The organism is Pseudomonas sp. KNUC1026 (assembly GCF_021650705.1).
Taxonomy (GTDB): domain Bacteria; phylum Pseudomonadota; class Gammaproteobacteria; order Pseudomonadales; family Pseudomonadaceae; genus Aquipseudomonas.
The window spans coordinates 1,484,400-1,539,945 of record NZ_CP087138.1; the positions used below are offsets into that span (position 1 = coordinate 1,484,400).

At 66.0% G+C, this 55,546-nt stretch carries 50 protein-coding genes and 7 pseudogenes (2 of these 57 only partly in view); 29 read left to right on the top strand and 28 right to left on the bottom strand.

Annotated elements, in window-relative coordinates; all coding sequences use genetic code 11:
* The 5 genes in view from LN139_RS06695 to LN139_RS06715 are tightly spaced (at most 13 nt apart) and all read right to left on the bottom strand, a layout consistent with a single transcriptional unit that may run on beyond the window.
* A protein-coding gene (locus tag LN139_RS06695; RefSeq protein WP_236359255.1) for a bpX6 domain-containing protein crosses the window boundary here: on the bottom strand, positions 1-378 show its start. It extends 804 nt beyond the left edge of the window; the window shows 378 of its 1,182 coding nt (coding positions 1-378); its start codon is at positions 376-378; the stop codon falls past the left edge of the window.
* The gene (locus LN139_RS06700; protein ID WP_236359256.1) at positions 365-1,180 is read right to left on the bottom strand and encodes a hypothetical protein; all 816 of its coding nucleotides are present in this window, start codon (positions 1,178-1,180) and stop codon (positions 365-367) included. The genes LN139_RS06695 and LN139_RS06700 overlap by 14 nt, the downstream gene beginning before the upstream one ends.
* Before the next feature lie 13 nt (positions 1,181-1,193).
* Positions 1,194-2,192, bottom strand: a complete 999-nt coding sequence (locus LN139_RS06705; protein ID WP_236359257.1) for a hypothetical protein — start codon at positions 2,190-2,192, stop codon at positions 1,194-1,196.
* Positions 2,192-2,617: a bpX5 domain-containing protein gene (locus tag LN139_RS06710; protein ID WP_236359258.1), complete on the bottom strand. Its 426-nt coding sequence runs from the start codon at positions 2,615-2,617 to the stop codon at positions 2,192-2,194. The genes LN139_RS06705 and LN139_RS06710 overlap by 1 nt, the downstream gene beginning before the upstream one ends.
* Positions 2,618-2,622: 5 nt before the next feature.
* Positions 2,623-3,771 carry an AAA family ATPase gene (locus LN139_RS06715; RefSeq protein ID WP_236359259.1) on the bottom strand — a complete coding sequence of 383 codons (1,149 nt, stop codon included), beginning with the start codon at positions 3,769-3,771 and terminating at the stop codon, positions 2,623-2,625.
* 235 nt (positions 3,772-4,006) lie between these two features.
* On the opposite strand from LN139_RS06715, the gene LN139_RS06720 reads away from it, so the two are divergent.
* The 8 genes and pseudogenes from LN139_RS06720 (at position 4,007) to LN139_RS06755 (ending at position 11,419) form a co-directional block, all read left to right on the top strand.
* The gene (locus LN139_RS06720; RefSeq protein WP_236359260.1) at positions 4,007-4,984 is read left to right on the top strand and encodes a YiiG family protein; all 978 of its coding nucleotides are present in this window, start codon (positions 4,007-4,009) and stop codon (positions 4,982-4,984) included.
* 166 nt (positions 4,985-5,150) lie between these two features.
* Complete coding sequence (locus LN139_RS06725) at positions 5,151-5,816, top strand: thermostable hemolysin (RefSeq protein ID WP_236359261.1); 666 nt, start codon at positions 5,151-5,153, stop codon at positions 5,814-5,816.
* Positions 5,806-7,274: pseudogene (locus tag LN139_RS06730) on the top strand (AMP-binding protein). Before LN139_RS06725 ends, LN139_RS06730 begins: the two are co-directional and overlap by 11 nt.
* Positions 7,275-7,282: 8 nt before the next feature.
* Entirely contained in the window at positions 7,283-7,963 is a 681-nt protein-coding gene (locus LN139_RS06735; RefSeq protein ID WP_236359262.1) for a TenA family transcriptional regulator, read from the top strand.
* A complete protein-coding gene (locus LN139_RS06740; protein ID WP_236359263.1) occupies positions 7,950-8,756 on the top strand; it encodes an SDR family oxidoreductase in 807 nt (268 codons plus the stop codon). The genes LN139_RS06735 and LN139_RS06740 overlap by 14 nt, the downstream gene beginning before the upstream one ends.
* A complete protein-coding gene (locus tag LN139_RS06745) occupies positions 8,753-9,394 on the top strand; it encodes a TRAP transporter TatT component family protein (RefSeq protein WP_236359264.1) in 642 nt (213 codons plus the stop codon). The genes LN139_RS06740 and LN139_RS06745 overlap by 4 nt, the downstream gene beginning before the upstream one ends.
* A 2-nt stretch (positions 9,395-9,396) precedes the next feature.
* Positions 9,397-10,059, top strand: a complete 663-nt coding sequence (locus LN139_RS06750) for a response regulator (protein ID WP_236359265.1) — start codon at positions 9,397-9,399, stop codon at positions 10,057-10,059.
* Positions 10,056-11,419: pseudogene (locus LN139_RS06755) on the top strand (ATP-binding protein). The gene LN139_RS06750 and the pseudogene LN139_RS06755 overlap by 4 nt, the downstream one beginning before the upstream one ends.
* Before the next feature lie 12 nt (positions 11,420-11,431).
* Here LN139_RS06755 and LN139_RS06760 read toward each other — a convergent pair.
* Entirely contained in the window at positions 11,432-12,388 is a 957-nt protein-coding gene (locus tag LN139_RS06760) for an alpha/beta hydrolase fold domain-containing protein (protein WP_236359266.1), read from the bottom strand.
* Positions 12,389-12,570: 182 nt separating this feature from the next.
* On the opposite strand from LN139_RS06760, the gene LN139_RS24720 reads away from it, so the two are divergent.
* The gene (locus tag LN139_RS24720) at positions 12,571-14,586 is read left to right on the top strand and encodes a M10 family metallopeptidase C-terminal domain-containing protein (protein ID WP_268944828.1); all 2,016 of its coding nucleotides are present in this window, start codon (positions 12,571-12,573) and stop codon (positions 14,584-14,586) included.
* Positions 14,587-14,595: 9 nt separating this feature from the next.
* Here LN139_RS24720 and LN139_RS06775 read toward each other — a convergent pair whose 3' ends face one another.
* On the bottom strand, positions 14,596-15,354 hold the full coding sequence (locus LN139_RS06775; RefSeq protein WP_236359267.1) for an alpha/beta fold hydrolase: 759 nt from the start codon (positions 15,352-15,354) through the stop codon (positions 14,596-14,598).
* Positions 15,355-16,189: 835 nt separating this feature from the next.
* Complete coding sequence (locus tag LN139_RS06780) at positions 16,190-17,200, bottom strand: patatin-like phospholipase family protein (RefSeq protein ID WP_236359268.1); 1,011 nt, start codon at positions 17,198-17,200, stop codon at positions 16,190-16,192.
* Between the two features lie 138 nt (positions 17,201-17,338).
* Between LN139_RS06780 and LN139_RS06785 the strand changes: the two genes are divergently transcribed.
* The 6 genes and pseudogenes from LN139_RS06785 (at position 17,339) to LN139_RS06810 (ending at position 23,084) form a co-directional block, all read left to right on the top strand.
* Positions 17,339-17,617 (top strand): hypothetical protein, encoded by a 279-nt coding sequence (locus LN139_RS06785; RefSeq protein WP_236359269.1) that lies wholly within the window; start codon positions 17,339-17,341, stop codon positions 17,615-17,617.
* Between the two features lie 58 nt (positions 17,618-17,675).
* Positions 17,676-18,593 (top strand): AAA family ATPase, encoded by a 918-nt coding sequence (locus LN139_RS06790; protein WP_236359270.1) that lies wholly within the window; start codon positions 17,676-17,678, stop codon positions 18,591-18,593.
* Positions 18,590-19,546, top strand: a complete 957-nt coding sequence (locus LN139_RS06795; protein ID WP_236359271.1) for a DUF58 domain-containing protein — start codon at positions 18,590-18,592, stop codon at positions 19,544-19,546. Before LN139_RS06790 ends, LN139_RS06795 begins: the two co-directional genes overlap by 4 nt.
* Positions 19,507-21,484: pseudogene (locus LN139_RS06800) on the top strand (transglutaminase TgpA family protein). Before LN139_RS06795 ends, LN139_RS06800 begins: the two are co-directional and overlap by 40 nt.
* Before the next feature lie 15 nt (positions 21,485-21,499).
* On the top strand, positions 21,500-22,264 hold the full coding sequence (locus tag LN139_RS06805; RefSeq protein ID WP_236359272.1) for a CHAD domain-containing protein: 765 nt from the start codon (positions 21,500-21,502) through the stop codon (positions 22,262-22,264).
* Positions 22,265-22,289: 25 nt separating this feature from the next.
* The gene (locus LN139_RS06810; RefSeq protein WP_236359273.1) at positions 22,290-23,084 is read left to right on the top strand and encodes an acyl-CoA thioesterase; all 795 of its coding nucleotides are present in this window, start codon (positions 22,290-22,292) and stop codon (positions 23,082-23,084) included.
* Here the strand turns inward: LN139_RS06810 and LN139_RS06815 are convergent.
* The 3 genes from LN139_RS06815 to LN139_RS06825 all read right to left on the bottom strand — a co-directional run bounded on the left by LN139_RS06815 (position 23,081) and on the right by LN139_RS06825 (position 25,479).
* A complete protein-coding gene (locus LN139_RS06815; protein WP_236359274.1) occupies positions 23,081-23,266 on the bottom strand; it encodes a hypothetical protein in 186 nt (61 codons plus the stop codon). The genes LN139_RS06810 and LN139_RS06815 overlap by 4 nt on opposite strands.
* 95 nt (positions 23,267-23,361) lie before the next feature.
* Complete coding sequence (locus tag LN139_RS06820; protein WP_236359275.1) at positions 23,362-24,594, bottom strand: methyl-accepting chemotaxis protein; 1,233 nt, start codon at positions 24,592-24,594, stop codon at positions 23,362-23,364.
* 78 nt (positions 24,595-24,672) lie between these two features.
* Positions 24,673-25,479 (bottom strand): TatD family hydrolase, encoded by an 807-nt coding sequence (locus LN139_RS06825; protein ID WP_236359276.1) that lies wholly within the window; start codon positions 25,477-25,479, stop codon positions 24,673-24,675.
* A 125-nt stretch (positions 25,480-25,604) separates the two neighbouring features.
* On the opposite strand from LN139_RS06825, the gene LN139_RS06830 reads away from it, so the two are divergent.
* On the top strand, positions 25,605-27,017 hold the full coding sequence (locus tag LN139_RS06830) for a transglycosylase SLT domain-containing protein (RefSeq protein ID WP_236359277.1): 1,413 nt from the start codon (positions 25,605-25,607) through the stop codon (positions 27,015-27,017).
* Positions 27,018-27,194: 177 nt separating this feature from the next.
* A complete protein-coding gene (locus tag LN139_RS06835) occupies positions 27,195-27,494 on the top strand; it encodes a class I SAM-dependent methyltransferase (protein ID WP_236359278.1) in 300 nt (99 codons plus the stop codon).
* A gap of 12 nt (positions 27,495-27,506) precedes the next feature.
* Here LN139_RS06835 and LN139_RS06840 read toward each other — a convergent pair.
* The 4 genes and pseudogenes from LN139_RS06840 to LN139_RS06855 form a co-directional block, all read right to left on the bottom strand.
* Positions 27,507-28,876, bottom strand: a pseudogene (locus LN139_RS06840) (MFS transporter).
* Between the two features lie 75 nt (positions 28,877-28,951).
* The gene (locus LN139_RS06845; RefSeq protein WP_236359279.1) at positions 28,952-30,094 is read right to left on the bottom strand and encodes a DUF1624 domain-containing protein; all 1,143 of its coding nucleotides are present in this window, start codon (positions 30,092-30,094) and stop codon (positions 28,952-28,954) included.
* Positions 30,095-30,255: 161 nt separating this feature from the next.
* Complete coding sequence (locus tag LN139_RS06850) at positions 30,256-31,428, bottom strand: DUF1624 domain-containing protein (RefSeq protein ID WP_268944872.1); 1,173 nt, start codon at positions 31,426-31,428, stop codon at positions 30,256-30,258.
* A gap of 142 nt (positions 31,429-31,570) precedes the next feature.
* Positions 31,571-32,608 (bottom strand): NADP(H)-dependent aldo-keto reductase, encoded by a 1,038-nt coding sequence (locus LN139_RS06855; RefSeq protein ID WP_236359281.1) that lies wholly within the window; start codon positions 32,606-32,608, stop codon positions 31,571-31,573.
* A 297-nt stretch (positions 32,609-32,905) separates the two neighbouring features.
* Between LN139_RS06855 and LN139_RS06860 the strand changes: the two genes are divergently transcribed.
* Positions 32,906-33,160, top strand: coding sequence for a hypothetical protein (locus LN139_RS06860; RefSeq protein ID WP_236359282.1), 255 nt, complete (start codon positions 32,906-32,908; stop codon positions 33,158-33,160).
* A gap of 56 nt (positions 33,161-33,216) precedes the next feature.
* On the opposite strand, the gene LN139_RS06865 is transcribed toward LN139_RS06860, so the two are convergent.
* From LN139_RS06865 to LN139_RS06875, 3 genes are all read right to left on the bottom strand, one after another.
* Positions 33,217-34,347 (bottom strand): mechanosensitive ion channel family protein, encoded by a 1,131-nt coding sequence (locus tag LN139_RS06865; RefSeq protein ID WP_236359283.1) that lies wholly within the window; start codon positions 34,345-34,347, stop codon positions 33,217-33,219.
* 220 nt (positions 34,348-34,567) lie between these two features.
* Positions 34,568-35,239 (bottom strand): response regulator, encoded by a 672-nt coding sequence (locus tag LN139_RS06870; RefSeq protein WP_236359284.1) that lies wholly within the window; start codon positions 35,237-35,239, stop codon positions 34,568-34,570.
* A 93-nt stretch (positions 35,240-35,332) separates the two neighbouring features.
* Positions 35,333-36,247: a LysR family transcriptional regulator gene (locus LN139_RS06875; protein WP_236359285.1), complete on the bottom strand. Its 915-nt coding sequence runs from the start codon at positions 36,245-36,247 to the stop codon at positions 35,333-35,335.
* Between the two features lie 117 nt (positions 36,248-36,364).
* Here LN139_RS06875 and LN139_RS06880 point away from each other — a divergent pair, with 117 nt between their 5' ends.
* The 4 genes and pseudogenes from LN139_RS06880 to LN139_RS06895 all read left to right on the top strand — a co-directional run bounded on the left by LN139_RS06880 (position 36,365) and on the right by LN139_RS06895 (position 41,478).
* Complete coding sequence (locus LN139_RS06880) at positions 36,365-37,252, top strand: NAD(P)-dependent oxidoreductase (RefSeq protein ID WP_236359286.1); 888 nt, start codon at positions 36,365-36,367, stop codon at positions 37,250-37,252.
* A 1-nt stretch (position 37,253) separates the two neighbouring features.
* Positions 37,254-38,769, top strand: a pseudogene (locus tag LN139_RS06885) (aldehyde dehydrogenase family protein).
* Between the two features lie 5 nt (positions 38,770-38,774).
* A complete protein-coding gene (locus tag LN139_RS06890) occupies positions 38,775-39,932 on the top strand; it encodes a M20 aminoacylase family protein (RefSeq protein WP_236359287.1) in 1,158 nt (385 codons plus the stop codon).
* A gap of 217 nt (positions 39,933-40,149) precedes the next feature.
* Entirely contained in the window at positions 40,150-41,478 is a 1,329-nt protein-coding gene (locus LN139_RS06895) for a DUF3100 domain-containing protein (RefSeq protein ID WP_236359288.1), read from the top strand.
* Positions 41,479-41,713: 235 nt separating this feature from the next.
* Here LN139_RS06895 and LN139_RS06900 read toward each other — a convergent pair whose 3' ends face one another.
* The 3 genes from LN139_RS06900 to LN139_RS06910 all read right to left on the bottom strand — a co-directional run bounded on the left by LN139_RS06900 (position 41,714) and on the right by LN139_RS06910 (position 44,615).
* On the bottom strand, positions 41,714-42,958 hold the full coding sequence (locus tag LN139_RS06900) for a hypothetical protein (RefSeq protein WP_236359289.1): 1,245 nt from the start codon (positions 42,956-42,958) through the stop codon (positions 41,714-41,716).
* A 71-nt stretch (positions 42,959-43,029) separates the two neighbouring features.
* Positions 43,030-43,506 carry a DUF2269 family protein gene (locus LN139_RS06905; RefSeq protein ID WP_236359290.1) on the bottom strand — a complete coding sequence of 159 codons (477 nt, stop codon included), beginning with the start codon at positions 43,504-43,506 and terminating at the stop codon, positions 43,030-43,032.
* Positions 43,506-44,615: a saccharopine dehydrogenase family protein gene (locus LN139_RS06910; protein ID WP_236359291.1), complete on the bottom strand. Its 1,110-nt coding sequence runs from the start codon at positions 44,613-44,615 to the stop codon at positions 43,506-43,508. Before LN139_RS06910 ends, LN139_RS06905 begins: the two co-directional genes overlap by 1 nt.
* Positions 44,616-44,750: 135 nt before the next feature.
* Here LN139_RS06910 and LN139_RS06915 point away from each other — a divergent pair, with 135 nt between their 5' ends.
* Positions 44,751-45,629, top strand: a complete 879-nt coding sequence (locus LN139_RS06915) for a DMT family transporter (protein ID WP_236359292.1) — start codon at positions 44,751-44,753, stop codon at positions 45,627-45,629.
* Between the two features lie 93 nt (positions 45,630-45,722).
* Entirely contained in the window at positions 45,723-46,355 is a 633-nt protein-coding gene (locus LN139_RS06920; protein ID WP_236359293.1) for a LysE family translocator, read from the top strand.
* A gap of 15 nt (positions 46,356-46,370) precedes the next feature.
* Here the strand turns inward: LN139_RS06920 and LN139_RS06925 are convergent, their stop codons facing one another.
* A complete protein-coding gene (locus LN139_RS06925) occupies positions 46,371-47,621 on the bottom strand; it encodes an N-acetylmuramoyl-L-alanine amidase (protein ID WP_236359294.1) in 1,251 nt (416 codons plus the stop codon).
* 165 nt (positions 47,622-47,786) lie between these two features.
* On the opposite strand from LN139_RS06925, the pseudogene LN139_RS06930 reads away from it, so the two are divergent.
* Both LN139_RS06930 and LN139_RS06935 read left to right on the top strand, forming a co-directional pair.
* Positions 47,787-49,408: pseudogene (locus LN139_RS06930) on the top strand (MFS transporter).
* A gap of 7 nt (positions 49,409-49,415) precedes the next feature.
* Complete coding sequence (locus LN139_RS06935; protein WP_236359295.1) at positions 49,416-50,549, top strand: HlyD family secretion protein; 1,134 nt, start codon at positions 49,416-49,418, stop codon at positions 50,547-50,549.
* Between the two features lie 134 nt (positions 50,550-50,683).
* Here LN139_RS06935 and LN139_RS06940 read toward each other — a convergent pair whose 3' ends face one another.
* From LN139_RS06940 to LN139_RS06950, 3 genes are all read right to left on the bottom strand, one after another.
* Entirely contained in the window at positions 50,684-51,163 is a 480-nt protein-coding gene (locus tag LN139_RS06940) for a GNAT family N-acetyltransferase (protein ID WP_236359296.1), read from the bottom strand.
* Positions 51,164-51,171: 8 nt separating this feature from the next.
* Positions 51,172-51,396, bottom strand: coding sequence for a LysR substrate-binding domain-containing protein (locus LN139_RS06945; protein WP_236359297.1), 225 nt, complete (start codon positions 51,394-51,396; stop codon positions 51,172-51,174).
* A gap of 84 nt (positions 51,397-51,480) precedes the next feature.
* Positions 51,481-52,074, bottom strand: a complete 594-nt coding sequence (locus LN139_RS06950) for a LysR family transcriptional regulator (RefSeq protein WP_236359298.1) — start codon at positions 52,072-52,074, stop codon at positions 51,481-51,483.
* Between the two features lie 101 nt (positions 52,075-52,175).
* On the opposite strand from LN139_RS06950, the pseudogene LN139_RS06955 reads away from it, so the two are divergent.
* Positions 52,176-52,897: pseudogene (locus LN139_RS06955) on the top strand (SDR family oxidoreductase).
* Positions 52,898-52,909: 12 nt separating this feature from the next.
* On the opposite strand, the gene LN139_RS06960 reads toward LN139_RS06955, so the two are convergent.
* Positions 52,910-53,251 carry a hypothetical protein gene (locus LN139_RS06960; RefSeq protein WP_236359299.1) on the bottom strand — a complete coding sequence of 114 codons (342 nt, stop codon included), beginning with the start codon at positions 53,249-53,251 and terminating at the stop codon, positions 52,910-52,912.
* A gap of 141 nt (positions 53,252-53,392) precedes the next feature.
* Between LN139_RS06960 and LN139_RS06965 the strand changes: the two genes are divergently transcribed.
* Positions 53,393-53,638: a ParD-like family protein gene (locus tag LN139_RS06965; protein ID WP_236359300.1), complete on the top strand. Its 246-nt coding sequence runs from the start codon at positions 53,393-53,395 to the stop codon at positions 53,636-53,638.
* Complete coding sequence (gene map / locus LN139_RS06970) at positions 53,635-54,399, top strand: type I methionyl aminopeptidase (RefSeq protein WP_236359301.1); 765 nt, start codon at positions 53,635-53,637, stop codon at positions 54,397-54,399. Before LN139_RS06965 ends, map begins: the two co-directional genes overlap by 4 nt.
* 9 nt (positions 54,400-54,408) lie before the next feature.
* On the opposite strand, the gene LN139_RS06975 is transcribed toward map, so the two are convergent.
* Together LN139_RS06975 and LN139_RS06980 are read right to left on the bottom strand one after the other, a co-directional pair.
* Complete coding sequence (locus LN139_RS06975) at positions 54,409-55,158, bottom strand: anti-sigma factor family protein (protein ID WP_236359302.1); 750 nt, start codon at positions 55,156-55,158, stop codon at positions 54,409-54,411.
* Positions 55,155-55,546, bottom strand: partial view of a sigma-70 family RNA polymerase sigma factor gene (locus tag LN139_RS06980; protein WP_236359303.1) — the 3' portion only. Its footprint extends 121 nt past the window's final position; the window shows 392 of its 513 coding nt (coding positions 122-513); the start codon falls outside the window, past its right edge; its stop codon occupies positions 55,155-55,157. Before LN139_RS06980 ends, LN139_RS06975 begins: the two co-directional genes overlap by 4 nt.

The following is a 55,546-nucleotide window of genomic DNA, read 5'->3' on the forward strand; positions in this document are numbered from 1 at the left end:
GATCCATTGGCTGGGCGCCAGCGCTTGTGCATCGCGCAGGTGCAGCGCGTCGGCCCTGCTGCCGCGCACCAGCCAGACATCCGCCGGTGCCAGGCGCTGGCGTTCCTCGGCGGCCAGTTGCGCAGAGCACAGCGCGCGGCCCTGGCGGATCAGCGGCCAGCCTGCCAGCCCTTCGCAGAGCAAGGTATGTGCCTTGGGAAAACGCAGCAGGTCGCCTTCGGCAAACCGAAAGGCGCTGGCGCCGGTGTGCCAGTGCGCGAGGATCAACTGCGCGCGCTCGGCTTCGCTGAAGCGCTCGGCGGCAAACCACAGCGCCGCGACAGGCTGCGAGCCGGTGAGCGTCGGCCGGCGAATCTTCAAGGCATCAAGGTGCTGCATGGGCCGGGCCCTCCAAGGCCGCCGGCGCGTGGTTGCACAACAGCTGCACTACGCGGCGGTCTTCCTTCATCGAATACACGAACAGTTCCCGGCTTTTGGTCAGCGCGGCGATCAACCCGCTCAACGGGCAGAAGCTGATGCGTGCGATGGGCGTACTGGTGCTGAACAGCACGTTCTGGGTGCCCTGATGGTAAAGCGCGACCGCCTGCTGATCGGGGCTTGCCAGCACCATCGAGAATTGCTCGTCCTCGTCCAGCAACAGCCCGATGGCGCGCCATCCCGGGGCAAGCACGACCTCCTCGGAACTGCGGTCGGGCTTGATCAGTTGCCAATGCTGGGCGCCGTCGGCAGTGCTCAGCCAGGCGCAGCCGCGAAAGGCTTTGTCCCAGCCTGGGCTGGCCGGGAACAGTACCTGCTCGACGGATTTTGCGCTGCCGATCATCTCGCCTTCGGGCGAGGTGACCCAGGGGTTGGCCCGATACACGTAGAGGCGGCCAGCGTGAAGGCGAACATAGGCCAGCGTATGGGCCTCAACGTGCGCCATGGCTACGACCTCGTCGGCCATTCGGTGGGTAACGCCAGCCGGCTGCCGGTTGGGCAGCTTGCCGTTGTCGACCACCCAGAACGCCAGGTGCCCCTGGTTGTCGAGCACGAATACCCGGCCATAGACGCCATTGTGCAACCACACCACCGGCAGCAGCGCGGCAGTGCCGGGCGGCATCTGTAGCTCTTCCCTCGAAGGCAGTGGAACGGCCTTGACGTTGGGCAGGTTCCAGAACACCAGTTCCCCGTCCAGGCTCATGACCGCACCGGGATCACGGCCGGGAAAGGTGATGGCCAGGGGCGTGCCGCGTTCGCTCCACTGCACACGGCGGATGTCGAGCGCCTTTTTGCCGGGCGGCCGGCAGCTTGATCACCAGCAGGCCGGGCTCATCGAGCAGCTTGAGGGCGATATGGCGACCGCTGGGGGCGATGATCGGTGCCGGGGTGAGGGCCACACGTGGCACCTGGCCTTTTGCCGTGCGGTGCGCGGCAGGCGCGACGTTGTTGAACTCGCCTTTGATCAGTTGCAACGCCTGGCGCTCGTCCGGGTTGGGCAGCTCGACTCGCCGCGCGGTGCCGCTGTGCAAGGCGAAAACGATGCGCTGGCCATCGAGGCTTTGCTTGACCTGAACCGTGTGGGTGCAACTGCGGGTATCGATGGCCGGCAGCTGTTGGCCGACCACCCAGCGCTCGCCACTGTCATAGGTGTTGTCAGCCAGCCAGGCGTGCCAGGCCTGCCAGTGCGCTTCGGTCACGGGCTGATAGGTGCGGGCTTCGAGCAACAGCTTGAGCTGCCAGGGCGCCTGGAATTCATGCAGCTGGGGCGCGCTTTGCAGGATGCCCCAGCGCAGCTCGGCCCCGGCCTCGCGCGCGCGGCGGGCGAGCAGTATCAGCAGCGCCAGGTGAACCAGGCGCGGCGCGCCCCATTGCAGAGGGCCTGCGTCGAACAGCACGACGATCCAGCGGTTGGCCTGGTGCGCGCGGTATTGCGGCGCCAGGAACAGATGCTCGCCCACCACCGCACGGCGCAGAAACTCATCCGGCAGCTCTTCGGCCAGCAACCATTCGCTGGCCAGCAGCCGTTCATAAGGGCCGCGGCGTTGCAGGTCGCCCAGCCCGTCGGCCTCCGGCGTGCCGCCTTGTTGCAGGCCGCGCAGCGGGCCCAGCAGGGGGTTGATACGGCCGAGCAGGTCGGCCAGCAACGGCAACTGGCCAGGGCTGAACCAGTGCAGCCACTCCCGCCAGGGTTGCAGGGATTTGGGTAATTGCATCAGCGGCCCGCCCATCCATCCTTGATGCGTTGCAAGTGCTGCGCGGTCACCGGCAGGCAGCGGTCCAGCGGCACCACAACGGCCGGTGCGTGCCAGAGCAACAGCGGCGCACGCGAGAAACGCGCCAGCAGCGCTTGCCCGAGCAAGTCCAGCGGCACGTCCGGCGCCCAACTGGTCGGCAACCACAGGCCCGGTGCGGCAGCTTCCGCGCAGGCGTACTCGACGCCGTCTACCCAGGGCAGGGCCTCGGCCGGGCCGGTCACCACCAGCACGTCGCGATTGGCCGTGGCCTGCAACCTGGCAGCGTGCGCTTCAGCCATTTGCTCGAGCCTTTCGAACAGGCGTACAGCCGCCTCGCCCCAGGCCACGGCAGCCTGAGGCAAGGCGGCTTCCTGGCGGGCCTGCCATTGCCACTGAACGGCCATGGCACTCATGCCTGGCGCGTCAGCAGCTGCGCGACGCGGCCGCGGGCGTGCTGCAACTCTGCGGGGAGGGTCTGGCTGTTGAAGTTGGCGTCGATTTCACGCAGCAACGCCTCCAGCTGGGTGCTGGCCGGCGGCTCGCTGCGGTCGAGGTAATCCTGCGCGGTTTCCAGCAAACGGTGCAGCCGCGCCATCGGTTGCAGCGTCGCTTCCTCGACCGCGCTGAACAGGTGGCTGTTGCTGCACTGTGCGAACAGGTCCTGCAGCACTTCACGGCCGTGCTGCTGAATCTCGCGAGTGGGCAGCACGTAGAGCAGCGGCCACAGGTCGGCCTCGCTTGCCTGCAATTGCCCGCGCAGCAGGGCGGCGGCGGCGATCAAGCGCTGTGACTTGACGATGCGCCGGTCCGACAACTGAATGCCGGCCTCGCGCAAGCGCCGAATGGCCTGCGCCAGGGCCGGCCGAACGGCGGCCAGGTCCACATCCTTGAGCGCATGGCCGAGGGTGTCGAGCTCCGCCAGCCCGAGCAGGTGCGGCACTGGCCGCTGCTCCGATTGCCAGCCGCCGGCGAGCATGGCCTCAAGCTGGTTGTCGGGCACCGCATCGACGAACAGGTGCAGGAGGAAACGATCGCCGAACGCCGCCAGCGACTCATCCTCTGGCAGCCCGTTCGCCGCGCCCACGCACACCCGCAACGGGCACTGCACCTGCGTATGGCCGCGGCGGAAGCGCCGCTCGTTGAGCACGCCCAGCAGCGTGTTGAGGATGGCCGTCGAGCCCAGGAACACCTCGTCCAGGAACACGATGTCGGCTTCGGGCAACATGCCGCGAGTGTCGGTTTCTACCGTGCCTTCGCGCAGTTTTTTCAGGTCGACCGTGCCGAACAGCTCCGAAGGCTCGGTAAAACGCCCCAGCAGGTACTCGAAGTAACGCCCGCCCATGCACTGCGCGACCCGGCGCACCACCGCACTCTTGGCCGTGCCGGGCGGCCCGACCACCAGGATGTGCTCCTGCGCCACGGCGGCCAGCATGATCAGTTCGGCCAGTTGTTCACGGCCGACCAGGCCCTCGGTGGCTGCGCGGACGGCATGGCGGATTTGAGTGGCGGCGTGGTGCAGGGGGAGGGCATCGGGATCTTCCTTGAATCGGGGGCGCAATGGTGCTTGAAAATGGTGTTTGCAGATAGAGGTTGTCGGCGGGCGGTGCCTCGGCTTGAGCGCGGCGTCACGGTTTTGGATGCAGAGGGTGGCAAGCGGCGGTGACGCACTCAACCTGCAAAAAATCCGGTTGCACAGGAACTTAGCCGCACATCGCCGCTCTACGGGACCGTCCCACACCGGCTGCAGTACCTGATCAGCCGCCCGCCCCCTCAACGAGACAAGGACGAACACAGTGCAAGCAAAAAGTGTATGGCTAGGAATGCTGGTCGCGGCAGGCGTTCTGCTTTCGGGTTGCGACGACAACAAGGCGCCACACAGCGCAGCAACGCCGCAAGGCCAGGCCGAGGCCCCGGCGCCCAGTGCCGAGCAGGTCGAAATCGAGAAATACAATGCCTACGTTGACGCCGCCAACAGCGGTGGCGACTTCGCTGCCATCCTCGAACATCGGCTGGCCGAATATTCGAAGCAGCTCAAATCGCAGAACAAGCTGACCGAGTACTACCTGTTCGACGTCCATGACATCAGCAACGTGCGCGACAACCTGAAAAAGGCCCTGGCCTTGCCAGCTCCGATGCCCGAGCTGGACGAGCCGGCCAAGGCAATGCTGGTGGCGCTGGAGAAACTCGCGCCGATCCACGCCGACCTTGCCAACTACACCGAGTCCAAAGGCTGGCTGGCCGACGATGGCAAAAAAGCCAAGGAGATGGAGCCTGCGCTGGATGCGGCGCTCGAGGCCGTTGCCGTCGAGCAGGCCAAGTTCTATGACGGCCTCAGCAAGCGCGATGAAATCAACGTCAAGCACGCGTTCGATGCGGCCGAGAAGGATTCGCTGGCGTACTACAACGCAGGCTTTGTGCTGTATGGCAAACAAGCGATGCGCCTGTCTCGTGAGTTCTTCAAGTCGGCCGGGGCCGATGCAACGATCCAGCCATTCGCAGACAGCCTGGACAAAACCGCACAGATGGTCGAAGGCTGGCAGAAGAAAAACACCTCCAAGAGCCCAAGCTGCACCGTGCTGCCGAGCCGGATGAACCAGTTCGTCGCCAAGGGCCGCCAGGCCATCAGCACGGCCAAGGCCGGCGGCTACAAATATGACGAACAGCGCCAGATGGCCTGGAAAAACGACAACCCGATCCAACGGGATGCGAAGTTTTTCGGCGAGGCCTTCGACAATGTCATCCGCGACATGAACTCCTCGCAGTGCGATTGAGCCACCCCGCAACACGCTGAACCCGCTCAGCACGAACCCACCGTTGGCACTCGCCACGGTGGGTTCTTCATTAAAGGCGTCGATCAAGGCTGCGCCGGCCACTTCAGATTCCCTTCAGATTCCCCGCCGATCATCAGCCCCGTCGAACCCAACCGCGGGGCCACACATGTCTCAACGTCTCTGGAGCAGCGCGCTCCCCATCCCTATCGGCAGCCATGCCCATTTGTCCGTTCACTTGCATGGTGACGACGGGCGAGGGGAAGTAGAGCGCTTCATCCATCAGTGTTTCGCCAGCGCTCATCAGGCGGATGTGCAGCATTACCTGCCCGAGTTGCTGGCGCTGCGCGACAGCCATGGCCGGCTGACCGCAGCAGCAGGTGTGCGGCCGGCGAGCGACGGCCCGCTGTTTCTGGAGCGCTACCTCGATGTACCGCTGGAAGCTGCTGTTTCGCAGGTGGCCGGCGCCTCGCCGGGCCGCTCGCGCATGGTCGAGGTCGGCAACCTGGCCTCACACAGCGCCGGCAGCGCGCGGATCATGATCATCGCCGTGACCTGGCTGCTGGCCAGCCGTGGTTTCGAGTGGGTGGCGTTCACCGGCGCTGCGACCCTGATCAACAGCTTCCAGCGGCTGGGGTTGATGCCCACAGTGCTGGCCTGCGCCGACCCGGATCGCCTGCAAGGCCAGGTGGATCAATGGGGGACCTATTACGACCAGCGGCCGCAGGTGTTCGCCGGCAACATCGGCTACGGCTTCGATGCACTGACGTGCGCCGGGGTATTCCAGCGCCTGGGGTTTCCCGGCCTGGCCGAGGAGGCTGGCCATGCTGCATGAACTCAGCGACTTTCACGGCACGCTGCGCCAGCAGGCCCAGGCCAATCCCGAGGCGGTGGCCGTGCAAGGGGCCACGCAGCGCTACACCTACGGGCAATTGCTGGGCGAGGTGCAAGCGCGTATCGACCGCCTGCAACGCCTGGGGCCGGGCACATTGGCACTGGTGCTGGATAACGGGCCGGATGCGCTGTTCTGGGACTTGGCCGCGCTATTCGCCGAGCGCCCGTGTGTGGTGATACCGCCGTTCTTCAGCGCGGCGCAGTTCCAGCATTGCCTCAAGCAAAGCGGCACCACAGCGGTGCTGGCCGAGGCGCAGTGGGCTGGCCAGCTCAGCGAACTGGGGTTTGCCCAGTCGGCAGCGGATGGCTTCTGGTTATGCGACGCCGTGGCCGGCGTGGCATTGCCCAGCGGCACGGCCAAAGTCACCTACACCTCCGGCAGCACCGGCGCGCCCAAGGGCGTGTGCCTGAGCGCCGGGGCCCTGTTGCGCGTGGCACAGGCGCTTGAGGCCGCCAGCCGGCCGGCCGCCCCCAGCGTTACCTGGCGGTGCTGCCGCTGGGCGTGCTGCTGGAGAACCTCGGTGTGTACGCGGCGCTCATGGCCGGCGGCTGTGTGCAGCTGTACCCGCAGCAGCAGTTGGGCATGGGCGGCGCGAGCCAGGTGGATTTCAAGCGGTTACTAGGGGCGATTGCCCTGAGCGGCGTGCACAGCCTGATCCTGGTGCCGCAACTGCTGATGGGCCTGGTGACCGCCATCGAGCGCGGGCTGATGCCGGTGGGGCCGCTGCGCTTTGTGGCCGTAGGCGGGGCGCGCGTATCGCCCAGCCTGCTGGCGCGCGCCGCCGCAGTAGGCCTGCCGGTGTTCGAGGGCTACGGGTTGTCCGAGTGCGCCTCGGTGGTGGCGCTGAACCGGCCGGGGGCGCTGCGCCCGGGCAGCGTCGGCAAGCCCTTGCCCCATGCAGAGGTGCGCATTGCCGAGGACGGCGAAGTGCTGGTGGCAGGCGCGACGCTGCTGGGCTACCTGGGCGACGCCCCGGTTACCCAGCGCTGGTGGGCAACCGGCGATCTCGGTTATGTCGACGAAGACGGCTACCTGTACCTGAACGGGCGCAAGAAGCACCAGTTCATCACCAGCTTCGGGCGCAACGTGAACCCTGAGTGGGTCGAGGCCGAGCTCACTCAAAGCGGTTTGATCGCCCAGGCGTTCGTGCACGGCGAGGGCTTGCCGCGCAACATCGCGTTGCTCTGGCCCCTGAACCCCGAGGCCAACGACAGCGCTATCGAGCAGGCCGTCCAGCAGTGCAATGCGCAGTTGCCCGATTACGCCCGAGTGCACGCCTGGCGGCGCCTGCCCACGCCCCTGAATACGTCCGATGCCACCCTGACCGCCAACGGCCGGGCGCGCCGCGAGGCGATCCTGCAGCGTTACCACACCCTTTTGTCCGACATCCCGCTGTGAGGCCCCTCATGTCCTTTTTCGACACCCTGCAAACCCAGACCGCCCAGCAGCGCCAAGCGCTGTTCGCGGTACCGGTGATCCGCGAAGCGCTGGCCGGTGAGGCCAGCCTTGCCAGCTACGTCGCTTTCCTCACCCAGGCCTACCACCATGTGCGCCACACCGTTCCGTTGATGATGGCCTGTGGCGCGCGATTGCCTGCGCGGCTGGAATGGCTGCGTGGCGCGGTGTGCGAATACATCGACGAGGAATACGGCCATGAGCAGTGGATCCTCAACGACATCAAGGCCTGCGGCGGCGACTGGGAGGCGGTGCGCGACGGCCGGCCGGCGCCGCCGATCGAGTTGATGGTCGCCTACCTCTACGACCTGATCGCCCGCGGCAACCCGGTAGGGCTGTTCGGCATGGTCAATGTGCTGGAGGGCACCAGCATCGCCCTGGCAACGCAGGCTGCTGGCACCCTCCAGAGCACCCTGGCGCTGCCTGCCACGGCCTTCAGCTACCTGAGCTCCCACGGCGCGCTCGACCAAGGCCACATGGCCACCTACCAACAGCTGATGGACCGCCTCGACGACGCCGGCGACCAGCAGGCGGTGATCAACGCCGCCCAGATGGTTTACCGGCTTTACACCGAAATGTTCCAGGGCCTGCCCCGCACCACCCGGCACGAGGTGCACCATGCGCTTGCCTGAAGCGGTGGTGGTGCTCACCGGTGCCAGTGGCGGCATCGGCCTTGAGTTGGCCGAGCAGTTGTGCGAAGCCGGCGCTCAGGTACTTGCGGTGAGCCGGCAGATGGGCAAGCTTGCTGGCCTGATGAACCGTTACCCGCAGCGCCTGCGCTGGCAGGCCGCTGACTTGCGCACTGCCGCCGGGCGCGAACAGGTGGTCGAGCGGGCCCGCGAAATGGGCAACGTCAACGTGCTGATAAACGCCGCCGGCGTGAACCGCTTCGCCTTGCTCGACCACTTGGCTGAACAGGCGCTCGACGAGCTGCTGGACATCAACCTCAAGGCCCCGATGCAACTGACCCGCGCCTGCCTGCCGCTGCTGCGTGCCCAACCCCGCGCGCTGGTGGTGAACGTGGGTTCGACCTTCGGCTCGATCGGCTACCCAGGCTATGCCACCTACTGCGCGAGCAAGTTCGCCTTGCGCGGGTTCTCCGAGGCGCTGCGGCGTGAGCTTGCCGATACCTCGGTAAACGTGCTGTACGCCGCGCCCCGAGCCACCCGCACCAGCATGAACGGCCAGGCGGCCACGGCGCTCAACCAGGCGCTGAAGGTCGGCATGGACGACCCTGCCGGTGTTGCCCGCGCCGTGCTCCAGGCGGTGCAGGCCGAGCGCAGCGAGCTGTACCTGGGCTGGCCGGAAAAACTCCTGGTACGCCTCAACGGCATGCTGCCCAGCATCGTCGACCGCGCCTTGCGCAAACAATTGCCTGTCATCCGCCGCCATATCGGTGGCCACACCAAGGAATCGATCGAATGAAGCGTTTGCTTCTCGCAAGCCTGCTGGCCGTCTCGCCCTTTACCTGGGCGCTGGACCAGGCAGGCACACAACACCTGGCTGGCCTGCAACAACGTTGGGCGGCGATCCAGTATCGACTGCCCAAAGCGCAACGCGCCGACGCGCTGGAAAAGCTCGCAGCCGAGGCGACCGACTTCGCGCATCAATACCCAGGCTCCGCCGAACCGCTGATCTGGGAAGGCATCATCAACAGCAGTTGGGCAGGCGCAGCCGGTGGCCTGGGGGCCTTGAGCAAGGTGAAAACCGCCAAGGCCAGCCTGGAACGAGCCCTTGAAATGGACCCCAATGCCCTGCAAGGCTCGGCCTACACCAGCCTGGGCACGCTGTATGACCAGGTGCCCGGCTGGCCGATCGGCTTCGGCGACGCCGACAAGGCCGATGCCCTGCTGCGCAAAGCCCTGGAAATCAACCCCAACGGTATCGACAGCAACTATTTCTGGGCCGATCATCTGTACCGGCAAAAACGCTACCCGGAAGCGACTGCGGCGCTGCACAAAGCCTTGCAGGCACCGCCCCGGCCAGGGCGTGAACTGGCCGACCAGGGCCGGCGTGCCGACATCGACGCTCTACTTGCGGCCATCAAGGCCAAACAGGACTGACTATGCGGCTGCTGCTGGTTGAAGATGACGCTGCGCTGGGCGAAGGCATCTGCGACGGCCTGCGCCAGGAGGGCTACACCCTCGACTGGCTGCGCGACGGCGCCAGTGGCCTGCATGCGCTGCAACACGAAAGCTTCGACCTGGCGATCCTCGACCTGGGGCTGCCACGCCTGAACGGCATCGAGCTGCTCAGGCGCGTGCGGGCCGGCGGCGACAGCCTGCCGGTGCTGATCCTCACCGCTCGCGATGCCTTGGACGACCGCATCGCCGGGCTGGACGCCGGTGCCGACGATTACCTGATCAAACCCTTCGACCTCAACGAACTCAAGGCCCGCCTGCGCGCCTTGCTGCGGCGCAGTGCAGGGCGCGCCAAGGTGCTGATCGAGCACGCCGGGGTGAGCCTTGACCCTGCCACCCAACAGGTCCATTACAGCGGCGCCGAGGTGGTGCTTACGCCCAAGGAGTACGTGCTGCTGCATGAGTTGCTGGCGCAGCCGGGCAAGGTCTTTACCCGCGAGCGCCTGACGCAGTTGCTCTACGGCTGGGATGAGGAGCCGGAGAGCAACACGTTGGAGGTCAACATCTATCAGCTGCGCAAAAAGCTCTTCAACGGCCTGATCCGCACGGTGCGCGGGATCGGCTATCTGGTCGAGGCCAAGGCATGAGCTCGCTGCGCCAGCGCACGGTCTGGCGGGTGATGCTGTTGTTGCTGGTCGGCAACGGCTTGCTGGCGTTGTACAACTATCACGATAGCCGGCATGAGATCGACGAGGTCTACGACGCGCACCTGGCCCAGAATGCCCGCCTGTTGCAGGGCGTGATGAGCATGCCGGTGCAGGACGACTCGCGGGCTGCACTTTACCAGGCCTTCAACCAGGCGCTGGGCAAGGCGGGCGCCCATCAGGTGGGCCACCCTTACGAGCACAAGCTGGCGTTTCAGGTGTGGGGGGAGGGTGGCAACCTGCTGGTCTACACACCCAGCGCGCCGAGGCTTGCTTCGCCGCCTGCTACGCCTGGGTTCTATGACTTTTCCAGTGGCGGCGAACAGTGGCGCGGGTTTGTGCTGCCGGTGCCGGAAAAGCACTGGGTGATCTGGGCAGGCGAGCGCAACGATGTGCGCTACGACCTGATCGACCGCATCGTGCGGCACACCTTGTTCCCGTTCCTGCTGGGCAGCCTGGCGCTCGCCGCGCTGATATGGGCTGCCATCGGCTGGGGCTGCGGCCGTTGCAGAACCTGGCCGATGTCATCCGGGCCCGGCATGCCGACTCGCTGGAGCCGCTGCAACTGACGCCGCTGCCCTCTGAACTGGAACCGATGCAGGCCGCGATCAACCGCCTGCTGGCGCAGATCCAGGACTTGCTGCGGCGCGAGCACCGGTTCATCGCCGATGCCGCTCACGAGATGCGCACACCGCTGGCCGTGCTGCGGCTGCACGCGCAGAACGCCATGGCCGCCAGCAACGAAGCGGAGCGGCAAAAGGCGTTGGGCTTTCTGATGGGTGGGGTGGACCGGCTGACGCGGGTGGTTAACCAGCTGCTGACTTTGGCTCGCGTCGAGCCCAAGGTGGGGCAGCGCGCCAGCGCCCGGGTCGACCTGGCCGAGGTTGTCACCGATACATTGGCCGAGCTGGCACCCTGGATACTGGATCGGGGCATGGAGCCGTCGCTGGATATTGGCGAGGGCGACCATCACCTGGCGGTCGATGCTGGCGCGTTGGGTATCGCGCTGCAAAACCTGGTGTCCAACGCGGTGGAGCATTCGCCGCCGGCCGGCAGGATCACCGTGTCGCTGCGGCGCGTGGGCGGGCGCTTCGAACTGGTGGTCGAAGACGAAGGGCCGGGCATCGACGAAGCGCGGCTGGCGCGGGTGTTCGAGCGTTTCTACAGTCGCAACAACCCCAACGGTGCCGGGCTCGGGCTTTCCATCGTGGCCACCATCATCGAGCGCCTGGGCGGCCAGGTGCGGCTGCACAACCGGGACAGCGGAGGGTTGGCGGCCACCTTGTCGCTGCCTGCGAGCTGAGGCGGCGGCCTTTCATCTGAGCGTCTGCCGTGCCCATGCCCAGACGCCCTCGATGACCCGCTGGCCCACCCCGAAATGCACGAACCCGTGCGCAGCCTCGCGCACCACCCACACCTCGGCCGGTGCCACCTCCCCCCAACGCTGCGCCATCAGAACGGTGTCGTCGAACAGCGCATCGCGTTCACCCACCACGAACAGCGCCGGCGGCATGCCCTGCAAGTCGCCATGCAACGGTGACAGCGGCGGTGCGCGGCGCCGGTCATCGGTGAGCCCCGGCGTGAGCTGGCGAAGGGCGGCCACGATCCCTGGCCCGTCCAGCACGAGTGTGTCGGGGCCCGCGTTGCGCACACTGGGCGTGCCGGTGAGGTCGTACACGCCGTAATAGAGCAGGGCGCCACGCACCCGCTGCAACAGCGCTGGCCAGGCCTTGAGTTCGAGCAGGCAGGCGGCGGCCAGGTGAGCGCCGGCCGATTCGCCGACCAGCAACACGGGCAGCTCGGCGAAGGGCGGGTTGCCGGCGTCCAGCAGCCAGCGCGCCGCCGTGAGGCAATCGCGTATCTGGCCCTCCACCGTCGTGGCGGGCGCCAGGCGGTAATCGACCGAGACCACCACCACGTCACAGGCCTGGATCAGCCCCAGGTTGAGGGCGTCGTTCATCTGCGCATTGCCGATCACCCAGCCACCGCCGTGGATGTCGAGCACCACGGCCTTGGGCGGGCGCCCCGAGTGGATGATGCGCAGCGCCACCGAGGCGCCCTCGACGGTGACGGTCTTTTCCTCGGCACGCAGGCCATGCCTTGCCAGGATGGCGCTGCCGCGCAACTGGCCCAGCTTGAGCAGCCCCTGCAGGGCGAAACGGGTGGCCTGGCAGGAGATGCGAAAGCGCGGCAACCGGGCCAGCACCTTGTTGAGGCGGCGCATGGCGGCCAGTTCCGGTTCGGTGCCACCGACGGTTTTGCGGGTCAACATGGCGTTACTCATCCCAGTGCGATAAGCGATGGACACTCGGGCACGGCGGGTGGTTGCAAGGCTGTGACCTGACCCGCCCTGACCGTTGGTCAGGCGCAATTGCCAGGTGGCGAGCCTGTGCTGTCCTAAAGCCGTGTTAACACCCCCCGACGTTTCCCATCCCGGATAAAGGATCGAGCCCGATGGCAACCCCAATCACCCACATCGCCCGCACTTCCCCAGGCGCCGCCCTGATCGACGTTTCCAGCGGTAGCGACCGGCCCCAGACCATCGCGGTACAGGAAGACGGCAAGATTCTGGTGGCCGGCTACGCCCGGTACGTCGCCGGCGGCTACATCGGCTCGCCCCAGGACGACAACTACAGCCTCAACAATTACGCGCTGATGCGCCTGAATGCCGATGGCACGCTCGACAGCAGCTTTGCCCAGGGCGGGGTATCGGTCATCGGCGCGCGTGTGGACGACGATGCTGGCAACTTCATCACGGTGCAGCCAGACGGCAAGATCATCACCAGCCTGGACACCGGCCTGGTGCAACGGCTGAACGTGGACGGCAGCCTGGATACCAGCTTCGGCGCAGGCACCGGCAAGGTGAAGCTCGACAATTGGGGTTCCTTCTACGGCGCGGCGGCCATCGGGGTGGGTGATCAGGGCAGCCTCTATCTCACCACCCTGACCGGCGCCGACACCCTCACCGTCACCCGGCTCAACGCCGACGGTTCGCTGGACACCGCCTATGGCGATGGCGGCACGCGCGCGTTCAGTGCCACTCACTTTGGCGGCCTGTATGCCACAAGCCTGGTGATGCCGGACGGCAGCGTGCTGTTTGGCGGTGACTGGTCCGCTGCGGACAAGTACGCCTACAGCCTGGTGCATGTTAAGGCCGATGGCTCGCTCGATACCGCCTTCGGTGATGGCGGCAAGTTGGTTTTCGACAAGGCCCTGGGCTTGGATGCCTACTCCACTTCTACCGCACAACCCGACGGCAAGATCCTGGTGACCGGCCAGGGCGACCACCCGCTGCTGCGCCTGAACAGTGACGGTTCGCTGGACACCGGCTTCGGCAAGGGCGGTTACGCCTTGCTTGGCTCGGAGCAACCTGTCTATTACGCCGACAGCGCCAAGGCGGTCACGGTGCTGGAGGATGGCAAGATTCTGGTGACCGGAGCCGGCGGATGGGGCAGTGGCTTCGGCGTGGTGAGGCTCAACGCCGATGGCAGTGTCGACACCACTTTCGGCAGCCAGGACGGCAAGTACCATGTCGATGGTTACAACGGCCCGGATGCCCTCATCGGCATCGCCGCCGACGAAATCATGCGCGGCGGGGCGGGCGATGATGTCCTGCAAGGCGGGGGTGGCCGTGACGTGTTGCACGGGGGCAGCGGCGCGGACATCTTCCGTTTCACGGCCATCGACGACAGCTATCGCACGGCCACCAGCAGCCACAGCGACCGCATTCAGGATTTCAACCCGGCCGAGGACCGCATCGACCTCATTGGCCTGGGCTTCACTGGCCTGGGCGACGGGCTGGGTGGCACCCTGGCCGTGCAGGTCAATGCCGAAGGCACGCGTACCTACCTCAAGAGCTTCGAGCCTGACGCCAACGGGCATCGCTTCGAGCTGGCCATCGAGGGCAACTGGCAAGGCCAGCTCAACACGACGAACGTGGTGTTCGCTCCAGTGGTGATAGAGGGCACGGCGGGTGCCGATGTGATTCAAGGGACTGCCATCGACGAGTGGATCAAGGGGGGCGACGGCAACGACCGCCTGTACGGCGGCGCGGGCAACGACATTCTCGAAGGCGGCGCGGGGCGAGACACGCTCCACGGTGGCGAAGGCAAGAACGTCTTCCTCTACACCCAGCTGACCGACAGCTACCGCACCGACACCCAAAGCTTCTCGGACCTGATCGTCGACATGGATGGCCGGTACGACATGATCGACGTGTCGGCGCTAGGGTTCACCGGCTTCGGCGATGGCACCGGGCACACGCTGGTGGAAGGCTACAGCGAGGAAACCGGCCGCTCTTACCTCAAGAGCTACGAGGCCGACGACCAGGGCCGGCGTTTCGAGATCAGCCTCACCGAAAACTGGGACGGCGGTAACCTCAATGACCGGGTGATCTTCGCCAGCGTCGCCAAGCCTGCCGAGGTCGAAGTGGTGGGTGTGCATCAAGGGCTGAGCCAAGGCGAGGCCTGACTCCGCCCCTCAGGCGCTGGCGATCCGGCGCGCAAATGCCAGCATCGGATCGGCCAGCGCCAACGGAGTTTGCAGGGGCATCAGGTGGCCGGCACCGGGCAAGGTCAGCAGCACGCTGTCAGGAAAATGAGACAGGGTGGTGTGCTGCTGCTCCTCGGCAGCGGGCACCTGAGCGTCGTCCGCACCGCAGATCAGCAATGCCGGGTAGGGCAGGCTGCCGATCCGCGCGCTCCAGTCTTCCCGGCTGCCGTGGTCGACCCAGGCGCGCCAGGCCTCGAGGTTCACCGCTTGCGCGTCGGCGATCGCCACTTCGCGCAAGGCGTCGGGCAGGCGATGAAAGCTCGACTCATCCACGAACTTTTCGGCTTCGATCCGGGTGGCGCTGTAGGCGCGCTGGTGGTCTCGGTCGGCGTCGCTCATCGGCTGCGGACCGGGCGGTGAAGGCGCGACCAGCACCAGCCCCTCAAGGTACGAAGGGCGACGTGCTGCCAGCGCTACGGCCACTTTGCCGGTCATCGAATGGCCAACGAGGATGCACCGCTCAAGGTTCAGGCCCACGAGGGTTGCGTCGACCTGGTCGGCCATTTCGGCCACCGAGTAGCCCTGGACGGCGTTGGCATCGCCGAAACCGGGTGTGTTGAGCGCGACGCAGGTGTGCTCGCGGTCCAGGAAGGGTAGTGTCGGGCCCCAGGTGCGATGCGAGCCGCCGAGAAAATGCATCAGAACGAACGTGATCGGGCCATGGCCCTGCTGGCTGTGGGGGAGCATCGGAAGGTTGCCTCGCTGGGTTTTGCAGTGGAGAGCCAGGTGGGCGGTGGAGTTCCTTTGAGTACTTGGATGCAGGACCTTCAGCTCATCGGTTCAGGCCTGAGTTTCAGGTCGAATTTTGAAGTGGGAATGAATTTTCAAGTGGGAGGCCGGCTTGCCGGGCGACAGGGGGGTGACCCTGGAGCTGTGAAGTCGCGCGGCAAGCTGCACCTCCCACCAGGCAAGCGCCGCTGCTGAACCAAGTGGGAGGCCGGCTTGCCAGGCGACGTGGGGGTGACGTTGGAGCTGTGAAGTCGCGCGGCAAGCCGCCCTCCCACCAGGCAAGCGCCGCTGCTGAACCACGTGGGAGGCCGGCTTGCCGGGCGACATGGGGGTGACCCTGGAGTTGTGAAGTCGCGCGGCAAGCTGCCCCCCACCGGGCAAGCGCCGCTGCTGAACCAAGTGGGAGGCCGGCTAGCCAGGCGACGTGGGGGTGACGTTGGAGCTGTGAAGTCGCGCGGCAAGCCGCCCTCCCACCAGGCAAGCGCCGCTGCTGAACCACGTGGGAGGCCGGCTTGCCGGGCGACATGGGGGTGACCCTGGAGTTGTGAAGTCGCGCGGCAAGCTGCCCCCTCACCGGGCAAGCGCCGCTGCTGAACCAAGTGGGAGGCCGGCTAGCCAGGCGACGTGGGGGTGACGTTGGAGCTGTGAAGTCGCGCGGCAAGCCGCCCTCCCACCAGGCAAGCGCCGCTGCTGAACCACGTGGGAGGCCGGCTTGCCGGGCGACAGGGGGGTGACCCTGGAGCTGTGAAGTCGCGCGGCAAGCTGCGCTACCACCTAACGGCGCCCCCGCTCATCAGACATCCAGTGCATCCTTGGCGATCAATCCGCCCAGCTTGATCAACTCCGGCGCCCGGTAGAACTCGAAGAACCGGCACACCCGCTTGGGCACGTTGACCAGCACATCCGGCGGGTAGCCGGCGATCTTGTATTGCGACAACGAGGTCTGCATCACCTCGAAGCTCTGGTTCACCAGGTCCAGCAGCGAGGCCGGCCCGACGTTGTCGAGAATCACCGAATGGTTGGCCGAGGCCGGTGCGCCTTCGTCGCGGCGTGGGGGCGGAGCGCTGCCCAGCACCAGTGCGGGCGCTTCGCCTTCCCAGGCGGAGGGCTGGGTGATGGCATCGTGCTCCATCGCCAGCACGGCTTCGGCCGGGCGGCGGCGCAGTGGCATGCGGTTGCCCAGTGAACCGATCAGGCGGTCGAAGCGGTGCTTGAAGCTGGGCGGGCGTTCGATCACCGGCAACTGGTATTGATGGTGGTTGGTGGCATTGAGGTTCACCGCCACGATCAGATCGCAGTGGCTCGACACCACCGGCACGATCGGCAATGGGTTCAGCAGCCCGCCGTCGACCAGCACGCGGTGGCCTTGCTGCACGGGTGTGAACAGGCTCGGGATCGCCGCCGACGCGCGCATCGCCTGGTGCAGGCAGCCCTCCTGAAACCAGATCTCCTGCTGGTTGGTCAGGTCGGTGGCCACCGCGGTGAAGGGGATGGGCAAATCCTCGATGTTGATTTCACCCACCAGCCGGCGGATCTGCCCGAAGACCTTTTCGCCACGGATGGCACCCAGGCGAAAGCTCACGTCGAGCAGGCGCAGCACGTCGAGGTAGTCGAGTTGCTCGATCCAGCGGCGGTATTCGCCCAGGCGCCCGGCAGCGTAGATGCCGCCCACCACCGCGCCCATGGAGCAGCCGGCGATGCAGGCAATTTCATAGCCACGGCGTTCGATTTCGTCGATCACGCCGATGTGGGCATAGCCACGGGCCCCGCCAGAGCCCAGAACCAGTGCGACGCGCTTGCGCATGGAAATATGTCCTGACAAAAAACACCCTTACCATGCCTCAACGCCGGGGCCTGGGGCAATTGGCGCGGCGGCACTTTTTTCCTGGCGCGCCGTCAGATGCTGCACAATCGCTGTCCCACTCCTTGAGGTAACCCTCCCATGAAAGCCTGGTTCTGCCTGCCCTTGATCGCCGTCGTACTGTCAGGTTGTGCCGCTCGCACCGAGTACCGCGCCAGCTGCGGTACCCAACTGGACGCCGCCTGGCACGAGCTTGACCTGGCCAAAGCCGAAGGTTTCGCGGGCACCGTCAGTTACTCCAAGGCGCTGTCGCTGCTGACCGCCGCCAAGACCCAGCAGCAATTCGAGAAGTACGAAGGCTGCTCGGAGAAGGCCGAAAAAGCCCGTTTCTACATTCGTGAGTCGCGCGCCGGCCGCTGAGCCGTGCTGAACGGCCAGGGCATTCGCCCTGGCCGCCTGCCATCGGAGGCCCCTCGGTATGCGCCCCTCGCTGTCGGCTTGCCTCGATTCGATCAACGCCATTGTGCTCGGCAAGGACCATCAGGTCCGCCTGGCTCTGGCCTGCCTGCTCGCCGGCGGGCACCTGTTGATCGAAGACTTGCCCGGCATGGGCAAGACCACCCTCAGCCAGGCCCTGGCCCGCGTGCTGGGGCTGGATTTTCAACGCATCCAGTTCACCTCCGACCTGCTGCCCAGCGACATCCTCGGCACCTCGGTCTACGACAAGGACAGCGGCCAGTTCCAGTTCCACGAGGGGCCGATTTTCGCCGGGCTGATCCTGGCTGACGAAATCAACCGCGCCACCCCGAAGAGCCAGAGCGCCTTGCTTGAGGCGATGGAGGAGGGGCAGGTCACCATCGAGGGTGCCACGCGCCCACTGCCTTCACCGTTTTTCGTGATTGCCACGCAAAACCCAAGCCACCAGGGCGGCACCTTCGCGCTGCCCGAATCTCAGCTGGACCGCTTTCTCATGCGCCTGTCGCTGGGGTATCCGGCGCAGGCCGCTGAGCGGGCGCTGCTCACCGGCCAGGCTCGGCGCGAAATGCTCCCGCAGTTGCCGGCGCTGCTGGGCGATGGCGAGCTGCAAAGGCTGCAGGCCGAAGCCCGCCAGGTGCGGGTGAGCGAGCCGCTGGTGGACTACGTGCTGCGCCTGGTGGAAGCCACTCGCACTCAGCCGCCGTTCGCCTGGGGGCTGTCGCCGCGCGGCAGCCTGGCGTTGCTCGCCGCAGCGCGTGCCTGGGCGCTGTTGGCCGGGCGCGACTATGTGATCCCCGAAGACGTGCAGGCCGTGCTGCCGTCGGTGGCCGGGCACCGCCTGCGCGAGCGCGCCGACCCTGCCGGGCAGGGCGGCGGCGCGCTGGTGCAATGGCTGCTGCGCGAGGTGCCTGCGTTGTGAAGGCCGCGCTGGCGCTGCGCCTGCGGCGTTGGCAAGACCGCCGCGCGCCCGCCTCGGCGAGGGTGCGGCTCGACCACAAACGGGTCTACATCCTGCCCAGCCGCACCGGTTGCGCGTACGGGGCCACACTGCTGCTGATTCTGCTGGCGGCGATCAACTACCAGAACAGCCTGGCCTATGCCTTGGTCTTCGTGCTCGGCTCGCTGTTCATGGCGGCAATGCTGCACACCTTTGGCAACCTCAGCGGGCTGGAAATCACCAGTGCGACGCCGCCGCCGGTGTTCGCCGGCGAGCAGGCATTGTTCGGTGTGTTGCTGGAAAGCAGCGGCAAGGCGCACCAGGCGATCTGGGTGGGCTTCGCCGGGCAGGCGGCGCAGCGCGTGTCGGTCGCGCCAGGCCAGGCTGCGCGGCTCGAATTGCCACTGCCCAGCACCCGCCGGGGTTGGCTCGACGCGCCGCGGGTGCGCTTGCACAGCGAGTTTCCGCTGGGCCTGCTGCATTGCTGGAGCTGGGTGCGCGGCGGGCAGCGGGCGCTGGTCTATCCGCAGCCACTGCCGGGTGAGCTGCCGCGCCAGCTCGGTGCGGCCTCACCTGATGAGGCCGAGGGGCTGCTGCTGGCTGGCCCTGGCGCGGACGACTTCCAGGGGCTGAACGAATATCAGCCCGGCGATCTGTGGCGGCGGGTGCACTGGAAAGCCTGGTCGCGCGGTGGCCCGTTGCTGGTCAAAACCTTCGCCCAGGCCAGCGGTCAGGACCTGACTCTGGATTTCGACACGCTGGAGGGTGAGCTCGAGACTCGCCTGGGCCTGCTGTGCTTCTGGGTGCTGGCGCTGTGTGAACAGCAACGGCCCTTTACATTGCGCTTGCCCGGCCAGCACTGGGGCCCGGCGTGCGACGAAGCACAGCGCAGCGCCTGCCTGCGGGCGCTGGCACTGTTCGAGGTGCGGCCGTGAGTCGGGTGGGGATCCCTCGCGCCGGGCTGGCCTGGCTGCTGGCCGGCCAGGCACTGGTGCTGCTGCCGCTGTGGTTCGAGCTGCCGCCCTGGCTGTTGCTGCTGTGGTTGCTGTGCACTGGCTGGCGAGTGCAGATGTACCGCATGCGGCTGCGGCCACCAGGGCGCTGGTTGCGCGCCTTCATCACCGTGCTGGCTGCAGTGGCCGTGTACCTGAGCGGCGGTGGTGGCTTCGGCCTTGAGATCATGGCGGCACTGCTGGTGGCTGCATTCGTGCTCAAGCTGCTGGAGCTCGACGGGCCACGCGATGCCTGGGTGCTGATCCTGCTGGGGCTGTTCTGCCAGGTCGTCGCCTTCCTGTTCGACGCCAGCCTGCCGTGGGCCGTGTACAGCCTGCTGCCGCTGATGGCACTGGTGGCGGCGATGATCGGCCTGCAGGGAGGCGAGGGCGTTCGGCAGGCACCGCGCCTGGCCGGCAGCCTGCTGTTGCAGGCGGTGCCGTTGGCGCTGCTGCTGTTTTTGTGCTTTCCGCGCATCGCGCCGTTGTGGTCGCTGCCGCTCAACAGCCACCAGGCGCGCACCGGCCTGGACGACAGCGCCAGCCCCGCCGATATCGCCCAGCTGGCGCAGTCCCCGGAACTGGTGTTTCGTGCCAGCTTCGATGGCGCCCTGCCGCCGCGCCAGCAGCTGTACTGGCGCGCCTTCACCCTTGAACGTTTCGATGGCCGCCGCTGGTTGCAGGGCAATCTGGCGCGCTTCACACAGGTACAACCCTGGGCCGAGCAAGGCCCGAAGCTGAGCTATCGCATCATTCAGGAGCCTAACGACCGGCCCTGGCTGTTCACCCTCGACACTGCCCGCACCTCGCTCACCGGCGTCAGCCAGCGCCTCGATTATCGGCTGCAACGCGACCGGCCGGTGGACCAGACCCTTGGCTACGAGGTGCAGTCCTGGCCACAGGTGCGGCGTGACGCCACCCTCACCGAACCGATGCGCCGAGAAACACTGGCCTTGCCGGCCCAGGGCGACCCACGCAGCCGCGCCTGGGCCGCGGAGCTTGCGCGCCAGCACCCTGAGCCGCAGGCGTTGGTGGCGGCCCTGCTGGCGCACTTCCACGATCAGGATTACCACTACACCCTGCGCCCCGAGACGCTCGGCCAGAACAGCATCGATGAGTTCCTGTTCGACACGCGCCGTGGCTTCTGCGGCCACTACGCCGGGGCCATGACGTTCGTATTGCGCGCTGCCGGCATTCCCTCGCGCATGGTGGTCGGCTATCGAGGGCGAACTCAACCCGGCGGGCAACTACCTGAGCGTTCGCCAATACGATGCCCATGCCTGGGTCGAGTACTGGCAGGCTGGCCAGGGCTGGCGCAGCGTCGACCCCACCTTTGCCGTGGCGCCGCAGCGCGTCGAGCTGGGCCTGGCCGAAGCGCTGGCGCAGGATGAGCCCTTTCTGCAAAGCAATGCCTTGCGCTTTCGTAACCTTGCCTGGCTCAACGCGGTGCGCCTGGGCTGGGAGAACCTCAACTATGGCTGGGAGCGCTGGGTGCTCGGCTACCAGCAGGCGGAGCAGGGCGCCTTGCTCTGGCGCTGGTTCCGCGATCGGGCACCGTGGGTGCTGCCGGTGGGCGGCGGGGTGATCCTGCTGGCGCTGGCGCTGGCCGTGCTCAAACCCTGGCGGCAGCGGCCCGATCCATTGCTGGCGAGCTTTTATCGGTTCGAACGGCTGCTGGCCGCTCACAACCTGGTGCGTGAGCCCGCTGAAGGCCCGCGTGATTTCGCCCGCCGTGCCAGCGCTGCGTTACCGGCCGCGCGCCAATCGATCCAGGCGTTCATCGATCAATGGACGGCCCAGCGCTACGCTGGCCAGCCCGCTTCACCCCACTCCCTGGCCACGGCGCTCAACCTGCTGCGCCGTGAACTCAAGCACACCTGAAGAAGGAACACGAAGATGGCCTCTACGCTGGATCCGCTGATCGCCCACCTGATCGGCCTGGAGCTGCGCCTGATCGCCTGCCGCGAGCGGCTGGCCGCGCACACCGACAGCGAAGCGCTGCACGACCTGCGCACCACTGTGCGCCGCCTGCGCAGCCTGCTGCGGCCCTTGCGCGGCCTGCCCGGCATCGACCGCCTGGAGGATGCCGCCCGCGCTCTGGGCCAGCTCACCACGCCCATGCGCGACCGCGAAGTGCTGGCCGCGCACCTGCTGGAGCACGGGCACCCGGAGCTCGCCCAGCCGCGGCGACGCGCTGCTACCGAGGCGTTCAGCCAGGTCGCCCGCTGCAATCAGTTGTCTCAGTTGCTCAACCTGCTCAGCGCCATCGTGCCGCTGCTGCGCACGGCGCAGCGCAACGGCGTCATCGAGCACCTGGGCCGCAACATCGACAAGCGCCTGGCCAAACAGCACAAGCGCTTGCGCCAGGCATTGGCCGACCCCGCTCACGACCGCCACCGCCTGCGCTTGCTGATCAAGCGAGTTCGCTATGCAGCCGAGGCCTACCCCGAGCGCCAGCCGCTGCCCAAAGGCTGGGCCAAGGCGCTGAAGAAAGCCCAGGGCGCGCTGGGCGACTGGCATGACCACGTGCAATGGCTGCTGCGCGCCGAGCAAGAGCCGGAGCTGGCCCCGCTCAAGCAGCAATGGCAAGCCGCTCAGGACGAAGCCGAGGGCAGATCGGACAAGGCCCTGTCGCAATTGACCCAGCTCATGAAAAAGTAAGGCCCCACTTGCCAGGACCCCGGCCATGACCCTAGAAGCGCTTTTCGATGCTGCCCGCCGAACGCCACACACCCTCAGCGTGCCCAGTGACTGGAGCCAGGGGCGCGCGGTATACGGTGGGCTGATGGCGGCATTGCTGTATGAAGCGATGGGCGCTGATGTGCCGGATGATGCGCCGCTGCGCAGCCTGACGGTGAGCTTCGTCGGGCCCGCAGCGGTGGATGTGCCGGTCCAGTTCGAGCCCCAGGTGCTGCGGCGCGGCAAATCGGTGACCAGCCTGATGTGCATCGCCCGCCAGGGCGGTGACGTGGTGACCCTGGCGCAGGCCAGTTTCGGTGCGCCGCGTGAGTCGAGCATTGCCGTCACGGCGCGCCCCGCACCGGCTTTGCCTGCCCGTGAGCGCTGTGTGCAGATCAGCGCCCAGCCGGGCTGGCCGGCGTATCTGCAGCATCTGGATATGCGCTGGGGCTTGGGCGGCCTGCCATTCACTGGCACGCCTTCACCGGCCATCGGCGGCTGGATGCGCCTGCCGGAAACCGAAAGCGCGCTGCCGCTGGACGCTGCCCGGCTGATCCTGCTCGCCGACGCCTGGCCCCCAGCCGTGCTGCCACACCTTAAAGGCCCGGCACCGGCCAGCACGCTGAACTGGACCCTGGAATGCAGGCAGCCACTGCTTTGCGTGGGCGCTGGGCGATGGCTGCAATACGAGGCGGTGGTCGAGCATGCCGCTGACGGCTATGGCCACGCGGCTGCCGCCATCTGGACGGAGGCCGGCGAGTTGGTAGCACTCAGCCGGCAAACGGTGACGGTGTTCGGTTAGGCGTTGGGCTTGGCCATTGAAGCCACCAGGCACAGGGCGCCGATCACCATTTCCACGGGGCTGGCGCAGGCGAGGCCCGCCGCGATCAGCAAGCCGCCCACCACCAGCATGGGCACGGCCAGCGGGGAGCGAGCGGTGGTTTCAGGGAAATGGCCAACGGAGGTCACGAGGCGGCGGATCATGGGGCTACTCCTGCAAACGGTGGTTTGCGAAATGTTTCTTGATTCCAGAGTAGCCCTGCCCGGGGTGAGGCGATAATCAAGCTTGCCTATGGGCGCTATAGGCGCAACTGGCCAATCGCCCTGCTCAAGCCTGTGGCCAAAACCGCCAGCTCATCGCTCGTGGCAGCCGAGTCGGTGGTCTGGCGCACGGTGTGCTCGGTCACTTCCCGAATGCTCACCACCGAACGGCTCATGTCCTCGGCCACCTGACTCTGCTGCTCGGCGGCCACGGCGATCTGGGTATTGCTCTCGCGCATCTGCCGCACGGCATCGGTGATTTCCTTGAGCGAGCCGGCCGCTTCCGCTGCCTGCTCCACACACGCATCGGCCTTGATCGAGCTGTCACGCATGAAGTCCACCGCATCGCGGGTGCCGGCCTGCAGCGCGTTGATCATGGTGGTGATCTCGTCGGTGCTGGCCTGCACCCGCTTGGCCAGGTTGCGCACTTCATCGGCTACCACTGCGAAACCGCGGCCCATGTCGCCTGCGCGGGCGGCTTCGATGGCTGCGTTGAGCGCCAGCAGGTTGGTCTGCTCGGCGATGCTGTGGATCACGTTGACCATGCCGGTGATCTTTTCGCTGTCCTGGGCCAGGCGCTGGATCATCTCAGCGGTCTGCTGCACACCGCCGCTGAGGCCGGTGATCGACTCGCTGACGCGGCGCATGGCCTGCTGGCCATTGCCGGTGAGGTGGTCAGCCTGCTCGGAGAGGGTGCGGGTGGCCCTGGCGTGCTCGGCAATGTGATGCACGGTGGCGGTCATTTCGGTGATGGCCGTGGCGGCCTGGTCGGTTTCGCTCTGCTGGCCGACCATGCCCTGGCGGACCTTGGCCATGCGTTCGGCCAGGTGAGCCGCGCCGCTGTCCAACTGCCCGGCGCTCTGGGCGACGGTGCCGACCACCCGGCCGTAACCGGCCTGCAACGCGTTGAAGGCGTTGCCCATCTGGCCGACTTCGTCCTCGCCGTACACCTTGGCGCGCGCGCTCAGGTCGCCGCTGCGCTCCACATGCACCATCACGTCGCGCAATTCATTGAGCTGGCTCAGGATAAAGCGGATGAGCAATTGCGAGGCCGTGAGCAGCACGAGCATCAGCACCAGCACCGCCATGGCGTATTGGCCCAGGTGGCTGAAGAACACGTCGGAGTAACTGGGCGCCGGTTGAACCACCCTGGCCAGCGACTGTTGTTCCAAAGCCACGGCGTAGAGCACCAGCACGCCGGTGGTGAAGAAGGCCACTGCGTTGACAGCCCAGAACTTGTATTTCAGCGAGAGATTACGGAGCCAATGCATGAGGCGTCCTCTGACAGGCGTTGAGTGGCGCGGGGCCAGTATTGTCACGTGCCAAGATGACGCTTTTGTTGACGCAGATCAATCCAGATCAGGGAGGTTGAAGAAGGTTCGAGCGCAAGCGGTGGTGTGTGCCGCCAGTTCGGCTTCGCTTTCGCCTCGGTGGCGCGCAACTTCGCGCAGCACTTCCGGCAAGTAGGCCGGCTCGTTACGGCCATTTTTTGGCTTGGGCCGCAGCGTGCGCGGCAGCAACCAGGGCGCGTCGGTCTCCAGCATCAGCCGGCCGCGCGGGATGCTTGCCACCAGCGGGTGCAGGTGGCTGCCGCGGCGCTCATCGCAGATCCAGCCGGTGATGCCGATGTGCAGGTCCAGGTCGAGGTAGGCGAACAGCGCCTGGCGATCGCCGGTGAAGCAGTGCACCACCGCAGCGGGCAAGTGATCACGGTAGGCCTTGAGGATGGCCAGCAAGCGAGGGTGGGCGTCGCGCTCGTGCACGAACACCGGCAGTTGCTTGTGCGCCGCCAGGGCCAGCTGGGCCTCGAAGGCCGCTTCCTGGGCCGGGCGTGGGGAAAAGTCGCGGTTGAAATCCAGCCCGCATTCACCGACTGCAACCACCTGCCGTTCGTCGAGCAGTGCTGCCAGTGGTCGCTCGCTTGCCGGGCTCCAGTGGCTGGCGTCGTGGGGGTGGACGCCTGCGGTGCAGAACAGCCGCTGGCCATCGGGGTCGAGCTGGCGGGCCAGTTCCAGCGCCGCTTCGCTGCCGGCAAGGCTGGTGCCGGTGAGGACCATCTGCACCACATTCGCGGCCTCAGCGCGCTCGAGCAGGGCGCGGTGCTGGCCGTCGAACTGGGAGGCGGTCAGGTTGACGCCGATGTCGATCAATTGCATGGTGGCTACCTTCAAGCAAGGCGCAACAGCATACCAGAGCCGGATAAAACCAAGAAAAGCCAAGAACTTCAGTGACTTGGCGCAGTCCGAGGGCAACGCCCGCGGAGGGTGGACGGGGGATTGCGATGAGACGTTCGTTATTGCTGCTGGCCACGAGCCTGCTGTTGCCGGCGTGTGCCCTGGCCAAGGGCCATGGGCCACAGGCCGTGCCTCACACCGCTGCGGTACGTGACCTGCCGGAGATCCGCAGCACCCATGTGCTGCGCGTGCTGGTCAATCAGAGCCGCAACAGCTCGGGCAGCGTGGCCGGGCAGGTGGTCGGGATCGAAGACCAGCGCCTCAATGCCTTCGAGCGCTACCTCGCCGGCAGCTCCAGTGGCCGGCAAAAGGTCACCTTCAAGCTGATTCCCAAGGCCAAGGAGCAACTGCTGGCATCACTGGCGCGCGGCGAGGGCGACCTGGTAGCCCCAGGCGAAGCGATGGACCTGGCCAATGCCCAGGGTGTCACCGGCAGCCAGCCCACCGTTGCCGCCTCTTCGCTGGTGCTGGTCGGCCCTAAAGGCGGCCGGCGCTACGCACAACTCGATCAGCTCTCCGGTAAAACCCTGGTGCTGCCCAGCGGCAGCGCCGCCGGCGAGCCTTTGGCGGCGCTCAATGCCCGCCTGCAAGCGCGCAAGCGAGCGCCTGTGAAGGTGGAATGGGCCGACCCGAGCCTGGCCGTGGAAGATGTGCTGGAGATGGTCGAGGCCAAGGTGTATCCGCTCACCCTGGTCGAGCAGCCGATCGCCAACCGCTGGGCGCGGGTGATGCCGGGCCTGGCGCCGCAGCACCAGGTGACGTTGGCCGCGCCGGCGGGCATGCGCTGGTACACCCGTGCCCAGGCGCCGCAGCTGCGCGAACAGGTCGATGCATTTCTAAAGGGCTACAAGGCACCCACCCAGCAAGACCAGGCTCTGGCAAAGGCCTACTCGCCGCTGTACAAGATCCACAATCCGCTCGCCCGCAGCGACCGCCAGCGCCTGGAGGCGCTGCGCCCGTTGCTGCAACGCCATGCCGCGCAGGCTGGCCTGGACTGGCTCGACCTCGCAGCGCTGGCATTCAAGGAGTCGGCCTTCGACCCTTCGGCGCGCGGCGGCAGCGGCGCTACCGGTTTGCTGCAGATCACCCCGCAGGCCGCGCAACGCGTTGGCGTTGCGGGCATCGGTGAGGTGGACAACAACGTCAAGGCGGGTGCGCGTTACCTGTCGATGATCCGCAAGCGCTTCTTTGCCAGCCGGCAATTGGCCGAGCGCGAGCGCATGGCCTTTACCCTGGCGGCCTGGAACCTGGGCCCCGAACGGGTGCAGGCACTGCGCGCCGAAGCGCGGCGGCGTGGGCTGAACCCCAACCAGTGGTTCTTCCAGGTCGAGCGCGTGGCCCAGGAGCAGGTTGGCATGGCGCCGGTGAGCTTCGTCAATGCCGTGAACAAGTATTACCTGGCCTATGCGCGCGAGCGCGACAGCCTGGAGCCGCGCGATCGCGGCGTGGCCAGCCGTTGAGGCCTGCCTTGACAATCCCCGGCAGCGTTTCATAGGATCGCTGCCACTTGCGCCGATTTAGACAGCTACTTGCGGGGCGCAGCCAGGCCACACGGCCAGGCGAAATACCGCTAAAACGCTGGCTCGGTGATGCCTCCCACCCCGCCCGGCGAAGTTTGCGAGGCGGAGATTGCCCCCATGAATTGCCCACGCCCCATCGTTTGCCTGGCGCCTTTGCCAGCGGCACGCCATGCGCCCCGTATTCTGCTTTGCGGCCAGCACCAGCCGACACTGCTGCGCTGCCTGGACGGCTGGCCCCGGCGCAACGGCAAGGCCACGGCGCTGGCGATCCGCTTCGTCGAGCGCGGGCATGATCTTTCAGGCATTGCAGACGATCACTTCGACCTGGCGGTCGTGGAGTCGCCCAGCGCCGCCCAGGCGCAAGCGGTGATCGGCCATCTGGTTCGCATCGCCCGCCAGGGGCTGGTCAGGCTCTGAACTGCACGGGGTTCAGCTTGGCGCACCCCGGCCCAACGGCGCCAGCCGCATGAAACTGGCGAGCGCCCCCACCAGCGCGAAACCGCAGCCCAGCCACAGGGCGATGTAGGCCCCTTCGGCGCTGTTCAAGTGAAAGCACAGCGCAACCAACGCCGCCCCCAGGGTCTGCCCCAACAACCGTGACGTGGCGACCACGCCGCTGGCCCCGCCGCTGCGGTGCGCCGGTGCGCTGGTCATCAACGCCTTGAGATTGGGCGACTGGAAAAAACCGAACCCCGCACCGCACAGCGCCATGCGCCAGCCGATGTCCCACTCCGCAGCGCTAGGGCCGAGCAAGGCCAACGCAAGCATGCCGGCGCTCAGCATCAGCAGGCCGATGCCACAGAGGGCGCCCGGCGGGTAGCGATCCGACAGGCGCCCGGCCACCAGCGCCATCAACGCCACCACCGCTGGCCACGGCGTGATCAGGTAGCCGGTCGCGACCTGGCTGTGGCCCAGTTGATGCTGCAGCAAAAGGGCAGGGCCACGAATGCCAGGCCCTGAGTGCTGAAGGAGCACACCGCCGTCAGCGACGACAAGGCGAACAGTGGCCGGCGGTAGAGGTCTTGCGCCAGGATCGGCGCAGGGTGCTTGGCCTGGCGGCGCAGCAAGGTGATGCCGCATACCAGCGCGAGCGCCAGCTCTGCCAGGGCCCATGGGCCGCCGCTGCCTTGGGCGCTGCTGGTCAGTGCCAGCGTGAGGCTGGCGAACAGCCCGGCGCAGAGTATCGCTGCGGTGCGGTCGTAAGGATGGGGTGAGGGCTCGGTGCGCGGCAGGCTGCGCAGTGCCATGGTCGCCGCTGCCAGGCCCAGCGGCACGTTGATCAGGAACAACCAGTGCCACGAGGCCACGCTCAGAATCGCCGATGCCACCGTCGGGCCGAGGGTGAACGACAAGCCCACTACCAGCGAGTTGATGCCCATGCCCTTGCCGAGCATTTTCGAGGGGTAGATGAAGCGCAGCAGCGCCGCGTTCACGCTCATCAGCGCCGCCGCACCCAGGCCCTGGAACACTCGCGCGATGGCCAGTGACGGCAGCGACCAGGCCAGCCCGCACACCAGCGAGGCCGTCACGAACACCGCCAGCCCGCCCAGGTAAACCCTGCGATGCCCCAGCACCTCGCCCAGTGAGGCGAACGGCAGCAGTGTCGCCAGCATCACCAGTTGATAGGCGTTGACCACCCAGATCACCGCCGCCGAGTCGGTGCCCAGCGAGTGCGCCAGAGTGGGCAGGGCGGTGTTGACGATCGCGGTGTCCAGGGTGGCCATGCCGACGGCCAGGCACACGGCGATCACGGCGGGGATCAAGCGTTCACGGGGCAAACCATCGACAGGCGCGGGCATGGGCGCTCCTTGGCGGGCAAAGGCCACAGCGTAGAGCTTTGCGCGGCAGGCTCCAAGCGTTGCCGCGCGGCAGCCTCAGAAATAGCGCAACCATGGCAGGTCCTTGCGCCGAGCCTTGAGCCGGGCGAAGGCGCGGGTAGGCCAGTAGAGTGCAAGCGCCAGCAGGGCCGACGCCAGCCACACTTGCCACAGATGCCCCAGGGCGAAAATGTCCTCGCGGTTGTAGCCCCACAGCGCCACGCACAACAGGTAGAGCGCGCGCAGCGCGAGCAGGTGCGCAAGGTAGAAGAACATTGGCGCGCCGCCCAAGGTTGCCAGCGTGCGGCTCAAGGCACTGCTGTCGAAACGCTCCAGGAGCGCGAGCAACACCAGGCCCACGCCCAGCATTAGGGTGATGAAGGCCAATGAAGGCGGATATTTGGTCAGGTTGAAAAAACTCATCAGGCTCAGCCCCATATGCTCGCTCGGTAGCCAGCGCACTTCACCGTAGCCGGTGAACAGCCGCAGCAGTGTGAATAACGCGATGGCCACCGCTGCGGTGCCGAGCAGGCGAGGGCGGCGGCTGGCTGCATTCTGGTCGATGCCATACCAGGGGCCGGCGGCGTAGCCCAGGGCGATCACACCGATCCATGGCATCACCGGGTAGGTGACTTTCAGGTCCGGCAGCCCCGCAGGTGATAGCCAGCCAGGGTCATGCAGCAAGGTCCACAGGCCATGCAGTGGCGCCTCTTCCGGCAGGTGCACGCCGTCGAGCAGGTTATGCCCGGCCACCAGCAGCACCGCCAGCGCCACCAGCGCAGCGCGTGGCAGCCACAGCAAACCGGCCAGTGCCAGCATGCACACGCCGATCGCCCAGATCACTTGCAGAAAGATTTCGTCCGGCGGCAGGGCGAAGGTCCAGGCGAAGTTCACCAGGGTCAGTTCGAGCACGATCAAAAACAGCCCACGCTTGAGCAGAAAGATCGACAGCGCGCTTCGGTGCGCCTGCCGTTGGCCGAACAGCCACGCGGCAAGGCCGGTGAGGAACACGAACACCGGCGCACACAGGTGCGTCAGCAGGCGGCTGAAGAACAGGCCGGGCGGCAGGGCGCTCAGGTCCATCGGGTCGTCGACGCTGTATTGCAGGAAGAAGGTATCGCGCAGGTGGTCGAACAGCATCAGCAGCATGACCAGGCCGCGGAGGGCGTCGATAGCGCGCAGGCGGTGAGGCGAAGGCATAAAGGATCCATGTCGGTAGGTATGCCTTGCAAACCGGTCGGGCGGTGCGAAATTTATCCCGTGGGCCGGGCTGTCATTGCCTCGCAGTGCTGCAGGCCCTGCGAGGCCGGGCTTTGCGGGAATTGAATCAATAATGAAACATTCATGAGTGAGAAGGGTTCTCAAAAATACTTGAGCCAGGTGATATCGCGACGCCGTGCCTTGAGCTCGGCGAAGGCCTGTACTGGCCGATACAGCACCACCGCCAGCACCAGTGTGGCGAGCCACAGCATCCACACCTGGCTGAAGCCGAACCAGCTGCCCTGGTTGCTGCCCCACAGCGCGTAGCACCCCAGGTACAGCAGTTTGAGCACGTACAGGTGCAACAGGTAGAAGAACATCGGCGCCGCGCCGAAGGTTGCCAGCCACCGGCAGCCGCGCGAGCCCTGCCAGCGCTCCAGAGCAACCAGCAGGCACAGGCCCATGCCCAGGGTCAGCGCTACGAAGGCCAGTGACGGCGGATATTTGGTGACGTTGAACAGGCTCATTACGGTGTGGGTGAAGTCGGCCCCGGCCTGCCAGGGCTTTTCACCGTAGCCGTTGATTGCGCGCAGCCCGGCGAACAGCGCCAGGGCGCCCAGGCCCGCCACCAGCAGGCGCGGGCGGCGTTGTGCGGCACTCGCTCCGCTGCCGAACCACGGCCCGGCGGCGTAGCCCAAGGCGATTACGCCGACCCACGGCAGCAACGGGTAGGACGTGCGCAAACGCAGATCGCCGGCCACCTCGATCCAACCGCGATCATGCAGCACTGCCCACGGCACATAGGCGAAGTGGCCAGGCGCAAAATGCACACCGTCGAGCAGGTTATGCCCGCCGATCAACACCACTCCAAGCATCACCAGCAGCGGGCGCGGCAGCCACAGCAGCGCAGCCAGCGCCAGCATGCAAAGGCCGATCGCCCAGATCACCTGCAGGTAGATCACCTGCGGCGGGAGGCTGAAGGTCCAGGCGAAGTTCACCAGCGTCAGTTCCAGCAGAATCAGCACCAGCCCGCGCTTGAGCAGGAAGCGGCTGGCTGCGCCGGGCTCCGGGTGCTTCTCGGCGTAGAGCCACGCCGAAAGGCCGGTGAGGAATACGAAGACCGGTGCGCACAGGTGCGCCAGGGTGCGGCTCAGGAACAGCGCAGGTTCAGTGGTAGCGACGTCCATCGGGTCGCCGACCTGGCGGTGCAGAAAGAAGGTTTCGCGAACGTGGTCGAGCAGCATGAGCACGATGACCAGGCCGCGCAGGGCGTCGATGGCCAGAAGGCGGGAATTGGTGGAGAGGCATAGGGCAGGGGTCTGAGCAGATGAGATGTAATACTATTACATAAACATTTGTTCAGGTTCCACTGCCCCGCCATTGGTCGAAGCTTCTAGCTTCTAGCTTCTAGCGTCTAGCGTCTAGCGTCTAGCGTCTAGCTTCTAGCTTCTAGCTTCTAGCTTCTAGCTTGCAGCTTCAAGGCGCCGGGTTGGGCTGGCGCTGGTGAATGGCCTCGATCCCTTCGAGCACCTCTGCCGACAGCACCAGTTGAGCACTTTCCAGGTTGCTCGCCAGCTGTTCGAGCGAAGTAGCGCCAATGATATTGCTGGTCACGAACGGCTGCTGAGTCACGAACGCCAATGCCATCTGCGCAGCATCCAGCCCATGTTCACGGGCCAGTTTCACATAGGCCTCGGTCGCCGCCAGCGCTTGCGGGTTGTTGTAGCGCTGGAAGCGTTCGAACAAGGTCAGGCGCGCTTTGGCCGGGCGTGCGCCGTTCAGGTACTTGCCCGCCAGCACGCCGAAAGCCAGAGGCGAGTAGGCCAGCAAGCCGATCTGCTCGCGCAGGGCGATCTCGGCCAGGCCCACCTCGAAGGTGCGGTTGAGCAGGTTGTAGGGGTTCTGGATCGACACCGCTCTCGGCCAGCCACGGCTCTCGGCCAGTTGCGCAAAACGCATCGTGCCCCATGGCGTTTCATTGGACAGCCCGATGTGGCGTACCTTGCCGGCCTTGACCAGCTCGTCGAGCACTTCCAGGGTTTCCTCGATGGGCGTCGATTGATTGTCCGGGTCATGGGTATAGCCCAGTTCGCCGAAGCAATTGGTCTTGCGGTCCGGCCAGTGCAGTTGATAGAGGTCCAGGTAATCGGTGTTCAGGCGCTTGAGGCTGGCCTCCAGCGCCTGGGTGATGTTCTTGCGGTCCAGTTGCAGATTGCCGTCGCGGATGTGGTCCATGCGGCCGGGGCCGACCACCTTGCTGGCCAGCACCCAGTCGGCACGGTCGCCGTACGTCCTGAAGTAATTGCCGATGATGCGTTCGGTGGTGGCATAGGTTTCTGCGCCCGGTGGCACCGGGTACATCTCGGCGGTGTCGAGCACATTGACCTTGGCATCCTTGGCCAGGCGGATCTGCTCGAAGGCCTCGGCCTCGGTATTCTGTTCGCCCCAGGTCATGGTGCCGAGGGTGATGGCGCTGACGTTCAGGCCAGTGCGGCCCAGTTCGCGGTATTCCATTGGATATCCTTGTGGCTGTCGGCGCGGGCGCAGGCCCGGCCTGTACGTGGAGGATGAAGGGATCGAAGGGTAGCGCGAGGCGCCCTTTTGTCGGAAATATTTAGCAAACTAATTATTTCGAGCCCATGGCCTGGGTTATCATACAACCGCCATGGGCAAGGCTCCCCTCCGTGCCCGGCATTCGTGATCGTACCGGCTTGAGTTCGAGAAGCCGGCCGGGCACCGAGCTTTGTTCGATGGTCGATCGGCGCAATCGCGCTGCACTGTCCATTTCCGATAGAGGTTCAAAGAGTTGCCATGGGGCGCCAAGTACTGATGTACCTGTCTCACGCTGTTAAACGCATCGTTGAAGGTTTGACCCCGCAGGCGCGGGATGACGCACACGAAACGCAGGGCATTTCGCTCGCTTCGGTGCTGATGATCGTAGGTCTGTCGATCTACATCGCAGGTGGCCTGGGCTATTACGCCAAAGCTCACCTCTGGGACACACTCAACGAGCAACAAAAGGCAATCGTCGTTCAGGCCATGATGACCAACGACCAGATGCTCTGACGCAACACCCCTGCTGCACATCCGCTCAGAAGAAGCGGCATTTCCAAGAACAAGATTCATACCGGTGGCTGGCGCTCTACATCCTGGGGTTTCACGGGTTCGTGAACATCCGGGCGGTCGGTGCGTGTCGAGATTTCGGCGCGCAACAGCGGCAGGCACTGCGGATATTCCCGGTTGATCCAGGTGATCAGGCGCTCGCGCATGTGGCAGCGGGCATCCCAGTTCCTGGACGAATCGGCCGAGCTGAGCAGAATGCGCACCTGCATCGATTTTTCGCCGGTGTCGGTGACCTGCAGCACGCTCACTCGGCCGTCCCACAGGTGGGGAATCTCGTCGCACACGCGCTTGACCTCCTCGCGCAGCGCCTCCAGGGGCAGGGAATAGTCGACCCAGAGAAACACCGAGCCGATCAGCATCGACGCGCTTCGCGTCCAGTTCTGGAACGGCTTCTCGATGAAGTAGGTCAGCGGCACCACCAGGCGCCGCTCGTCCCAGATCTTGACCACCACGTAGCTTCCGGTGATTTCCTCGATCCGCCCCCATTCGCCCTCGACGATCACCACGTCGTCGAGGCGGATGGGCTGCGAGATCGCGATCTGCAGGCCTGCGATCAGATTGCCCAGCACCGGCTTGGCCGCAAACCCTGCCGCCAGCCCGGCCAGGCCCGCCGAGGCCAGCAGGCTGGTGCCGATCTGCTTGACCGCCGGAAAGCTCATCAGCATCAGCCCGGTGCCGAACAGGATCACCACCACGTTCAGGCAACGCACCAGCACGCGTACCTGGGTCTGGATGCGCCGCGCAGCCAGGTTGTCTTCCACCTCGAGCGGGTTGCGCAGCGCCACGGTTTCCGCCACCGCGCGCACGCAGCGCAGCGCCAGCCAGATGAACGCCGCGACAACCAGCAAGCCGTTGGTGTGCCGTACGCTCTTGATCAGGTAGAGGTCATCGGGCGCTCCGGTCCAGACCGACTGCAACGCCAGCAACGGCAACAACCAGAGGCTGGGTTTTTCGGAATGCTTGATCAGCTGCTGCGCCAGCAAGAAGCTGTTGGCCAACCGCCGCAGCACGATCAACCCCACCCACCGCACCACCAACACCACCAGCACCGCGATCGCTGCCGCGATCAACGTGCTCAGCCAGGGCAACGGCACCGCATCGAGCCAGCGCTCCGGAATCAGCTCATTCATGGGCCACCACACGAAGCTCAAGGGTCAGTGATTAACGACCCTCTTGGGTAGCTACAAGTTTCAAGCGGCAAGCGGCAAGCTAGACCGCAGCGAGGCTGCTTGAGGCTACAGGCTCAAAGCTTTCAGCTGCTGAGGACAGCCGTAAGTTTCAAGCGGCAAGTAGCGATCTGAACGGCCCCGCGAGCTAGCTTGCAGCTACAAGCTTGAAGCTTGCAGCTGCTTACGAAGGAAGCCAGGTGGCGAAGTCGACTTCGCGGGCGCTGAGGATGGCCTGCACGCGGTTGTGCACGCCCAGTTTGCGCAGGATCGCCGAGACGTGCGCCTTGACCGTGGTTTCAGCAATGGCCAGGTGGTAGGCGATCATCTTGTTCGATTCGCCGCGCGCCATGCGCTCGAGCACCTGCAGCTGCTTGCGGGTGAGGGCACGCAGCAGCTCGGCGGGCACGCCATTGGTGCTGGCGCCAGCGGGCTGGCCAGCAGAGGCGCTGGCGCCGCTGCGGATGATTTCAGGCGGCAGGTAGACGTTGCCGTCCAGCACCTGGCCAAGCGCTGCGGTGATCTGCTGGCGCGGTGCCGACTTGCTGATGAACCCCACCGCGCCGCAGGTGATGGCTTGCAGCACCACGTGTTTGTCCTGCTCGGCCGAGACGATGACCACCGGCACGGTGGGTGCTTCATTGCGCAGGTTCACCAGCCCGCCGAGCCCGTGCATGCCGGGCATGTTCAGGTCGAGCAGGATCAGGTCGAGGGTTTCATCGGCGCGGGCACGGGCGAGGGTTTCGGGCAGGTCGCAGGTCTGGCTCACCTGGCAGTGTTCGAAGCTCGAGGCCAGCACGCTGTGAATGGCATCACGAAACAGCGGATGGTCGTCGGCGATCAGGATGTTGTACACGGTGGGTCACCTTCATTGTTCTTGGCGGACGCGCGCCCATGATAGGCCGCCTGCCACCTTCGGCGCGGAAAACTCGTACCAAAGTAGGAAAGTTCAGCGCGCACTGCCGCCAAAAGCGCCCACCTCCTGCGCCAGCATGCCGAGCAAGCGGCTGGCGCCCACGCTCAATTGCCGGCCCAGGCGGGTGATCAACTGCGCCTCGGGCCGGGCGAACACCTCATGCAGCAAGGGCAGCGCCACCAGGCTGCCCTCCGCCAGCTCCTGTTCGGCGACGAACGCCGGCAACAACGTAACGCCACCTTCGACGGCATAGCGCTTGAGCATCGCCAGGGTGTTGCAGGTGAGGGTAGGGGTCAGCACCACGCCCAGCTGATGTTCGGCGTGGGTGAGGATCTGCCGAATGCCGTAGGCCGCACCGGGCAGCGCCAGGCTGTGGCGGTCCAGGCCTTGCAGGCTGATAGCGCCGGGTTCGCGTGCCAGGGGGTGGCCAGGGGCGACGATCACCCGCACCGGCTGAGCATGGAGCACATGAGCGCGGATCTTCGGATCGTTGGCCGGGTTGAACACCAGGCCCAGGTGGGCTTCGTCTTCCACCACCTGGCGGATCACCTCGTTGCTGCCGGCGATGTTCACCCTCAGCTCGATGCGCGGGTAGCGCTCGGAAAACCGCGCCAGGGTGCCGGCCAATGCATCCATGAAGCCTTCACCCGAAGCCAGCACCAACGTACCGCTCTGCAAGCCGCGCAAGGCTTGCAGTGAGTCCAGCAGCACCTCCTGCTGGGCCATGCGCTGGCGGTAGTAATCCAGCACGCGCTCGCCTGCTTCGGTCGGCTTCACGCCGCGGCGGTGGCGCTCCAGCAGCGCGGCGCTCAGCTCATGTTCGAGCTGGGCGATGTGCCGGCTCACGGCAGAAGGGGCGACGTCCAGCGCGTCCGCGGCAGCACGTACGCTGCCCAGCCGCACGGCTTCGAAGAAGTAGTGGATGTGGCGGTCCTGAACCAAGCTCATGTCGCACCTGTGTTGCGATTAGCGCAACGAAATTCGAATGTCCTGATTATTGCTGTCATATCTCAGCGATGTCCATACTCGGCCCCAGCATTCCAAAGCACTCGAGGCGGGCGGTTCATGGCGATCACGGTAGGCATCATCGGGCTGGGCAACATGGGCGGCGGCATGGCCGCGACGCTGGCGAGCAAGGGTTTCGACGTACGCGGCTTCGACCCCGCGCCGGCCGCTCGAGACGCCGCTGCGCGCAAGGGTGTGAAGGCCAGCGCCGAACGCGCCGAGGTGATCGCTGCCGCGCAGGTATTGATCCTCTCGCTGCCCAAGGCCGAGCACGTGCAGGCCGTGTGCCTGGGCGAGCAGGGCGTGCTTGCCCTTGGCCAGCCAGGCCTTGTGGTGGTCGACACCACCACCTCGACCGCCGCGATGAGCCGCGAAGTGGCCCAGGCCCTGGCCGCACGTGGCATCGGTTTTCTTGATGCGCCGGTGTCCGGCGGGCCCAAGGGCGCGGCCAGCGGCACCATGAGCATGGTCATCGGCGGCGCTGCCGAGCACCTGGCCGCGGCGCAACCTGTGCTCGAAGCCATGAGCGGCGCCCGTGTGCATGTGGGCGATACCGGCGCCGGCAACGTCGCCAAGATCGCCAACAACCTGCTGGCCGCTGCACACCTGATCACCACCGCCGAGGCCTTGAGCCTGGCCGCCAGGGCAGGAGTGCCCCCTGAGCGGTTGCTCGAAGGTATCAACGCAGGTTCAGGCCGCAGCGCCGCCAGCCAGGTGATGTTCCCCACCTGGGTGCTCAATGGTGCCTATGACTCCGGCTTCAGCATGGCGCTGATGCGCAAGGACGTGGGCCTGGCCCAGGCCCTTGCCGAAGAACTGGGCGCTGAGCTGCCGCTGGCGCGCCTGGTCGGCCAGCTGTGGCAGGCCAGTGCCGAAACCCTGCCCGATGGCAATGACTTCTGCTGCATCGCCCAACGCACCGATGCCGCCCTGTTCGGAGATAAATGACATGAGCTGGAACACCCTTAACGAACTGATGCAGCCCTTCTGGGGCGCGCGCACGCAAGTGGCCAGCCTGATCGGCGGTGAGTGGGTCGAAGGCGATGGCGAGCCGGTGCAGGTGCGCAACGCCCACGACGGCAGCCTGCTGATGCAGTACGCCGATGCCAGCCCCACGCAGGTTGGCCGCATCGACGCTGCCGCACGAGCTGCGCAGGCGCAGTGGTGGGCGCTGACCGGCCAGGCTCGCGGCCGGATCATGTACCAGGTCGGTGCGCTCTTGCGTGAACACGCCGCCACACTGGCCCGCATCGAAGCGATCAGCGCCAACAAGCCGATCCGCGATGCACGCGTGGAGGTGGCCAAGGTCGCCGAGATGTTCGAGTACTACGCCGGTTGGGCCGACAAGCTCCATGGCGAGGTGATCCCGGTGCCGACGACGCACCTGAACTACGTCACCTACGAGCCCTTGGGCACGGTGCTGCAGATCACCCCGTGGAACGCGCCGATCTTCACCGGCGGCTGGCAGGTGGCGCCGGCTATCGCCGCCGGCAATGCGGTGATCCTCAAGCCTTCCGAGCTCACCCCTGACTTCTCTGGTGATCGGCGTGCTGGTCGAGCGGGCCGGTGCGCCCAAGGGGCTGGTCAACGTGATTGCAGGTTTTGGCCACAGCATCGGCCAGGCGCTGATCGCCCAGGCCGACATCCGCAAGGTGGTGTTCGTCGGCTCGCCCGCCACCGGCAGGCAGATCGCCACCGCCGCGGCCCAGCGTTGCATTCCGGCGGTGCTGGAGCTGGGCGGCAAGTCCGCCAACATCGTGTTCGAGGACGCTGATCTGGAGGTGGCCTTGCGTGGCGCCCAGGCAGCGATTTTCTCCGGCGCCGGGCAAAGCTGCGTATCCGGCTCGCGGCTGCTGGTGCAGGCCTCGATCTTCGAGCGCTTTACTCGCGCCCTGGCCGAGGCCGCGCAGCAGTTCAGCGTCGGTGACCCGTTGAGCGAGCACACTCAGATCGGCCCGATCAACAACCCCAAACAGTTTGCCCATGTCAAAGGCATGGTCGAGGCCGCGCTGCAGGGCGGTGCTCGGCTGGTGGGTGAGGGCGCCGTGCCGGTGCCGGAGGGCAGCGGCTACTACGTCAACCCCACGGTGCTGGCCGGTGACAACGCCATGGCCTGCGCCCAGGACGAAATCTTTGGCCCGGTGGTGGTGGCGATTCCTTTCGAAACCGAGGCCGATGCCGTGCGCATCGCCAACGACAGCCGCTTTGGCCTGGCCGGCGCGGTATGGACGCGCGACGTCGGCCGCGCGCACCGCGTGGCGCGCCAGGTGAAGGCTGGCACGTTCTGGGTCAACGGCTACAAGACCATCCACGTCAGCTCCCCCTTCGGAGGCTACGGCGAGAGCGGCTACGGCCGTTCCTCAGGCCTTGACGCGCTGCGTGAATACAGTGAGGTCAAAAGCGTCTGGGTCGAAACCGCCGCCACCCCCGCCGCCAGCTTCGGCTACGGCGCCAGCCTGGAGTGAACCCGATGCGTATCGATCCTGACCTGCTGGCCGAAGCCAGCACCTGGCGGCAGAGTTTTCACGCCCAGCCTGAGCTGGGGTTCGCCGAGCACAACACCTCGGCCCGGGTGGCCGAGTTGCTGCAAGGCTTTGGCCTGAAAGTACACCGCGGGCTGGGCGGCACGGGTGTCGTTGGCACCCTGGAGCGCGGCGACGGCCTCGTGATCGGCCTGCGCGCCGACATGGATGCGCTGCCGATTCAGGAGCTGGGCCAGTGCGCCCACCGCTCGCGCCACGAAGGCCGCATGCACGCCTGCGGCCACGACGGCCACACCGCCATGTTGCTGGCGGCGGCGCGCCACTTGAGCGGGCTGGACACCTTTCGCGGCACCGTGCACTTCATTTTCCAGCCGGCCGAGGAAAACCTCGGTGGCGCCCGCAAGATGATCGAAGACGGGCTGTTCCAGCGCTTCCCGATGGACGCGGTGTATGGCCTGCACAACTGGCCGGGTCTGCCGGCCGGGCAGGTGGCGGTCAACCCCGGGGCGATGATGGCCTCGCTGGACACCTTCGAGATCACCCTCACCGGCCAAGGCTGCCACGCGGCGATGCCCGAACGCGGGGCGGACCCGATCATGGCCGGTGCGCAGCTGATCACCGCCTTGCAGAGCATCGTTTCGCGGCGCCTGTCGCCGCTGGACTCGGCGGTGGTGAGCATTACCCAGCTCAGTGCCGGCGAGGCGATCAACGTGATTCCGGAAAAAGCGCTGCTGCGCGGCACGGTGCGCTGCTTGCAGACGCCGGTGCGTGAGCGCGTGCAACAACTGATCGGCGAGCTGGCCGAGCAGGTGCCGGCGCCGTTCGGCGTGCGCGGGGAATTGGCCTATCAGGTCGGCTACCCAGTCACCGAGAACCACCCGGACGCCGCCGCCGGCCTGTTCCGTGCGGCAGTGGCTGTGCTGGGTGAAGCCAACGTACGCTGGGGTTGCCCGCCTTCGATGGCGTCCGAAGATTTCGCCTTCATGTTGCAGGCCTGTCCTGGTGCCTACTTCTGGCTGGGGGTGGATGGCGAAACGCCGTCCCGCGCGCTGCACAACCCGTGGTACGACTTCAACGACCAGGTCATCGAGGCCGGTGTGAAAGTCTGGACCGAGCTGGTGGAGCAATCGTTACCCAGACGCTGAGGAGAGTGTTGCTGCCAGCGCAACGTTATGCGTATCGGTTGATATCGGTGCGCCGGCAGCCAGAAGGCATAATGCCGCCATCGAAGTGACCGGCCCATCGACAACAACGCCGGCACCGCTACTGCTTTGAACACTGCCCCGGGCGCCCCGCGCGCCCCCTGAACAACCACAACAATCTCTGGCCTCGCACGCGTGGCCAGCAGGTGAGGGGATCGTCATGCACCACGCGCACAGTGCTTCACTGAGCGGCCAGCCGGCCGTCTCCGCTACCGCCCGTCTGTACCTCTGGGCTGGCCTGATACTTATCCTTGCCGAGTGGATCGGCGCCATCAGCCTGCCGCTGGGGCCGGGCAAGGTCGTGCTGCTGCCGATGGTCTGGGCGCTGCTGTTCGGTGCCTTGATCGGCCTGGCCAGCCCGCGCTTGCCGCGCAGCCTGGCGGTCACGCCGGCGCTGCAGGTGCGCTCGGCGTCGATCCTGCAACCGGCGCTGCTGGTGTTCGTCGCCAAGCTCGGCCTGGTGGTGGGCGGCTCGCTGCCAGTGGTGTTCGCCTCGGGTTGGGCGCTGGCGTTTCAGGAGTTCGGCCATTTCGTCGGCACGGTGCTGCTCGGCCTGCCAGTGGCGTTGTTGCTGGGGATCAAGCGGGAAGCCGTGGGCGCAACCTTCTCGGTAGGCCGCGAGCCAAGCCTGGCGATCATCGGCGAACGCTACGGCATGGATTCACCCGAAGGGCGCGGCGTGCTGGCCGAATATCTGACCGGCACCTTGTTCGGTGCGCTGTTCATCGCCATCGTCGCTGGCTTCGTCACCAGCCTCGGGATCTTCGACCCGCGCTCCCTGGCGATGGGCTCGGGCATCGGCTCGGGCAGCATGATGGCGGCCGCCGCTGGCGCCATTGCCGCGCAGCAGAGTGCCGAGGTGGCCAAGGAGGTCATGGCGCTGGCGGCGGCTTCGAACCTGATCACCACCACGCTGGGCACTTACTTCACGCTATTCATCTCCCTGCCGCTGGCGGTGTGGGGCTATCGCGTGCTGGAGCCTCTGATTGGCCGCACCACACGCGCCTCGCAGGCCTCGGCCAGCATCAGCGCGACCGAAGTCGACCTGGAAACCCGCGAACTGGGCTGGGCCGGCAAGGCCTGCGCCTGGGTAGCCGCAGCCGTGCTGGCGCTGCTGGCCAACTGGGTGGGCTACAAGACCCTCTCGCCTGCAGCCTTTGAGGGCATGGCGATCATGGTGCTGGCGGTGTTCATCGGCGAGCTGCTGTGCGTGGCGCTGCGCCGCAAGATCCCTGCGGTGTGCACCGTGTCGGTGGTGGCGATGTTCATGACCTCGCCACTGTGCCCGTGGGCGGCGCAGGTGACGGCGCTGACCAACAGCGTGAACCTGCTGGCCGTCATCACGCCGATGCTGACTTTCGCCGGGCTGTCGGTGGCCAAGGATTTGCCGGCGTTCCGGCGGCTGGGCTGGCGGATCGTGCTGGTGTCGTTTCTGGCGAACCTGGGGACGTTCATGGGGGCGGTGTTGATTGCCGAGGCGTTTCATTGAAGGGGGTGGCTTCGAACCAGGCGATTTGATGAGGGAGACGCTCGCGCCATCAGCGCTCCAATTCGAACACCTCTGATCCAGCCGCATGGGCTGGATCAGAGGTGTAGTCGCTACACGCATTACTGCCCCGCTTGCTCTGGCCGTCACTCCACCAAGCGCGCGGTGCCCCAGTCCATGCCTAACCATCCTCCAATGCGGATTCCATCGCCGCGCGCGTACGCCTGCTCGATAAACCCTATTGGAGGGAAGACTGCCACTGCGCCAGGCCCCCACTGGGTATCCAGATTACCGTTGGCATCGACACGCGCGATTGCGCCTTCATCCGGCAAAAAGCCACCCCCTGAAACGCAAAAGTCTTTCCGCAGATCAGCCATCCGCCATTCAGGTCTTGCATGACCTCACGGTTCAACACTGTGTTGTATCCCGGTCGTTTCAGCGTTTGCCAATTCCCGCCATTGAAGGCGGGGTTGGCCTTGCCTTTGGAATCGAAGGCACAGATAGCGGTGTAGCGCTGGTTGGCCGGAGTGCTTCCGTCGTATTTCAGGACAATGAAACCTTCTCCGTGTGCCGTGGCCAGGCTCGACGGCGCACCGATTAGCAACTGGCCAAGGTCGCCGAAGGTTTTGTCGAAAGTGCCGTCGGGTTTGTACGCCCGGATCAAATAGGGATCAGCTGTGAGCACCAGTGTTCGGCCGTCGGACAGGCGCAGGAGGTCGTAGGTGGTGGGCATGTTGTCGGATATGTGCTGAAAGAGTACTCGCTCTTCTTGCTTTCCATTGGCCAGCGAAAAGCTCCAGCGGGTTCTTGAGAAGGTTTGCTCCACAAGGACAACTCTGCCGTCGGTGATCAACTCTACCCGGCCGGGTCGCAGCATCATTGACCAGGCGTCGTGCGAGGAGTGTTCCTCGTCGCCTGCGGATGTGGCCGACTTTGCGGAGGGGGTAGAGGGTTTGGTGGCGTTGGGCAATGTGCCCAGTTGGAAATCGCCATAGTCTTTCGAACGGAAGGGAAAGATAAGTACCCCATCTTCGCCCCAATCGGGCATGGGCTCGAAATCATCACCCAGGCGAATCAGTGCCGGAACCTCTGCAACCAACAGTTGGGCGTCCTTCGGAAAATGCCCTACCAACTGGGGTGTACCCAGAATGAGGTAGCCGCCTCCGTCTTCAGCCGGCACTTTTGCAATGCCACGGAACAAGCCAGTGGAATAGAAGTGTTCATGGTTGTACCGGATATCCAGTCGTCGGTAGCCCTCATCACCGAACTGCGTATCCAGCTGGCCATTGCGATCGTAGCGCAGCAGGAACAAGGCGCTTCCCTCGGGTTCCTGGGCAAGTACCAGCAAGGAGTCGTCATCTTCGAGCATGTGCGTATGGCGCCACAATCGTTGGTCGCCTGGGCTGCCTTGGCGAGTAGGCAGGTGCGCAAAACCTTCGTTTCCGTAGGTCGGGTCGAGGTGCAGGTGTTTTGAGGTGGTCATGAGTCAAGCTTCCAGCGCATGGGAAGCTCTACCCTAGTGCAGTGCGCTGTGCCGCATAACTGGCAGACTTTTCAGGTGGCCAGCAGGCTCCATTTGGTCACCATCATCATCACGATCACAAACATCCCCGTAAACCCTGCGACCCCCATCCAGAACCACGGCCGGTACAGCTGCCGATAACGCGGCGGCAGCGGCTCGCCAGCCTGCGCCGTCACCTCCGCTACCTGCTGCAAACGCTTCTGCAGCACCAGCACGGGCAGCCACAGCAGCCCGACTGCGATGAACAGCCCGATCGAGTCGCGCAGCCATGGGCTGCCCAAAGGCCAGTGCGCAAGTTGTACCAACCCCAGCCCCGTGGCGAGTTGCAGCACCCCGGCGGGGGTGGTGATCCAGGTATCGAAGCGCACCACCAGCCGCGCTACTTGCGCAATCAACCGGGCGTCGCCGGTGCGGTGCGCGGCGATCAGGTACAGGTAGGAGCCCATGCCGAAGCCGAACAGGAACACGGCGGCGATGATGTGCAGGTATTTGACCCAGAGGTAGAGCATCACTGGCCTGCGCCGTCGTAATGCACGCTCAGGTGGATGTCATCACGCGCATCGATGGCGGCCAGGTACTCGGCCACTGTGATTTCGCCGACGCAGGGCCGGGCACCGGCAGCAGGTTGATAGCCGGCGGCCATCTTCAAGGCGAGCGCAACGCTTGCGCAGCTTGGGATTTCCGGGCCTCGGTCGTTGCGTGCGCTGAGCAGGATGTTGAGCCGCAGCGGCTGGCCGGCGTGGCCTTCGCCCTGCGCCTGGAGGTACATAGCGCTCAGGCCATCACCAAAGCGCTCGAAGGCCAACCCCAGGCGATGCAGGCGCCTGGCCCAGGGTGCGGAGTCGCGGACCAGCCCCCAACGGCGGGCCTGCGCCAGCGCAGCGTTGGCCCAGGCGCCTGCTGCCAGGCCCGGGCCTGCCTTGAACACCAGATCGGTGGCGCCATAACGCTCACCGAACAGGTCCATGTCCGGCACGTCCACATTGCCCAGCCAGCGCCAGCCCAGGCCATGCAGTTGGCGGCGTTCGAGCCCCAGCCATCCTGGCACTGGGTGCGGCTGCCCGGCGCGGCGTTGCTCGATGGGCTGGCCAGCATAGGCCAGCACACCCTCGACCGTTGCCAGCCCCGGCATTTTGGCCGAGGAGGAGATGCCATGTTCGATGCGGTCGATGCGCTTGAAAGGGGCTCGGTATTCATCGAGCAGTGCAGCCGACAGGCTCGGCACCGAACTGCAGCCACTGAGCACCACCACGCCTTCGGCGCGGGCTGCCGCGTCGAGTGCGCCGATGCTGTTGACGAAATGCCGGCAATCGGCGAGGTCGCAGTAATGCACGCCGGCCTCGATACAGTGCTCGGCGACCGCCCGGCCTTGCCCCTGGAACGGGCCACCGGTGTGGATCACCAGGTTCACTGCCAGCTCGCGTAATGCCTGCACAAAGCCACTGCCGTGGGCATCGCCCTGCCAGTGGCGGATGCCGAACTGCGCTGCCAGTGCCTGAAGCGGCGCCAGGTTGCGCCCGGCGGCGATCACCTCGATCCCTTCGGCCCGGGCCAGGTGGCGGCAGATGATCCGCCCGAAATTGCCATAGCCGCCAATCACCAGAACCGTGAATGCCATTTTCGAATGCGCCCGTGCAGGGAATGAGGTGGGCATTAGAACCGCCCGCAGTGGGGGCCACAAGTTCAATTGACCCCGCACATCCGGCGGGTTTACAACGGCCCACACAATAACGACCGATCCGAGAGCCTCGCCATGGCATTGGACACCTCCCGCCCTGCCACCTCAGTGACCGCCGCCCGCCAGGGCCGGCTGCTGGTGCTCACCGCACTGGCCATGCTGGCGTTCGCCGGCAATTCGGTGCTTTGCCGGCTGGCGCTCAAAGCCACCGAACTCGACCCGCTGAGCTTCACCGCCATTCGCCTGATCAGCGGCGCAGCGATGCTCTGGCTACTGCTGCGCCTGCGCGCACCCGGCGCCCGTCTGGGCGGAGGTTGGGCTGGGGGGCTGGCCTTGTTCGTGTATGCGCTGTGTTTTTCCCTGGCTTACGTGCAGGTCGAGACAGGAGCGGGGGCGCTGGTGCTGTTCGGTGCGGTTCAACTGACCATGTTGCTGTATGGCCTGGCTCGGGGTGAGCGCTTGAGCCTGGGCAGCGGTGCCGGCTTGCTGTTGGCGGTCGTTGGCTTGCTGGCGCTGCTGCTACCGGGGGCGAATGCACCACCATTGCCGGCCTGCGCGCTGATGGCCGCAGCGGGTATCGCCTGGGGCGTTTACAGCCTGCTGGGCAAGGGCGCACGGGACCCGCTGGTTGTCACCACTGGCAACTTCCTGCGGGCGCTGCCGATAGGGCTGCTGGCGTGCTTGCCAAGGCTGGCGGCACTGCGTTGGGACGGGCAGGGTGCCTTGTATGCCGTGCTCTCCGGTGCACTGGCCTCGGGCCTGGGCTATGCGCTCTGGTACAGCGTGCTGCCGAGGTTACCTGCGGTGAAAGCCGCTAGCGTGCAACTGAGCGTGCCAGTGCTGGCAGCGTTGGCTGGGGTGCTGTTTTTAGGTGAAGCACTGAGCCTGCGGCTGGTGTTGTGCGCGGTGGCTGTGCTGGGGGGCGTGGGGTGTGTACTGGTGGCGCGGCGTTGAGCGGGCATTGAATCCCCTGGATGCCGGCTTCCCGCGCGTACCCTCGCTGGCCTAGAATCGAGCCTCCGCCCCTTGCGACAAGGCACGCCTCCCATGTTCGGCATCATCGATTTCCCGATCTTCCTGCTCGCGGTGTTCATCCTCAACGTCACCCCTGGCCCCGACATCGCCTATGTCGCCGGGCAAAGCGTGATGCACGGCCGCCGCGCCGGGCTGATGTCGGCCCTTGGCGTGTCGCTGGGCGGTTGCACTCACACCGTATTCTGCGCCCTGGGCCTCACCGCACTGCTGGCGGCTTCTCCCTCGGCGTTCATGGTGATCAAGACCCTCGGTGGGCTGTACCTGATCTACCTCGGGGTGCGCACCCTGATGGCCGCGCGCAAGCCGCAGGCCGAGGGCAGGGTGGAAGTGCCCCGGCTCAGCCACCGGACGCTGCTGCTGCGCGGTTTCATCACCAACGTCACCAACCCCAAGGTATTGCTGTTCTACGTGGCGTTCTTCCCGCAATTCGTCGATGCCGCCAGCCTGCATAAGACGGCTGCCTTCCTGCTGCTGGGGCTGGTGTTCGTCAGCAGTGGCCTGATGGTCGATGCGCTGGTGGCGTTGCTGGCCGCTCAAGCGCGCGGCGCGGTCAGCGCTCGGCCGCGCGTGCGGCAGTGGATCGACGGGCTGATCGGCACCGCGTTCGTGGGGCTGGGCGTGCGCTTGATGCTGGTGCGCCGCTGAAGGATGCAGGCAGCCTCAGGCGAGGCTGCCTTGCTTCACCGCCGCCAGATAGGTCCCCATCGGCGGGTTGTTGCTGAAGTATCCATTGATGCCACCGAAGATCGCCGTGGCCACCTTCTGGCGATGCCGGGTGTCCATCAGCCGCATGCAGTCGCGGCTGTTCGAGATAAACCCGGTTTCCACCAGAATCGACGGGATATCCGGCGACTTGAGCACCGCGAACGCCGCTTGCTCGACGCGCCCGGCACCATGTACGCCGCTCACACCTCCGACGTTCTCCAGCACGTTGCCGCCCAGGCTCAGGCTGCTGGAGATGGTCGCGTTCATCGACATGTCGAGGATCACGTTGGCCAGCATCGGGTCCTTGTCGCTGAGGTTGAGCAGTTGGCGCGCGCCCAGCAGGTCGGAGGCGTTTTCCTGATCGGCCATCCAGCGCGCCAGGGTGGAGGTGGCACCGTGCTCGGACAGCGCGAACACCGACGCGCCCTTGGCAGTGCGGTTTGGCGCGGCGTCGGCATGCACCGAGACGAACATGTCGGCGTTGTACTTGCGTGCCACTTCCACGCGCTTGCGTAGTGGCACGAAGAAGTCGTCGTTGCGCACCAGGCGCGCCTGGTAGCCCTTGGTCTGGTTGACCTTCCTGGCGAGCATCTGGGCGATGGCCAGTGCCACGTGTTTTTCCTTCTGCCCGCCAGCACCGATGGCGCCGGGGTCTTTGCCGCCGTGGCCGGCATCGATCACCACAACGATATCGCGGTGTACACCACCCGGGCGGGGCGGGGGCGCTGCCTTGGCCTGCATGGCCTGGGCAGGTGCGGGTTCTGGCTCGGGCGCCTTGGCCGGCTTGTTGCTGGCCAGGATCGGGCCGCCGCGCTGCAGGTCGAGCACCAGGCGGTCGCCCTTGCCCTCGCCGGGGGCCAGGGTAAAGGCGGTGGTTTTGATGGGCTGGTCGAATTCGAACACCAGGCGCGTGTCGCCGTTGGGGCGCAGGCTGCTGCGCACCGCCTTGATCGGGCCTTGGCTCAGGCTTGCAGTGGCGCCGGGCGCAAGGCGGGTGCCGCGCAGGTCGAGAATCAGCCGCGGCGGCGCGTCCAGCTCGAAAGTCTGGTATTTGACGGGGCCGGAAAGGTCCAGCACCAGGCGCGAGGTATCGCCGTGGCCCCAGGCGCGGGCAGCGAGCACGGTCTGGCCGGCGGCACGCGCGATAGCGGGCAGCGGGAGGGTCATGCCTGCCAGGAGCAGGGTCAGTATCTGACGTCTGTGCATGGTAGGTTCCTACGGAGATTGCTCATGAAGGTTCTGAACGTTATAGAGTAACGGGCTGATTTTGGTATGAATTTACTCTCCCTTTACAGTTCTCCGATAATGAAGAAAACTTTTGGTTCGCGATTGCGACTAAATTGACATCATTTTCAGTTGCCTGGCCGCCCCATGGACCGTTACCGCACCCGCGAATGGGAACCCCACGAGCGGCCAACCCTGCCCGGTTCGCCCTCAACGCCCCTGCATCGCCCACGCAAGCGCCTGGCCTTCGGCTTGGTGGGCCTGTTGGTCGGCATCACCGGCGGGCTGGGCAATGCGCTGGTGACGGCGAACCTGATCTACCTGCAAGGCGCGCTGGGTGCCACCACCGCCGAAATGGCCTGGTTGCCGGCCGCCTACGTGATGACCAACGTCACCATGAACCTGCTGCTGGTGAAGTTCCGCCAGCAGTTCGGCCTGCGAGCGTTCACCGAGGTGTTCCTTGCGCTGTACGCTCTGGTGACCTTCGCCCACCTGTTCGTCAACGACCTGGGTTCTGCCATCGCCGTGCGGGCGGCCCACGGCATGGTGGGGGCAGCGCTGAGCTCGCTTGGCCTGTATTACATGATCCAGGCCTTTCCCACGAAGTGGCGGCTCAAGGCCCTGGTGCTGGGGCTTGGCACCGCGCAGCTGGCGCTGCCGCTGGCCCGGCTGTTTTCCGAAGACCTGCTGCAAGTGGGCGAGTGGCGCGGGCTGTACCTGTTCGAACTGGGCCTGTGCCTCGTCGCGCTGGGCGCGGTGCTGTGGCTCAAGCTGCCACCGGGCGATCGTTTTCACACCTTCGAGCCGCTGGATTTCCTGACCTTCGCCTTGCTCGCACCGGGTATCGGGCTGCTGGTGGCTGTGCTGTCGCTGGGGCGCATCGACTGGTGGCTTGAGGCACCGTGGATAGGTTACGCGCTGGCCGGCAGTTGCGTGTTGATCCTCGCCGGGTTGTGCATCGAGCACAACCGCATCAACCCGCTGTTGATGACGCGCTGGCTGGGCAGCGGGCCGATCCTGCGCCTGGGCCTGTGCGTGGTGCTGATCCGCATCGTCACCTCCGAGCAATCCACGGGCGCGGTGGGGTTCATGCAGTACCTGAACCTGGGCAGCGAGCAGCTGTTCAGCCTGTATGCGGTGATGCTGGTGGGCAGCATCGCAGGCCTTGCGTTGAGCGCGCTGACCATTCACCCCGAGCACCTGTTCAAGCCGTTGCTGATTTCCCTGGCGATGATGGCGTGCGGGGCGGCAATGGACACCTTTTCCAGCAACCTGACGCGCCCGGTGCAGATGTACCTGTCGCAGTTCTTGCTGGCGTTCGGCTCGACCTTTTTCTCGGCCCGACCATGGTGCTCGGGGTGCGCAACGTGATCAGCAACCCACGCAACCTGGTGAGCTTCTCGGTGCTGTTCGGTATCGCTCAGAACCTCGGCGGGCTGGTGGGTGCGGCGTTGCTGGGCACCTGGCAGATCGTGCGCGAGAAGTACCATTCCAGCCTGCTCACCGACCGGCTGCCGTTCTACGACCCACTGGTGGCAGCGCGGGTGCAGAGCGGGGCGGCCAGCTATGCCGGCGCCATCCCGGGCGGTGCCGAGCGCAACGCCCAGGGCTTGCGCGCACTGGCCAGCGCCACCACCCGCGAGGCCAACATCCTGGCCTACAACGACACGTTCATGCTGATCGCCATCATCGCCGTGCTGACCTTGATCTGGATCTCGCTGCGTGTGCTCTGGCTGCGCACCACCACCCGCACGCCTGCCCCCGGTTAGGAACTTCATGACAGACCAAGCGCAAAACACCACCACCACCGCTGTGGCCGCCACCCCCGACGGGCAGACACCGCCGCTCCAGCCCGAGGCTGCGCAACCCCGTTCGCGCCGCAAACGGCTTTGGTCAGCGCTGTTGTTCGGCGCGGTGGCGCTGGCCGGGGTGCTGATCGTGCTCTACGCCTGGCAACTGCCGCCCTTCACCAGCGCCATCGAAAGCACCGAGAACGCCCAGGTCAAAGGCCAGGTGACGGTGATCAGCCCGCAGTTGTCGGGCTATGTGTTCGAGGTGGCGGTGCGCGACTTCCAGTTCGTCAAGCAAGGCGAGCTGCTGGTACGCCTGGACGACCGCATCTACCAGCAGCGGCTGGAGCAAGCCCTTGCGCAACTGGCGACCCAGCAAGCGGCGCTGGCCAACAATCAGCAGCAGGAGCGCAGCGCCCAGGCCACCATCGCCCAGCGCCAGGCCGGCATCGGCGACAGCCAGGCGCAGGCGCAAAAAGCCGCCGCCGACCTGCGCCGCAGCCAGGCACTGATCACCGACGGCTCCATCGCCCAGCGCGACCTGGACGTGGCCCGCGCTGCCAATGCCCAGGCGCGCGCGGCGGTGGAGCAGGCCAAGGCAGCGCTGGAGATAGCCCGTCAGGATTTGCGCAGCGTGGTGGTCAACCGCCAGTCGCTCAAGGCCGCAGTGGCCAATGCCGAAGCGGCGGTGCAACTGGCGCGTATCGACCTGGCCAACACCCGCATCACTGCCCCGCGTGATGGCCAGTTGGGGCAGATCGGGGTCAAGCTCGGTGCCTGGGTGAACTCGGGTGCGCAGTTGATGGCGCTGGTGCCCGACACGCTGTGGGTGATCGCCAACATGAAAGAAACCCAGATGGCCGACCTGCGCGTCGGCCAGCCGGTGCGTTTCACGGTCGATGCATTGGACCACGCAGCGCTCACCGGCAAGGTGGAGCGCGTCTCGCCCGCGACCGGTTCGGAGTTCGCGCTGCTGCAGTCGGACAACGCCACCGGCAACTTCGTCAAGATCGCCCAGCGCATTCCGGTGCGCATCAGCATCGACCCCGACCAGCGCCTGGCCGAGCGCCTGCGGCCAGGGATGTCGGTGGTGGTGAGTGTGAATACGGTGGATCACTGAGGCCATCTGCAGGGCGCAGCTCACGAAGTAGGAGAGCGGCTGTGCCGCGCGGCGCGCCGATTTTGAGACCGCCATCATGGAAAGGCTCATTACAGTGCGTCGCGCGGCGTAGCCGCTCTCCTACGGATGCAGGATCACATCCCCCGCCGGTAGTGATGAACCCCCGGCGCACCAGGCCGGGGGCCTGCATCCACCCAACCATTGCGCTCATAGAACTTCAGAGCGGGCAGGTTGCTTACGCTGGCCGAAAGGCTCAGCCGCGTACACCCGAGCGCCCCGAAGAACCCCATCGCCCGATCATGCAGTTGCTGCCCCAGGCCACGATGGCGCCAAGGTTCGGTGATGTAGAACAGGTGTACATAGCCCAGCCCCGGTTCGGGTTGGCTCAACTCCAGCTGCCCGACCAGTTCGTCACCCAGCCACGCATGCAACAGGCTGCCCGGCAGCGCCTGGCTGCGCTCGGTCAACCAGGTGAGATAGCGCTCGGCGCCCAGCCCGTCCTCACCGAAAAACAGCGCCGGTGACCCCAGTGCCAAGGTGAAGGTGTCTTCGCGGAACCGCACGCAGTCGGCAGCATGGCGAACAAGATCGATGGGCTTGAATGTCAGTTGCATGAGCGTTCCTATGCTTGTCCTTTATCCCTGAACGCGCGCACATGTTCGATCAGCGCACGCAGCTTGGCCGGCAGATTGTGACGGCTGGGGTAATACAGGTAAAACCCCGGAAACGGGGGAAGGTAATCCTGCAACACCGCCTCCAGCTCGCCGCTGCGCAACCAGGGCTTGAACGTGGCCTCTATCCCGAAAGTGATCCCCCGCCTGCCAGCGCGGTGCGCAGCATCAGCCACATGTCGTTGCTGGTGACCTGCGGTTCGACCGCAACAGTGAAGGCCCGGCCGTGTTCGCTGAATTCCCAGCGCCATGGCGCAGTGTCAAGGCCGGGGCGCCAGCCGATGCAGCGATGGTTCGCCAGGTCCTGCGGGTGCTGGGGCCGGGCCATGGCGCGCAAGGTACGCAGGGGTTGCCACTGCTGCCTCGCGCTGCGGCCCGGTCACAGGCAGTGCAACCATGTCCTGCTCGATCACTTCGCCCAGGCGCACCCCGGCATCGAAGCCGCGCTCGACGATGTCGAACAGCTCGTCGGTCACGGTCACGTCCAGAGTGATGTGCGGATAGGCCTGGGCGAAGCTGGCGATCAACGGGCCGTTCAGGAAGTCTTCGGCAATGGAGGTGACCGCCAGCCTCAGCAGGCCTTGCGGCGGGCCATGGTCGGCCGCATCGTCGAGCGCGCCGGCAAGCGCTGCCAGTGGTTGGCGAATCTGCCGCAGCAGCCGCTCGCCGGCTTCGCTGGGGCGCACGTTGCGCGTGGAGCGCAACAGCAGCGCCACCCCCAGGGTGTCCTCCAGCCGGCGAACGCTCTGGCTGACAGCCGACCGCGTCAGGCCCAGTTGGTCGGCAGCGGCACGGAAGCTGCCGTAGTGGGCAACGCGCTCGAATACGCACAGCAGGTTCAGGTCGGTGGGCATTGGTAAGTTCAGCTAACGGAAGGAGTAAGTTCGTAGCGGCTGATCTGGACGATGCCGCTGGCTTAGGCTGGCGTCAACCCTGTCCAACCGGAGCAAAACCCATGAATAAGGTTGTCTTGATCACTGGCGCCTCCAGCGGTATCGGCGAAGGCATCGCCTGCGAACTGGCTACCGCCGGCGCCATATTGTGGCTCGGTGCGCGCCGCACGGAGCGGCTGCGTACGCTGGCCGAACGGCTTGAAGCGCAAGGCGCGAAGGTGCACTGGCGTGAACTGGACGTGACCGACGCGCAATCGGTCCACGCCTTCGCTGCCGAGGTGCGCCAGCAATCGGGCCGAATCGATGTGATCGTCAACAATGCAGGCGTGATGCCGCTCTCGCCCTGGCTTCGCTCAAGACCGAGGAGTGGAACCGCATGATCGACGTGAATATCAGGGGCGTGCTCAACGGCATCGCCGCGACCTTGCCAGGCTTCATCGAGCAGGGCAGTGGCCAGGTCATCAATATCGCCTCGGTCGGGGCGCTGAGTGTGGTGCCGACCGCCGCTGTGTACTGCGCTACCAAGTACGCCGTGCGGGCGATCTCCGACGGCCTGCGCCAGGAGCACCGCAACATCCGCGTGACCTGCGTGCACCCGGGCGTGGTGCAAAGCGAGCTGGCCGACAGCATCACCGATGCCTGCGCGCGTGAAGCGATGCAGAGCTACCGTGCCGTGGCCCTGCAGCCCGACGCCATCGGCCGGGCAGTGCGCTTCGCGATTGAACAGCCTGAGGGGGTGGACCTCAACGAGATCGTCATCCGCCCGACCCAGGCTGTGCAGTGAAGCGCCTGGCGCTTATCGCTTGAGCTTGATCACGTCGCCGGAAACGGTGGTGGTGTAGCCGGTCAGCACCCAGGCCCAGAACCATTTTTCCTGGATCTGGGTGTTGATCAGCGCGTCGCCGCCGCGGGCCTGGATGGCCGCGTCCTGAGCGCGCACGAAGCGGGTGTTCTGCTGGATCGGGATCAGCCCGAACAGCAGCAGGCCGGTGGCGTTGGCTTCACTGTGGCCAACCACGGTGTACTGGCTGCTGTCGTAATGGGGGGATTGCATCGGGGCGCTGGTGCAGCCTACGAGGGTCAACAGCGCTGCGGCGGCGGCCGCCTTGAGGGTACGGTTCACGATACTGCTCTCCATGTGAGGCCCCGGGTCCATTCCGGGGCGGCGCACTTTAGCGGATCTGTAGGATTTTTGACACATCGGAGCGGGCTGGACAGCCTTCGATACGCTCACTATTATGCGCTTCGTATATGTTTCGTATAACAGTGAGGCCGCCCCATGGGCATCGTCAAGATTTCCGATTCGCTGCACGAGAACCTGCGCATCGCCAGCACCGCGCTGTCGCGTTCGATCAATGCACAAACCGAGCACTGGCTGCGGGTGGGGATGCTTTCCGAGCTCTACCCGGACCTCAACCACCAGGACATCTGCCGCCTGCTGATCAGCCTTGAAGCCAAGGGTGAGCTGGCGCTGAACGAACTGGTCGGCCAGTGGCAGTCGCCGCGCCAGGCGGTGGCCCAATGAAAAACATTCCTTTGCGTTCGGCTGAAGAAATCGCACTGTCGCGGGAAGCGGGCATGCGTACCGCCGAGGTGCTGGCGATGATCAAGGAGCACGTGCAGCCCGGCGTGAGCCTCGACGAGCTCGACCAGCGCTGCAACGAGCACATCGTCAAAAAGCTCAAATGCATACCTGCCAACGTGGGTTACCACGGCTTCCCGAAAACCGTTTGCGCCTCGGTCAACGAGGTGGTGTGCCACGGCATCCCCAGCGCACGCGTGCTGGAAGACGGCGACATCCTGAATCTTGACGTGGCGCTGATCCACAACGGCTGGTACGGCGACACCAGCCGCATGTACCTGGTAGGTAACCCGTCGGCCAAGGCGCGCAAACTGGTCGACACCACCTTCGAAGCCATGTGGGCCGGTATCGAGGTGGTGCGCCCCGGTGCCACCCTGGGCGACATCGGCCACGCCATCCAGAGCGTCGCCCAGCGCGACGGCTTCAGCATCGTGCGCGAGTACTGCGGGCATGGCATCGGCCAGACCTACCACAGCGACCCGCAAGTGCTGCACTTCGGCAAGGCCGGCTTCGGCATGCGTTTGAAGGAGGGCATGATCTTCACCATCGAGCCGATGCTCAACGCCGGCAAGCACGGCACCCGCACCCTGGACGACGGCTGGACCGTAGTGACTCAGGACCGCTCGCTGTCGGCGCAGTGGGAACACATGGTGGCGGTCACCGCCCAGGGCTTTGAAGTGCTCACGCCCTGGCCGGACGCTTGACGCGCGGAATCAGTCCTCCTGCAGCCGCGCAAGAGTCGCCGGCGCCATGCTGCCGGCGCGGCTCACCACCGCGTAGTTGAAGCCCGCGCCCGACCAGTAATCGGCCTGCAACTCGCCGTCCTGGCGGCTGCCGCGCCCGAGCATGTTGTGCCTGGGCCCCGGCGGGCGAATGTAAAAGCTGACCTTTTCGCCGTGGGCGCCTTCGTACAGCACCATCGCCGCTGCACCTTGGTCGGTGCTCAGCAGCCGCGCTGCCACAGGGCGCAGGCCGGCGGTGTCCAGGTCGGGCAGGCGCTGGGCGCGGGCGAAATGCTGGTCGAGCCAGTGCTGCAGGGTTTGCGGGTCTTTTGCGGTCATGTCGGCCGGCATCATCCCCTGCTGGGCGAACAGCCGGTAGGCCTCCAACGCATCGCCCATGGGCACGAACGCAGGCGTTTGCATCGCCCGGCCGTTCCAGCCGGCCAGGGCGCCGACGCCCAGGGCCAGCACCAGGCTCGCTGCGCGCGCCAGGTGGCGATGGCGGTGCTGGCGCAGGCGTTGGCGCAGTGCAGCGGGGTCCAGCGCCGGGTTGGCAGGCTGCGCCAGGGCGCCCCCGAGCGCTGCACGCAGGTGCTGAGCGTCGTTTCTCCAGGCTTGCACGCGGCGCGCCACCTCCGGGTGTTGCGCGAGCCAGGCGTCCAGCGCCTGGCGGTCGGCCTCGTTCAAGCGGCCGTCCACCCACGCGTGCAGGGATTGTTCGGAAGGGGGCAGGGTGATCATTTCAACCTCCGCAAGCGTGGCCCGTTGATTTCGCCTTCGCTCAATTGCCGCAGGGCCTGGCGCGCGCGTGACAGCCGCGACATCACCGTGCCCATCGGCACCTGCAGCATCTGCGCCACTTCCTTGTAGCTCAGCCCTTCGACCGACACCGCCAGCAGCAACGCGCGCTGCTCGGCCGGCAACTGCTCGAAGGCGCCCAGGCTGTGCTGGGCCAGCACGCTGCGCTCGGTCGAGGGCACGCGTTCTTCATCGCTGCCACGGCCGAAAAGCTCCAGCAAGCGCGCATAGCGGCGGGCGCTGCGGTGGCTGTCGACGAAGCGGCGGTAGAGGATCGAGAACAGCCACGCGCGCAGGTCACCGTCCGGGCGCTTGCCGGCCAGGCGGGTGA

Excerpts from the sequence above, each read along its gene's own strand:
- LN139_RS06745 (WP_236359264.1), top strand. The coding sequence starts at position 8,753 with ATGAAGCGTTTGCTTCTCGCAAGCCTGCTGGCCGTCTCGCCCTTTACC.
- LN139_RS06940 (WP_236359296.1), bottom strand. The coding sequence starts at position 51,163 with ATGCAACTGACATTCAAGCCCATCGATCTTGTTCGCCATGCTGCCGAC.
- LN139_RS06805 (WP_236359272.1), top strand. The coding sequence starts at position 21,500 with ATGGCCTCTACGCTGGATCCGCTGATCGCCCACCTGATCGGCCTGGAG.
- LN139_RS06740 (WP_236359263.1), top strand. The coding sequence starts at position 7,950 with ATGCGCTTGCCTGAAGCGGTGGTGGTGCTCACCGGTGCCAGTGGCGGC.
- LN139_RS06710 (WP_236359258.1), bottom strand. The coding sequence starts at position 2,617 with ATGGCCGTTCAGTGGCAATGGCAGGCCCGCCAGGAAGCCGCCTTGCCT.
- LN139_RS06975 (WP_236359302.1), bottom strand. The coding sequence starts at position 55,158 with ATGATCACCCTGCCCCCTTCCGAACAATCCCTGCACGCGTGGGTGGAC.
- LN139_RS06705 (WP_236359257.1), bottom strand. The coding sequence starts at position 2,192 with ATGCAATTACCCAAATCCCTGCAACCCTGGCGGGAGTGGCTGCACTGG.
- LN139_RS06830 (WP_236359277.1), top strand. The coding sequence starts at position 25,605 with ATGAGACGTTCGTTATTGCTGCTGGCCACGAGCCTGCTGTTGCCGGCG.
- LN139_RS06860 (WP_236359282.1), top strand. The coding sequence starts at position 32,906 with ATGGGGCGCCAAGTACTGATGTACCTGTCTCACGCTGTTAAACGCATC.
- LN139_RS06845 (WP_236359279.1), bottom strand. The coding sequence starts at position 30,094 with ATGCCTTCGCCTCACCGCCTGCGCGCTATCGACGCCCTCCGCGGCCTG.
- LN139_RS06950 (WP_236359298.1), bottom strand. The coding sequence starts at position 52,074 with ATGCCCACCGACCTGAACCTGCTGTGCGTATTCGAGCGCGTTGCCCAC.
- LN139_RS06855 (WP_236359281.1), bottom strand. The coding sequence starts at position 32,608 with ATGGAATACCGCGAACTGGGCCGCACTGGCCTGAACGTCAGCGCCATC.
- LN139_RS06780 (WP_236359268.1), bottom strand. The coding sequence starts at position 17,200 with ATGCGCAAGCGCGTCGCACTGGTTCTGGGCTCTGGCGGGGCCCGTGGC.
- LN139_RS06785 (WP_236359269.1), top strand. The coding sequence starts at position 17,339 with ATGAAAGCCTGGTTCTGCCTGCCCTTGATCGCCGTCGTACTGTCAGGT.
- LN139_RS06880 (WP_236359286.1), top strand. The coding sequence starts at position 36,365 with ATGGCGATCACGGTAGGCATCATCGGGCTGGGCAACATGGGCGGCGGC.
- LN139_RS06790 (WP_236359270.1), top strand. The coding sequence starts at position 17,676 with ATGCGCCCCTCGCTGTCGGCTTGCCTCGATTCGATCAACGCCATTGTG.
- LN139_RS06810 (WP_236359273.1), top strand. The coding sequence starts at position 22,290 with ATGACCCTAGAAGCGCTTTTCGATGCTGCCCGCCGAACGCCACACACC.
- LN139_RS06920 (WP_236359293.1), top strand. The coding sequence starts at position 45,723 with ATGTTCGGCATCATCGATTTCCCGATCTTCCTGCTCGCGGTGTTCATC.
- LN139_RS06700 (WP_236359256.1), bottom strand. The coding sequence starts at position 1,180 with ATGAGCCTGGACGGGGAACTGGTGTTCTGGAACCTGCCCAACGTCAAG.
- LN139_RS06725 (WP_236359261.1), top strand. The coding sequence starts at position 5,151 with ATGTCTCAACGTCTCTGGAGCAGCGCGCTCCCCATCCCTATCGGCAGC.
- LN139_RS06875 (WP_236359285.1), bottom strand. The coding sequence starts at position 36,247 with ATGAGCTTGGTTCAGGACCGCCACATCCACTACTTCTTCGAAGCCGTG.
- LN139_RS24720 (WP_268944828.1), top strand. The coding sequence starts at position 12,571 with ATGGCAACCCCAATCACCCACATCGCCCGCACTTCCCCAGGCGCCGCC.
- map (WP_236359301.1), top strand. The coding sequence starts at position 53,635 with ATGAAAAACATTCCTTTGCGTTCGGCTGAAGAAATCGCACTGTCGCGG.
- LN139_RS06960 (WP_236359299.1), bottom strand. The coding sequence starts at position 53,251 with ATGGAGAGCAGTATCGTGAACCGTACCCTCAAGGCGGCCGCCGCCGCA.
- LN139_RS06820 (WP_236359275.1), bottom strand. The coding sequence starts at position 24,594 with ATGCATTGGCTCCGTAATCTCTCGCTGAAATACAAGTTCTGGGCTGTC.
- LN139_RS06900 (WP_236359289.1), bottom strand. The coding sequence starts at position 42,958 with ATGACCACCTCAAAACACCTGCACCTCGACCCGACCTACGGAAACGAA.
- LN139_RS06735 (WP_236359262.1), top strand. The coding sequence starts at position 7,283 with ATGTCCTTTTTCGACACCCTGCAAACCCAGACCGCCCAGCAGCGCCAA.
- LN139_RS06775 (WP_236359267.1), bottom strand. The coding sequence starts at position 15,354 with ATGCTCCCCCACAGCCAGCAGGGCCATGGCCCGATCACGTTCGTTCTG.
- LN139_RS06910 (WP_236359291.1), bottom strand. The coding sequence starts at position 44,615 with ATGGCATTCACGGTTCTGGTGATTGGCGGCTATGGCAATTTCGGGCGG.
- LN139_RS06925 (WP_236359294.1), bottom strand. The coding sequence starts at position 47,621 with ATGCACAGACGTCAGATACTGACCCTGCTCCTGGCAGGCATGACCCTC.
- LN139_RS06890 (WP_236359287.1), top strand. The coding sequence starts at position 38,775 with ATGCGTATCGATCCTGACCTGCTGGCCGAAGCCAGCACCTGGCGGCAG.
- LN139_RS06965 (WP_236359300.1), top strand. The coding sequence starts at position 53,393 with ATGGGCATCGTCAAGATTTCCGATTCGCTGCACGAGAACCTGCGCATC.
- LN139_RS06835 (WP_236359278.1), top strand. The coding sequence starts at position 27,195 with ATGAATTGCCCACGCCCCATCGTTTGCCTGGCGCCTTTGCCAGCGGCA.
- LN139_RS06935 (WP_236359295.1), top strand. The coding sequence starts at position 49,416 with ATGACAGACCAAGCGCAAAACACCACCACCACCGCTGTGGCCGCCACC.
- LN139_RS06760 (WP_236359266.1), bottom strand. The coding sequence starts at position 12,388 with ATGTTGACCCGCAAAACCGTCGGTGGCACCGAACCGGAACTGGCCGCC.
- LN139_RS06895 (WP_236359288.1), top strand. The coding sequence starts at position 40,150 with ATGCACCACGCGCACAGTGCTTCACTGAGCGGCCAGCCGGCCGTCTCC.
- LN139_RS06915 (WP_236359292.1), top strand. The coding sequence starts at position 44,751 with ATGGCATTGGACACCTCCCGCCCTGCCACCTCAGTGACCGCCGCCCGC.
- LN139_RS06815 (WP_236359274.1), bottom strand. The coding sequence starts at position 23,266 with ATGATCCGCCGCCTCGTGACCTCCGTTGGCCATTTCCCTGAAACCACC.
- LN139_RS06750 (WP_236359265.1), top strand. The coding sequence starts at position 9,397 with ATGCGGCTGCTGCTGGTTGAAGATGACGCTGCGCTGGGCGAAGGCATC.
- LN139_RS06905 (WP_236359290.1), bottom strand. The coding sequence starts at position 43,506 with ATGCTCTACCTCTGGGTCAAATACCTGCACATCATCGCCGCCGTGTTC.
- LN139_RS06865 (WP_236359283.1), bottom strand. The coding sequence starts at position 34,347 with ATGAATGAGCTGATTCCGGAGCGCTGGCTCGATGCGGTGCCGTTGCCC.
- LN139_RS06825 (WP_236359276.1), bottom strand. The coding sequence starts at position 25,479 with ATGCAATTGATCGACATCGGCGTCAACCTGACCGCCTCCCAGTTCGAC.